The following is a 57,671-nucleotide window of genomic DNA, read 5'->3' on the forward strand; positions in this document are numbered from 1 at the left end:
CTGGAAAATGAGCTGCATGTCGATGTCCAGTTCGGACCTACCGGCGTGCAATGGTGCTCCGACGGCCTTTTGGAAGCGATCGCCCGGGCATCGGCGGAGACCGGTCGCCGCGTCCACATCCATCTTCTGGAAACGCGTGAACAGCGCAGGTGGGCCGACCGCACCTATCCTGGTGGTATCATCGAACGTCTGCGCGAAATCGGGCTGCTGTCTCCTCGCCTGACGGTCGCGCATTGTGTTTGGGCAAGGCCGGCAGAACTATCTGTCCTGGCCAGTCATGGCGTGAAGATCGCCGTTAATCCCTCTTCGAATTTGCACCTGAAATCCGGCATCGCACGCGCGGGACGAATGAAGGCGTCGGGGCTTCGCTATGGCATCGGCCTTGATGGATGCGCGTTCGACGAGGACGATGACGCGTTGCGGGAGCTTCGCCTGTTTCGCATGCTCAATGCTGGCGTGGCTTTCGACGAGCAGATCACGCCCGCGGATGCGCTGACCGCGGCCTGCGCAACCGGGCGAGAGATGGTCGGTCTTCCCGCCGGCGGGCGCATAGACGTCGGCATGCCCGCTGACCTCTTGCTGCTCGATCTCGACCGACTGGACCGTGACCGTGTGATGGAGGTCGATCCCCGCCACTATCTCTTTGCGCGTGCAACGCAAAGGGACGTCGTCGAGGTGATCCGTGGCGGGAAAACGATCGTGCGGGACGGCAAGGTACTTGGGATCGATCTCGAATCCGTTGAAGCGGCGCTTCGCCAGCAATATCGCGCGGCGATTGGTTCGACGCAGCATATCCAGGAGGCATTCGCGGCTCTCGAACCTTTGATCGGCAAGCATTATCGCGGCTGCTGCTAGGCCGCAGCTTCCGCGACGGGAGTAGGAGCGCGGCAACCGCTCGATCTACGTCATCGCCTTGACCAGCCTATCCGCGAAGCTGGAAGCGGCGATCGGCAGGACGCGTCCCCTGAGTTGGCAGAGTACGAGGTCCGAGCGCGGTATGTCGCGCTCGTCTATCGGCTGGCCGACAAGCCCCATTCCGAAATCCTGTCGCGGCGCCCCGGCCTCGATCTGGAACGAGATCATGTTTCCGCGAAGGACCAACCCTCTCAGCATCTCGAACGAATTCGATTCCGCCATGATGTCGAACCGAAAGTCGCGGCGGGCAATCACCTCATCGAGAACTTGCCTCCCACCGAGGCTTTGATCCGGCAATGCAAGCGGCTGTCCGACGCAATCGGAAAGCCGAAGCACCTGCTTGGACGCCAGAGGGTGATCTTCCCGCATGATCGCGACCAATCGCTGCGGCAGCGAGGTTAATATCCGTATGCCCGGCCGCATGTGGGCCCGATACACCAGGGCGAGATCGACATCATATTCGACGAGCGCGTTGATCGCCGCGTTATGGTCCATCACCTTCAGATCGAAAACGAGCCGAGGGTTGTCCTTGCGGAACTCCCCGATCTGAAACGGCAGGAAGTCGAGCGCGAGCGCCTGGCTGCAGGCGATCTTTACCGGTCCGCGCCTCAGGCCCCTCAGGTCTTCGACTTGCGAGCTCAGCCGCTCCGCGTCGGCGATCTGGCTTCTGGCATAGCGGACAAACAATTCGCCCGCCGTGGTTAACTTCACGCCACGCGCGCGCCGCTCGAATATCGGCGTTCCTATCTCTAGCTCCAGGTCCTGGATCTTGCGGTTCATCGCCGATGCCGTGATGTTCATCCGCTCCGCCGCCTGGCGGATCGAGCCCGCTTTGGCGATTTCAGAGACTTGTTGCAGCAATTTCAGATGACGCATCGCTTGCTCCGAGTGAGGCCTTTTTAGCACCGTTCACGCACAAAAATTGCGGTTGAGATACACACTGGACCGTGTACTCTCGCATTGCAACATGAAAGAACAAGCCGCGACAAAGGCGGCCTCCAACGACCAGACAAGGGGAACAACAATGGCTAATCACCAGATGAAGACGCGCGCCCGTATGCTGGCGCTTGCCGCCGCCACGGCACTTTCCGCATTCGCCGGCACCACGGCCCATGCCGAAACCAGCATCAAGATGGTCCTGAACTGGAAGTATGAGGGGCCACAGGGCCTGCTTTTTCTCGCCGAGGACAAGGGTTACTTCAAGGAGGAAGGCCTCGACGTGACGTTTGACCAGGGCAACGGCTCCGGTGCGGGCGTTCCGCTGGTTGCCAACGGCGCCTACGATATGGCGTTTGGCGACATCAACGCCTTGATCGAACTCGCCGCCAAGAAGCCGGAAGACGCGCCCGTTGGTGTCTTCATGATGTACAGCCAGCCGCCCTTCACGGTCGCCGTCAAGGCGGACAGCCCAATCAAGGCGCCTGCCGATTTTCCTGGCCACACGCTGGGTGGCGCGGCCAATGATGGCGCGCTGAAGCTCTTCCCGGCGCTGTGCGCCATCACCAAGATCGACTGCACCAAGGTGAGCATCACCAACATGCAGCCGAACCTTCGCGAGCAGATGCTGATGAAGGGCCAGGTCGAAGGCGTCTTCGGCTATGTCAACACGATCCGTTTCAGCTCCAAGCTCATCGGCGTCGATCCCGACAAGGAGCTGCGCTTCATCCGCTACGGCGACTACGGAATGGATCTCTATTCGAACGCCATCATCGCTTCGAAGAAGCTGGTCAAGGACAATCCCGACGCGGTGAAGGGCTTCCTGCGCGCCATCAACAAGAGCATCAAGGACGCGATCAAGGATCCGGATGCGGCGATCGCTGCCGTTCAGAAGCGCGAACCGCTGATCAAGCCAACCATAGAGCGCGAACGCTTCGACGCGACCATCGCCAACGAGATGAACCACGACGAAATCGCCAAGATCGGCTTCGGTGACGTCGATGACGCCCGTCTCGGCAAGTCGATCGACATCATCGTCAAGGCAAAGGAATTGCCGCGCACACCGGCGCTCACCGAAGTCTTCGATCGCAGCTTCCTCCCCGCCAAGGACGACCGTCTCACGGTCATCAACTGAGCCACCCAATGACGGCGGCGCCAGCGCGCCGCCCCTCCCATCACAGCTGAAATAACGGAAACAACATCATGGACCTGATGCTGAAGGATAAAGTCGTGTTCATCACAGGCCCCGCCAAGGGCATGGGCGCGGCCATCACGCTTGCCTTTGCCAATGAAGGCGCCAAGCTCGCGCTCGTCGGTCGTGATACGGCGGCGATCGAGCCAGTCGCTGAAGAAGCCCGGTCCAAAGGCTGTTCCGTTGTCGTTATCGGATGCGACCTGACGGACGCCGGACAATGTGACGCCGCCGCCCTGAAGACCGTTGAATCCTTCGGTCGCATTGATGTCCTCGTCAATGTCGCGGGCGGCTCCGGCCCGATGGGCAAGACCGGGGTCGAGACCACACCGGAAGAATTCGACGATATCGTCACGCTCAACATGAACGGCTGTTTCCACACGATCCGGGCGGTTCTGCCGTCGATGATCGAGAACAGCTACGGCAAGGTCGTCAATGTCGGCGGCACCTTCGGCATGAAGGGACGCGCGGGCCGCCTTGCCTATTCCGCTTCCAAGTGGGGCCTGCGTGGGATCACCAAGAGCTTCGCGCTCGAGGTCGGCCAGCACAACATCAACGTCAACTGCGTCGCCCCAGGCATGGTCGATGGACCACGTTTCCGCGACAAAGTCTGCAAGACCATGGCTTTGAAGCTCGGCATCACGGAAGAAGAAGCAGCAAACCGCCATGCGGAAGACTACGCGCTGAAGCGCATCACCGTCGACGACGATGTCGCCAGTGCCTGCCTATTCCTCGCCAGCGACGTCTCGCGCCAGATCACCGGCGTCGACCTGCCCGTCGATGGCGGCTGGGCTGCCCTTTAAGGAGATATGAGATGACCACCGACATTATCGCGGACCTCGTCGTCCACGGCGGCACGATCGTCACCCCCGACACCCAGTATCTGGCGAGCATCGCCATCAAGGATGGCAAGATCCTCGCGATCGGCGAGAAGGATGCGATGCCCGAGGCCAAGGACAGTCTGGATGCGACCGGCCTCCATATCCTGCCCGGCGCGATAGACGTCCATGTGCATTTCCGCGATCCCGGCTATCCGCAGAAGGAGGACTTTGCGAGCGGCACGGCGGCGGCGGCCTTCGGCGGCGTCACCACCGTCTTCGACATGCCGAACACGCTGCCGGCGATCTCCGATGCAGCATCGCTTGCCGAAAAGCATGCCATTGCGGGCGCCAAAGCCCATGTCGACTATGGCCTGTACGCTGTGCTCGGCGAAGACAGCTTGCCGAATATCGGCGAACTGATCGAAGGCGGCGTCATCGGCTTCAAATGCTACATGGGCAACACGTTCGGCCGCATTCCCTCGCCGACGACAGGCGCCATGCTCGAGCTCCTCGAGATCGTTGCACCGACCGGCAAGCGCATTTCGCTGCACGCCGAGACGAATTCGATCATGGAACGCCGCGAAGCACGGTTGCGCGCCATGGGCCGCACCGATCCGCTGGCCCACCTCGCCGCCCGCCCGGCCGTGGTGGCGACAGAAGCCGTTGCCCGCGCCGCCATCCTTGCGGAATGGACTGGCGCACGCATCCACATCCTCCACATTTCATCCGCCGCCGAGCTTCGGCCGCTGGCAGAGGCGAAGGCGCGCGGTGTCGACATTACCGGCGAGACCTGCCCGCAATATCTCCTTCTGTCCGCCGATGATTACGAAGCGAAGCGTGGCGTCATCCGTGTCAACCCGCCGGTGCGCGAGACCGAAAACCAGGATCCGATCTGGCAGGCGCTTGCCGATGGCACGATCGACATGATCGCTACCGACCACGCCCCCCATTCGATCGAGGAAAAGACCCGCGACGACATCTGGACCGTCGACTGCGGCTTCCCCGGCGTCGAAACGCAAATGCCGCTGATGCTGACGGAGCTTGATCGTCGCGGGGCAAGCCTTTCCGACTATGTGCGCTGGAGCGCCGAGAAGCCCGCCAAGTGCTGGGGCCTTTACCCGACAAAGGGTGCGCTGATGGTGGGTTCGGACGCCGATCTCGCGATTGTCGATACCAACCGCGAGTGGACGATCGACGATGCGCAGATCCAGTCGACGGCGAAAATCTCGCCCTGGCACGGGATGAAGGCGACAGCACTTCCGATCCACACCATCGTGCGCGGCCGCTTCGCGATGAAGAACCGTACGCTGCAGGATAGCGCCAAGGGTTGGGGCCGCTCGGTTCATGCGATCCAGCAAATGCCGGTGCCGAACGTTCGTAACGCCGACCAGACCATGGCCGCCGTTACCGCGCCCAGGAAGGGCTGATCGCCATGAACCAACCTCTCGCAACCGGGGTCAGTCCCGGCAATCCCGTGATCGATCTGGAAAGAGTGAACGTCACTTTCGGTGGCGAGAAGAACAAGACGGTGGCGCTGGCGGAGACGTCGCTCAGGATCGAAAACGGTGAGTTCGTCGCCCTCGTCGGCCCGTCCGGCTGCGGCAAGTCGACGATCCTGAAACTCGTTGCCGGCACGCTCTCGCCATCGCAGGGCAATATCTTCGTCACCGGTCGCGAGATCGGCGCGAACGACGTCAGGATCGGCATGGCCTTCCAGAACCCGACCCTGCTGCCCTGGCTCAACATCCGCGACAATGTGATGATGCCGCTGAAGATCGTTGCGCCGTTCAAGCATGGCTATGCCAGAAAAAAGAAAGGCGAGTACCGCGATCGCGCCGAAGCGCTGCTTGCCAAGGTCGGCCTCTCCGGCTTTGGCGATAAATTCCCCTGGCAGCTCTCGGGCGGCATGCAGCAGCGCGCCTCGCTCTGCCGCGCGCTGATCCATGATCCGACGCTTCTGCTTCTGGATGAGCCATTCGGCGCGCTCGACCAGTTCACCCGCGAAGAGCTCTGGGAGATCATGCAGACGCTCTGGATCGAACGACGCCCAACCGTCGTTCTGGTCACCCACGACCTGAAAGAAGCCGCCTATCTCGCCACCCGCATCTGCGTGATGCAGGCACGACCGGGCCGCATCATCGAGGACAGCACCGTTCCCTTCGCCCGTCCACGGACCATCGACGTCTCCTTCCAGCCCGAATTCGTGTCCCTGACGCAAAGGCTCCGCGAGCGCATCGTCGCCGCACGCGCCGTCAACGAGGTGCAGTCATGACAGCCGCCGCCAAACGCCAGATCCTGTCCGCCACCTGCATCCTCGGCTTCTTCGTGCTGTGGGAGGTCATATGCCTCGCTTTCAACGTCTCGGATCTTGTCTTGCCGCGCCCGAGCCAGGTGCTGGTAACGCTCTGGACGCAGTTCCCTGCGATCTGGCCACACACCATACAGACGGTCTATACGACGCTGCTTGGTCTCGGCCTCGGCATCATCCTTGGGCTGGCGCTCGGGATGCTGATCGGTTCGTCGCGGCTTGCCTATGATGTCGCCTATCCGCTGCTGGTCGGCTTTTCGTCCATCCCAAAGGTCGCGATCGTGCCGATCCTCGTGCTCTGGTTCGGCTCCGGCACCGTTCCCGCCGTGCTGACGGCCATGGTGATGTGCGTCTTCCCAATTGTCGTCAATGTCGCCGCCGGTCTCGCGTCAACGGAGCCGGAACTGCAGGACGTCATGCGGACATTGAAGGCGACGAAGCTCGAAATCCTCTGGAATATCGGCTTGCCGCGCACCATGCCGTATTTTTTCGCATCGCTGAAGGTCGCGGCCACCCTCGCCTTTGTCGGCACCGTCATTTCCGAAACCGTCGCTTCCAACCGGGGGATCGGCAATGTGATGATGATTGCCAGCTCCAGCTTCGACGTGCCGCTAGTCTTCGCCGGCCTGTTCATTCTGGCAGCGCTCGGCGTCGCGCTCTACGTGATCTTCTCGGTGATCGAAGCGCGCGTCACCGGCTGGGCCAGACGTGGCGACAATTTTTCCGCTGGCGGCTGATACGCCCGCCAGCTCTCCTCTATTCGCATTAACAGGAACAGCAATGACCAAGCTCAAGATCACCGCCGGCCCCTTCACCTTCGACGCCCGTCTGGAGACGGAGGATGCGCCGAAGACCTGCGCTGCCTTCCTCAAGCGCCTGCCCTACGAAAGCAAGATCGTGCATGTCCGCTGGAGCGGCGAAGGCGTGTGGGTGCCGCTCGGCGACGAGGACTTCGGCGTCGGGTATGAGAACCACACAAGTCATCCGGCCCCCGGCCACATCATCCTCTATCCCGGTGGCATCAGCGAAACAGAAATCCTGCTTGCCTATGGCGGCGTGGACTTCTCCTCCAAAATGGGCCAGCTTGCCGGCAATCACTTCATCACCCTGACGTCCGGCCTCGAGAACCTGAAGACACTCGGCAACCTGACGCTCTGGGAAGGTGCGCAATCCATCCGCTTCGAACTGGCCTGATCCAGCATGCCCCATCACGACGTCTTCCCCACACCGGACACCGTGCATTGGGGCTACCTCGATGCGCGCCGTCGGCCAGTGATCGAGATCGATCCTGGCGACACCGTGACGATTCATAGTGTCAGCGGGTCGCCTGCCGAGGCCTCGCGCAACCCGGCCCATTCGATCCGACCGGAATTGCAGGAGATCCACGCGGCGCTGGCGCCATCGCCCGGCCCTCACATATTGACCGGCCCAATCCATGTCCGTGGCGCCAAGCCTGGCGACGCCTTGCGTGTCGAGATCCTTGATGTCAGGCTTCGGGATGATTGGGGTTTCAACATCATCAGACCAGGCAAAGGCGCGCTGCCACATGATTTCACGCAAGACGAAACCCTGCACCTGAGCATCGATCGCACGGCCGGCACCATCACCACCCCTTGGGGCATGGTGATGCCGGCACGACCGTTTTTCGGGATCATGGCGACTGCACCTAAGCCTGAAGATGGTTGCCTGACCTCGATCATCCCCGACTATTTCGGCGGCAACTTGGATAATCGCGAGCTGACTGCCGGCTCGATCCTCTATTTGCCGGTGTCCGTCGAAGGTGCATTGTTCTCGGCCGGTGACGGCCACGCGTCACAGGGAGATGGCGAAGTCTGCCTGACCGCCGTCGAGACGGGACTGAGCGGGACATTCAAGATCGATGTCGTCAGCGGCGCAGAGCTTGCAATGCCCTATGCCGAGACGGCCGATCACCTGATCGCCATGGCGTTTGACGAGGACCTGCAGGAGGCGATGCGGGAGGCGCTCCGCTTCGCGATCGGGATGATCGTCGAAAGAACACATCTGACGTCAGTACAGGCCTACAGCTTTTGCAGCATGGCTGCCGATGTACGCATCACGCAGGTCGTGAACGTCAAGAAAGGCGTCCATATAATGATCCCCAAGGCTTTGATCGCACAAAGCGCCAGAGACGCCTAAGGGGCGATTGGGCGTGGCCATTTCCGTGTTGGCTCGCGGCCTGACCTTGCCCATCCGGAGACTGAAACTTGGCCATGATCTCTTTACGGGGGAGACGCGGTCAATGATTGCTTGGACCGTGGAATATACCCCCTGCTGCCATCGAGCAGAGTTTTCGTATAGGGGTGCTCGACATTGCTTTCCAACAGCTGCGCCTGCGTCGCGATCTCGACGAAAACGCCATCCTGCATGACAGCCACGCGGTTGCAGAGATGCGCGATGACAGCCATGTCGTGGCTGACCAGAATGTAAGTCAGCTTCGAGCGTTCACGCAGGTCCTTCAAGAGATTGAGAATTTCCGCCTGGATCGAAACGTCGAGCGCCGACGTCGGTTCGTCGAGCAAAAGGATCTTCGGCTCGAGGATAAGCGCACGGGCAATCGCCACGCGCTGCCTTTGCCCGCCGGAGAGCTGGTGCGGGAAACGATGCCGGAAGCCGGGTGGCAGGCCGACGTCGCGCAGAACCTGCTCGACACGCTCCTGCCGCCGGTCCAGTCCATGGATCTCGAGAGGCTCCAGCAGCGTGCGGCCGATCGTGTGGCGCGGATGCAGGGAGCCGAAGGGATCCTGAAACACCATCTGCTGCTTGGCGAGCTGCGCGCGCGATCGTTTCGGGCCGACCACGTCACCGTCGATCGAAACAGAACCGCTCCATTCCTTGATGCGTCCCGCCAGCGCGCCGAGCACCGTCGACTTGCCGCACCCGCTTTCGCCGACCAGGCCGAATGTCTCGCCGGGTGCCACCTCAAAGGCGACGCTTTTGACGACCTGCTTGAAATCATTGCCGCTGCCGAAGGACACGGCGAGATCGTTTACCGATATGATGGACATGTCACGCCTCCGCCCAGCTTGCCTGACGCTTCAGCACTTCCAGTCGATCCCTGGGATGATCGAGACTTGGCAGCGCCTCAAGCAGGCCGCGTGTATAGGGATGGGTTGCTTCGTCGAGCCTGGACGCTTCGATCGTTTCCACGATCCGGCCTGCATACATGATGATGACGCGGTCGCAGAAGCTCTTCACGAGGTTGAGGTCGTGAGAGATGAAGATCAGGCCGATGTTGCGTTCCGTGATCAGGTCGTCGAGGATCGACAGCACCTGCTGGCGCACGGTCACATCGAGTGCCGAGGTCGGTTCGTCGGCGATGATCAGCGAAGGCGAGGAGATCAGCATCATCGAGATCATGATGCGCTGCCCCATGCCGCCCGAGACCTCGTGCGGGTAGAGATTGAAGACGCGTTGCGGGTCGCGGATATTCACCCGCTCCAGCATGGCAAGCGTACGCTCGCGCGCCGCCTTCTTGCCAAGGCGCTCGTGCAGGATGACGGTTTCGGCAATCTGCTCTCCGACGGTCATGACGGGATTGAGCGAATATTTCGGGTCCTGCAGGATCATCGAAATCCGGCTACCGCGGATCGCGCGCATGTCGGCCTCGCTGGCAGCGAGGAGATCGACATCCTCGAAGCGCAGCTCATCGGCGACGACTTGAGCCGTACCCGGCTGCAAGCGCATGATCGCGCGTCCGGTCGTGCTCTTGCCGGAACCGGATTCGCCGATGATGCCAACTTTCTCGCGGCCGACATCGAAGCTCACATTCTTGACGGCGTTGACCACGCCGGACAGCGTCGGAAACTGCACCGACATGTTCTTGACCGAGAGGATCGGTTTTGACTGTTCAGGCATTGCGGGGATCCATGATGTCGCGCAGTCCGTCGCCGAGCAAGTTGAAGGCGAGGCTGACCAGGAGAATGGCGATGCCGGGAACCGTCGTCAGCCACCAGGCGTCGAGGAGATATTGTCGACCAGAGGCCGCCATCGCGCCCCATTCAGGCATTGGCGGCTGCGCGCCGAGACCGAGGAAGCCAAGACCGGCGGCCGTCAGGATGACGCTCGACATGTTGAGCGTCAGGCGGATGATGATCGACGGCGCGCAAAGCGGCACGATATGGCGAAACAAAATGCGGCCCATTCCCGCGCCCTGCAGCTCGGCCGCAACGACGAAATCCGCAGCACGGAACGTCAGCGTTTCAGCGCGCGCCAAGCGCGCGATCGGCGGCCAGACGGTGAGCGCGATGGCGATGACGGCATTCTCGATCCCTGGACCAAGGGCCGCGGAAAAGGCGAGCGCCAGCACGAGACTTGGGAAGGACAGGAAGATATCGGTGATGCGCATCAGGACCACATCGACCCAGCCGCCGAGATAGCCGGCGGTCGCGCCGATCGCAAAGCCGATGGGCGCCACGATGACCGTGACCAAGATGCTGATATAGAGCGTCGTACGCGCGCCATAGACGAGGCGCGAATAGACGTCCCGGCCGAATTCGTCGGTGCCGAACCAGTTGGCGGATGACGGCGGCTTCAGCGCCATGGTCAAATCCTGGAGGATCGGATCATGGCTGGCGAGCAGCGGCGCGAAGGTCGCGATCAAGACGAGCATCAGCACGACGACGAAGCCGGCGAATGCCAACGGATTGGCGATCAGGTTCAGCCACAGGACATAGGCCTTGTGGAGCCGCGCCTGACGCGTCGAGGAAAACTCCTCGTTGATCAGCCAATTGTGCAGATCGTTGAAATAACGTGTCGCCATGATGTCACCGGGTACGCGGATCGAGGAACCGATAGGTCAGGTCCGACAGGAGATTGATGGCAATCGAGATGATGCCGATGAGGAGCACGCTGCCGAGCACCGCGTTCATGTCAGCGAAGAACAGCGCCGACGTCAGGTACTGGCCAAGGCCGGGCCACGCGAAAACCGTCTCGATCAGGACCGTGCCGTCGAGCAGGCCGCAATAGGCGAGAGCCACGATCGTCAACAGCTGCACGCGGATGTTGCGAAACGCGTGTCGCCAGACGATCGCTCGCTGACCGAGGCCTTTGGCCTTGGCGGTCAGCACATATTCCTGCCGCAGCTGCTCGAGCATGAAGCTTCGGCTCATGCGACTGAGATAGGCCATCGCGGCATAGCCGAGGATCAGCGCCGGAGCGGCGACATGCAGCAGCGCGTCCCGGAAGACCTCCCATTCGCCGGCAAGGATCGCATCGACGAGGATGGAATTGGTCGGCCCCTCGACGAGCCCCTCATTGTAGACATCGAGACGGCCGCTGCCGGGTATGAGACCGAACTTCGCGTAGAAGACAAGAATGACGATGGTGCCCAGCCAGAAGATCGGCGTCGAGTGGCCGAGCAGTCCGACGACACGCGCCAGATGATCGACCCAGGTGCCCTTGCGGACGGCCGAGATGATGCCGAGCGGAATACCGAAGCCCGCGCCGATGATCGTTGCCAGCGTGGCGAGCTCCAGCGTTGCCGGGAAAACGCGGGCGAGATCGCTAGCGACGGGATTTTTCGTCACATGCGACTGGCCGAAATCCAGATGCGCGACATTGCCGAGATAGGTTCCGAACTGCACATAGAGCGGCTGATCCAACCCCATTTCCTTGTAGACGCGCTCGTAGGTCTCGTGATCGGCCTGGTCGCCGATGACGGCGATGACAGGATCGGCGGGAACCATGCGTCCGACGACGAAGGTGATCACGAGCAGGCCGAGCAGCGTTGTCAGGATGACGGCAAAGGATGCCGTCACCTTGCGCAGCGCGCCGAGCGCAGCCCGTGCGCCTGCCGGCGCGTTTCCAGATGTCTGTGAGATACTCACGTCATTCTCCTCGACAGGAAGGGCTTACTCGCCCTTCGAGACGGTGTCCCAACGGGTGAGCCAGGTCGAATGGCCGACATAGCCCTTGACTTCTTTTCTGACCGCCTTCGCGTCCGTGCGCTGGAAGGAGGTGATCAAGGCCGGCGAAGCGTCCAGATAGGCCTTGTTGATCTTGGTGTAGAGATCGGCGCGCTTCTGCTGGTCGGTCTCGTGCGCGGCGGCGGTCACCATGTCCTGAATGTCCTTCGGAACCTCCCAGGCGGAGCGCCAGGCGATCAGGCCGGAGAGTTTCGCATCGTCGGCATTGTTCGGGTTCGTGGCATAGGACGCCAGAACCGCATGCGGGTCGGGCAAGCGTTCGCCGGTGCGCGCCGAGAAAACCTCGAACTCGCGGTTGCGGAACTTGCCGATATGATCGCCCCCCTGCAGGTCGAGCTTGATGCCGGCCTTGGCAGCATTGGCTTGCAGCGACTGCGCGACTTCGTATTCAGGTGTCACGGGCGTCGCGTAATAGACCTTGGAGAAACCATCGGGATAGCCGGCTTCCGCCAGCAACTGCTTGGCCTTGTCGATATCGAGCTTGTACGGGTTCTCGGTGCTGGCGCCCGGCAGACCGCCCGGAATGATCGTCTGCTGCTTGATGCCGTAATATTTCATCACCGTGTTGGCCAGGCCGTCATAGTCGATGAGATAACGGAAAGCCTCGCGGACCTTCGCCTTGGAGAGGATTTCATCCTTCTGGTTGAGTGCCAGATAGTAGAAGCCGAAGCCCGGGGTCTTCTGGATATCGGCCTTGCCGCCGGCCTCGATCGCCGCCAGATCGGTCGAGGACAGGCGCGTCGCGACATCGACGTCGCCGGCTTCCAGCTGCAGACGCTGGCCGGACGATTCCGGCATGTGGCGCAGGATGACCCGGCGCATCTTCGGGGCGCCCTGCCAGTAATCCTTGAAAGCCTCGGCGATCAGAAGATCGTTGACGCGCCAGGTGCGCAGCGAATAGGGGCCGGATCCAGCATCGTTGGTCTGCAGGAATTCGCGGCCCATGTCGCCGTTCTTCTCGTTCTTGGCGAGAAGCTCGCTGTCCAGGATCGAGGTCGAGAAGCTGGCGAGCGAGAATAGGATCAGGTTCGGGTTCCAGACCTCGGGCGTCTGCAGCACGACGGTTGAATCATCCGTGGCTTTGATCAGCTCATCGACATTCTTGTCGGTGATCCCCCACTGGCGAAGATCGACGGAGGGCGCCAGACCGAGCTTCACCAGGCGGCGCAGCGACCACACGACATCCTTGGCGGTCAGCGCGTTGCCGGAATGGAAGGTGACGCCGGAACGGATCTTGAAGGTGAAGCTCTTGCCATCGTCGGATACTGTCCAGCTTTCGGCTATGCCCGGCTGCGGCTTGGTGATGTCGTCAGCGGCGAGCACGATCAGGCGCTCATAGAGGTTGGCGACGATTTCCGCCGATTCCAGCTGGTTGAGCTCGCTCGGATCCAGACCGCGCATCGAGGACATGTTGGTGGCAATCACCAGCTGATCCCTCGGCGTGGCCGCTTGCACTGCGAGCGGCATGGCGAGCGTCGACGCCACCATAGCTGATGCCACCAGAAAACTGCGTCTTTTCATCGTCCTATCTCCTCCCTGGTGCGCCGGACCTCGCCCCGAGCGCGAATTTTCATATCGACATCGATCTGAAATCTGGTATATCAGATCTCACAAAACGATTTTGTCGTCAACGGGGGAATTTTCGGGACATGCAAAAAGAGGCATCGACGCAGCCTGGCGCAGACCGCATCGAGAAGATCGACCCGCGCTTTCTGACGACATTGCGCGACCATGTGCACAAGACGCTGCGCACCGCGATCCTCTCCGGCCGCTTCGCGCCGGATGAACGCGTCAACGAGCGCCAACTCGCCGAGCAGCTTGGCGTCAGCACGACACCCATCAAGGAAGCCCTGCGTCAGCTTGAGACCGAGGGTCTCGTCGAAACACTGCCGCGTCGCGGCGTGCTGATCCGCTTCAACGCGAACTGGGCCGAAGAGATGATCCTGGCGCGCGCCGCGCTGGAATCGATGATCGCCCACCTCGCCGCCAAGCGCATCGAGAAGACCGAAGCGGCCAAGCTGGAAGACATCGTCAATCGAATGCGCAAGGCGACCGAGGACGGCGTAGCCGACGACCTGATTTCGCTCAACGAGACGTTTCATGAGCAGATCCACATCGCCTCGCGATGCCAGTATCTCTCGCGCATGATCGAACGGCAGCAGTTTTACGACGGCAGCATCCGCCGCGTCATCCATTCCGATCCGCTCGAGCGCGGCAAGGCGCTGACCGAACATGCCGCGATCGCCGCCGCCATCATCTCCAGCGACAGCGACAAGGCCGAACGCGTGATGCGCGACCATGTCGTCCGTTCCGGCGAAACCTACCTCAACATCGTGTTCAAGAAGAAGGAGGACATCTGACGTGACCGAGGCAATGGAAAAGATCCGCAAGGCCCTGACGGGCATATCGGGCGTGCCCGTGACCCCCTATAAAGCGGATGGCAGCGTCGATATCGCCAAGCTCTCAGCCCTGATCACCCGCCTCGCCCATGCGCGGGTCCACAATCTGATGGCCGCCGGCAACACCGGTGAGTTCTTCACCCTGACCATGGACGAAGTGCGCGCGGTCCACGCCGCGACGATCAAGGCTGCCGGCGGCAAATCGCTGGTGAGCGCCGCTGTCGGTCGTTCGCTGACCGAGGCCAAGGCGCTTGCCCGCGATGCCATCGCCGAGGGCGCCGATGCGATCATGGGCCATCATCCGATGGACCCCTTTGCCGGCCCGAGCTACCAGGCGCGCTACTTCCTGGAGCTTGCAGACGCCAGCACCGTTCCCGTCATCGCCTATGTGCGCAGCGACACCTTCTCCGTACCCGATTTCCGCAAGCTGGCGCAGCACCCGAATATCGCCGGTATCAAGTTTGCCTCCAGCAATCTCATGCTGCTCGCCGAAGTGATCCGCGCCACCGGGGATGCGCCGGCGATCTGGGTTTGCGGCCTTGCCGAGGGTTGGGCCCCGGCCTTTTACGCCATGGGCGCCCGTGGCTTCACCTCCGGCCTCGTCAACGTCTTCCCGGAACGCTCGCACGCCATCCACCAGGCACTGGAGACCGGTGATTACGCGGCCGCCCGCGCGCTCATCGACGATATCGCCGGCTTCGAGGCGCTGCGCACCAAATACCTCAACGGCGCCAATGTCACCGTCGTTAAGGAAGCGCTTGGCATGCTCGGAACCGAGGTCGGCCCCGTGCGCGTGCCCGGCGTCGAGAGCCTGACTGAAGCTGAGCGTGCCGACCTGCGCGCCATCGTTGACAATGTCGCCGAGAAGAGCCGGGCGGCCTGAGGAAGATCCCATGCATATCACAGGCATCAAGACCTACATGCAGCGCGTGGACGACCGCCCTCGCCTGCTTCTGAAAATCGAGACCAGCGAAGGCATTTCAGGCTGGGGCGAATGCTACAACCACGGCCCTGACTGGGCGCTGCCGCCGCTTCTCGACTACCTCTTTCACCAGATTGAGGGCGAGGATCCGCGTCGCGTGGAATTCCTCGTCCTCAAGCTCAACCAGCAATGCCGCTTCCCGCCTGGCGCGCTGGGGCTTGCGGCGATCTCGGCGATCGATCACGCGCTTTGGGACATAGCCGGCAAGGCCGCCGGTCTGCCCGTCTACATGCTGCTCGGCGGCAATGTGCGCGATCGCGTCCAGGTCTATTGCGGCGTCTATACCGCGCCGGACCCGGAAGCCGCGCGCGATCGGTCGCTCGAGTTGAATGAGAAATACGGCTACACCGCCTTCAAGCTCAGCCCTTACCGCCGCGATCTTCATACCGGCCGCTGGGGTGAACTCGTCAGGGAGACGGGCGACTGGTTCGGCAAGATCCGCGAGATCACGCCATCGCATTTCGACTATGCTTTCGACGCCCACGCGAAAATCTTCGAACCCTATCAGGCCGTTCAGCTTGCAGCCGCCATCGCGCCAAACGATCCGCTGTTCTACGAGGAGCCGATCCGGCCGGAACACATCCCGGCATGGACGGAGCTGAAATCGAAGGTGACCGTTCCGCTCGCAACCGGTGAATCGCTCTATTCGCGCTTCGAGTTCCTGGCGCTGCTGTCCGCGCGTGGCGCCGATATCATTCAGCCGGATATCTGCGTGGTCGGCGGGGTCAGCGAAATGCGGCGCATCGCGGCGATCGCGGAAGCACATTATGTGACGGTCGCGCCGCATAATCCGATGGGTCCGCTAGCAACGGCTGTCAACATCCACTTCTGCGCGGCCCAGCCGAACTTCAAGGTGCTGGAATTCAAGCCACACGTTCACGCACCGTGGGCGGCCGACCCCTACCTGCCTGTCGACGGACACATGGAGCTGCGCCCGGATCGGCCCGGCTGGGGTCTGGAGATCGACGAGAAGGCGTTGCAGACGGAGGACTATGTCCACTGGGAGCGGAAGATCACCCGCAAGCCCGACGGATCGACGGCCTATCCATGATATGAGTTACGGCTGGCTGCCGCGCGTGAATGCGCGGCAGCCAGTGTTCGATCCAGGGATGTGGATATTGTCGTTCTTGAAGGGGATCGAACCGGATCCGTGCAGCCAAGCGGCTGTTGGTAGCATTGATAAGGCGCTATGGTTTTGTTCCCAGATGTATCATCACCGATAAACTCCGATCTTATGGCGCGGCATGGCTGAATGCCCGTAATTGTTTTTCGGCTCATCCAGTTGCCGGGCCGCGCAGACAATTCGCCACCATCGCCTCGAAGCCCGGTGCTCGGAATATAGCGGCATGCATCGTCTGAAAATTCCAAACCGCTACGCTCTTCTCAGGCTCCCAAACTTACCTTGAGAACGCCCAGGCGTTGCCCGTAACGGCAGCAAACTTCGATCCGCTCGCCTGCGGGTATTGACCGAGATGAGCGACAACTCCAAGAGTGCCTTGTTGACGTTCAACTGACGCGCAGGCTGCTCAAATGGCTTCCGAGACCAAATCCAGTCGTGATGACTTGCTCGCCCGGCTGGGTGACATTTTCTATGCCAACGGCACCTATCTCGTCGGCATGGCGGAGCTTATCAAGCATCTGCAGACGACGAGGGTGACCTTCTACCGGCACTTCGCGAACAAGGAAGACATGATCGTCGCCTATCTGCGGCAGCGCGATGAGGCGGTGCGCGACCAGCTGGTGCAGGTAGTGGGAGACAGAACAGGGCCGGAGGCAGCGCTCGATATCTTTTCGAACCTCGAGCAGAAGACCAGCGCGGAAAATTTCCGTGGCTGCGCCTTCTTTCTGGCGGCGATCGAGAACCCGCAGTCGGCGAAAATCCAGAATGCGGCGCGCGGCCACAAGGATTTTCTGAAGAGCTTTTTCCTCAGCCTGATGCAGAAGCCCGACGACGCCCTCGCCGAGCAGCTCCTGCTTCTTTACGAGGGCGCGCTGGCAAGCTCGGCCCTCCGACGCGAGGCCGGGGCTGCAGCGACCGCTAGGTCGATCGCAGCGCATCTCATGTCGGACGCCTGAGCGGCCACGACCAGCGACAAAGCGCGCCCAACGCTCTCCTGATCCCCGGGACGCGCGCCGCAACCGCAGGCGGAACCGCCCGGAAAATATTCCAGATTACGACCGGCAATTGGAACGTTGTTCCTTCGGCGAAAGCCGATTCATGCCATAAATAGCCCCGACTAGAACGACCGTTCTACTTCGTTGAGTAGAACAGCAAGACGAATTGCGCAATGGGGCTCACATCATGTCATCAAAGACCGGCTGGACCGAAAACCGATCGCCCGTTATCGCCTGCAACCTGGACCCCGAGCAGGCCGAAAAGCTGAGAACTCATAAAAGCCGGCCCAAGGTTCTCAGCTATTGCGACACCGCGCCGGCATGGGATGTGCCGAAGGATGCTGACTTCCTTTTCACCTTCTTTCGCGGCTGGGACTCAGCCCCCCGCCAGAAGCCCGATGGCTGGCCGTTCAACCTGAAATGGATGCAGATCGCGTCGGCCGGTATCGATGCCTTTCCCGACTGGGTTTTTGAGATACCACTGGTCACTACTGGTCGCGGCATCTCGGCCGAAGCAATCGCGGAGTATGTGGTCGCCACTATCTTCGCCCACGAAAAGCAGATGTTCGACGGCCTGCTCGCACGCTCCGCCGACGAATGGACGAAGCGCACGCTCGGTCTCGTCTCCGGCAAATCGGTCGGCATCTACGGTTACGGCGCGATCGGCCGCCGGGCCGCTGAAAAGCTCAACGCTCTCGGCATGACTGTCTCCGCCGTCAAGCGCGAGGCCTCACAGGCAGCCGATAACGTCAACTTCTTCGCATCGCTGAAAGAGATGGTCGGCTCGGTCGATCACCTCGTTCTGGCCGTGCCGCTGACGCAGACCACCCGGCACTCGGTCAACGCGGAAATCTTTGCGGCAGCCAAGCCCGGTCTGCATGTCATCAATATCTGCCGCGGCGAAGTGCTCGACGACGAGGCCCTGCTGGCAGCGCTCGACAACGGCCAGGTCTCGGCCGCCACGCTCGATGTGACCGCCCCCGAGCAGCTGCCACAAGGTCACATCTTCTATACTCATCCGAGAATTCGCCTGACGCCGCACATCTCCTGGTCGTCGGAAGACAATGCGGAGCGCATCGCCGCCAAGCTGCACGGCAATCTCGACCGCTATCTGGCCGGGGAGACGCTCACCGATGTCGTCGTAGCCGGGCGCGGATACTGACATCGCAGGGCGTGAGGAAAGAGTTTGCAACTCGCCCCATGGCCAACGGCGACAACACCATCCAGAGGACACCAAATGACAAAGACCATCGACTACTTCTTCGGCGTGGGCTCGCCCTGGGCCTTCATCGGCCTCGTCCCATTCGCCGAACTGGCTGCAAAGCAGAATGCCGTGATCAAGCCCTATGTCATTCCGCTGATCGAGGACAATGGCGGCATCTATTCGCGCAATCGCCCGGAGGCGCGCCGCGCCTATTGGATGAAGGATCTGAAACGCTGGGCGGCCCTGCGCGGCAAGGTGTTGAACTTCGAAAACCGGGGAACTCTTTCCGACCCGACGCCCGCCGGCTTCATGCTGATCGCCGCGATCGAGAACGGTCAAGACTGGCTGACGCTCGCGAGCGCGCTGCAGGAAGCCTTCTGGACCGGCGGCGAGGATATCGGCAACGCCGCTGTTCGGCGCTCTATCGCTGATGGTGAGGGTTTCGACGGCGCGGCATTGGACGAGCAGGGGGCGAGCGAGGCCGTGCAGGCGGTCTGGAAGACCAATTACGAAACCGCCAAGGCAGCTGGTGTCTTCGGCCTGCCGACCTACCGCTACGAGGACGAGCTCTACTGGGGCCAGGACAGCCTTCCCTTCCTCGAGCGTCACCTCAAGGGCGAAAAGCTGGTCGCCTGACCCGATACCAAGCTGGGCCTCATAGGCGGGGTCCGGCTTGTCTATTTCTAGACTATTTCCGCGGAGTTGATCATGTCATCCACCCTTCCGTCGTCGCTTAGCGAAACACTGTTGCAGCTCTTCGGCGACCGCTTCTCGACGGCGCAGGCTCTTCGCGAACAGCACGGACGGGGCGAATCCCATCACACGCCGGCGGTCCCGGATGCCGTGGTGTTCGCGCAAAGTACGGAAGAAGTGGCGCAGATCGTTCGGCTTTGCGCGGCAGACGGGGTGCCAGTCATCGCATTCGGGGCCGGAACGTCGCTTGAGGGTCACCTGACGGCGGTGCACGGCGGCGTTTCGATCGATCTCTCGCGCATGGCCAATATCTCCCGCGTCAGCGCGGAGGATCTCGATTGCACGGTCGAGGCCGGTGTCACCCGCGAGCAACTGAACACCCATCTGCGCGACATGGGGCTTTTCTTCCCGATCGACCCCGGCGCCAATGCCTCGATCGGCGGCATGGCCGCGACGCGCGCGTCCGGAACCAATGCGGTGCGCTACGGCACGATGCGCGAGAACGTGCTGTCGCTGACCGTCGTGCTTCCCAACGGGCAGATCATCCGCACCGGCGGCCGGGCGCGCAAATCGTCTGCGGGCTATGACCTGACGCGGCTCTTCGTCGGCTCAGAAGGCACGCTCGGAATTATCACGGAAGTGACGCTGCGGCTCTACGGCATTCCCGAAACCATCTCCGCGGCGCTCTGCTCATTCGAAACCGTCGAGCAGGCGGTCGCGGCCGCGATCGCGGTCGTGCAGCTCGGCATCCCCGTCGCCCGCATGGAGCTGATGGATCGTGGGCTGATCCAGGCGGTCAACGCCTATTCCGGCCTGTCGCTGAAGATCGAGGACACGCTGGCCTTCGAGTTTCACGGCTCGCCCGCCAGCGTCCAGGAACAGGTCAAGATGGTCGCGGCCATCGTCGAGGACAATGGCGGCCGGGACTTCGAGTGGGCCAATGTGCCAGAGGATCGCAACCGCCTCTGGAAGGCGCGCCACAACGCGTTTTACGCGGTCGTGTCGCGCCGCCCGAACGCCAAAGGCTGGTCGTCCGACGTCTGCGTGCCGGTGTCGGAACTCAGCGGCTGCATCATCAAGACCCGCGAACTGCTTAAAACCTGCAGCGTGCCCGCCGCCATTCTCGGCCATGTGGGCGACGGCAATTATCACGTCGTCTTCGCGGTCGATCCGGACAACCGCGCCGAACTCGAGGAGGTCGCGGCCATCAACAAGAAAATGGTGCGACACGCGATTTCCGTCGGCGGAACGTCGACGGGCGAACACGGCGTCGGCACGGGCAAGATCGCCTATATGCGCGAGGAACACGGCGATGCCGTCGACCTGATGGCCGTGATCAAGAGTGCCATCGATCCCCGGAACATCATGAACCCCGGCAAGATTCTTCCGCAATAGATCCCACATTCTCCCAACCGGCCGCCATGACGAGGGCGTTTCGACATGAATGCGTTTAAACCTCACAGCTCTCACTGGGGTGCGTTTTCCGGCCGAATGGCCGATGGCCGGCTGGAGATAAAGCCTCACCCTGATGATCCGCATCCTTCACCACTGCTGGGCAATCTGGCGGCGATCGCCGATAGCCCTGTGCGCATCAGGCGGCCGGCCGTGCGGCGGGGCTGGCTTGAGGGCAGGCCCGGCCACGCGCAAAGGCGTGGTGCCGACGACTATGTCGAAGTCAGTTGGTCGGAAGCGGCGGACCTCGTCGCGGCGGAGCTTCGCCGGGTTTACGAGACCTTCGGCCCAACGGCCGTCTTCGGCGGTTCCTACGGCTGGGCGAGCGCCGGCCGTTTCCATCATGCGCAGAGCCAGATCCACCGCTTCCTCAACGTGCTCGGCGGCTACGTGCGTTCCGTCAACACCTACAGCTCCGGCGCGGCGATGGTCATCATCCCGCATGTGCTCGGCCCCTATGACAGCTTTGACCGCAAGAGCGTCACTTGGGATGCGATCGAGCGCAGCAGCGAGCTGGTCGTCGCCTTCGGCGGCATGGCGATCAAGAACGCCGATGTGCACGGCGGCGGCATCAGCAACCATGTCGTGCTGCCGAAGCTGAAAGGAGCGAGCGCCCGCGGCGCGCGTTTCGTGCTCGTCAGCCCCTTGGCCGATGATTTTCCGTCAGAGGTGAATGCCGAGTGGATGCCTGTCGTTCCAGGCACCGACGTGGCCTTGATGCTCGGCCTCGCCCATGTGCTTGTCAGCGACAGCCTGCACGATCGCCAGTTTCTCGACCGCTATACCGTCGGATACGACCGCTTCGAGGAGTATCTCCTCGGCCGCACCGACGGCACGCCGAAGACCGCCGAATGGGCTGCCTCGATCTGCGGTATCGGCGCTGACGCCATCCGCGACCTCGCGCGCGCCATGGCGCGATCCAGGACACTGATCACCGTCAGCCACTCGCTGCAACGCGCCGATTATGGGGAGCAGCCGGTGTGGATGGGGATCGTGCTTGCGGCGATGCTCGGGCAGATCGGGCTGGATGGTTGCGGCTATTCCTATTCGCTCGGCGCCCTCGGAAATATCGGCAAGAAGCTTCTCGCCGTGCCGCTGCCGACGCTCAAACAGTTCAAGAACCCGGTGGCCGATTTCATTCCCTGCGCGCGGATCGCCGATATGCTGCTCGGCCCAGGCGAAGCGTTTCACTATAACGGCCAGGCTCTTCGCTATCCCGATATCCGCCTGGTCTACTGGGCGGGCGGCAATCCTTTTCATCACCACCAGGATATCAACCGGCTGCGCGCGGCGTTCCGGCGGCCGGAGACGATCATCGTGCATGAATCGGCCTGGACATCGACGGCCCGACACGCCGACATCGTACTGCCGGCGACCACGACGCTCGAGCGCGACGACATAGGCGCTGCCGATCGCGACCAGCTGATGATCGCGATGAAGCGCCTGATCGAGCCGGTCGGCGAAGCCAGGGACGACTACGAGATTTTTGCCGAGATATCGCGGCGGCTCGGGAAGTTCGAGCTTTTCACAGAAAACCGCACGAGCCGCGAATGGCTGGCCTTTCTGTTCGAGACGACGCGCCAGGCCCTTGCAGCCGGCGGCCACGAGGCGCCGGATTTCGAGACGTTCTGGCAGCGGGGCGAGTTGCGCCTTCCTATCAAGCCTGACGATGGCGGCCCGGCGAACGGGTTCCGGCACGATCCGGACGCCTCCCCGCTGCAGACGCCGTCGGGAAAAATCGAGATCTTCTCCGAGACGGTCGCGCGCTTCGGCTACGACGATTGCGGCGGCCATCCGCAATGGTATCCGCCGGGTTCAAGAGGAGAGGCCGGGGACGAAGCCCGCTATCCGCTACATCTGATCTGCAATCAGCCCTACCAGCGCCTGCACAGCCAGTTGGACTACGGCGCCTTCAGCCGCTCGACGAAGATCGACGGCCGTGAGCCTATCCGGGTCAATCCCGCCGATGCAGCCACGCGCGGGATTTCGGACGGCGATATCGTCAGGCTTTTCAACGAGCGCGGCAGCTGCCTTGCCGCCGCCATCCTCAGCGACGACGTGCGGCCGGGCGTGATGCAGCTGGCAACGGGCGCATGGTTCGAGCCCTCCGATCCTGAAGTAAAAACCACCATGTGCATCCACGGAAATCCGAATATTCTGACGCGGGACATCGGCACGTCGAAGCTGGCGCAGGGCTCGACCGGGCAGATCACGCGGGTTGAACTTGAGCGCTTTGCCGGCCCATTGCCGCCAGTTCGAATCTTCGAACCGATGCGCTTCGTGGCGCGCGAAGACCATGCCGGCATCGAGGCCGCGCTCGACGATCGGACGTGAGGTCCGCTCTTGGAAAACGCCCTGAAACACCAATCCAAACAGCGTCCGAAATTCCGGCAAATTAATCTACAAATTCCATAGAAAAGGAATAACTAGTCTTTCGCCGATGGGATGCGCTGCTAGGCTGTCCGTCATGAACTTGAAGCCGAAACGAGGGAGCTTTTCATGACCGACACAAAGACAAGAACGCACGGTCCGCGCGCGATGTGCCCCACCATGCCGGCCCGATAACGCCAAGCTTTCCGCACGCGCCTATCGCTCATGCACCCTTACAAGTCGCGGCGCTTAGCCGAGGCCTCGCACCCGCGCGTCTCCGCGACCCGTCGCATAGCCAAGACATCACTCCATCATCTGGATCACCCATGACCGAACGTTCCTCCCTGCTTTCTCTCTCCCGGCGCCGCCTGCTGATCACCACATCCGTGGCCGCGGGTGCAGCACTCGTTGCCTCGGCAACTCGTTTCGCGCAGGCCGCCGACGCGCCGCGCGAGGGTGGCGACATCACCTTTCTGATCGATTCCCTCGGCGACACCTGGATCCCGAACAACAGCGCGATCTCCAGCTTTCAGGGCCATATCTGGGGCCACGTCACCGACAAGCTGCTCTACGTCGACCAGGGCGGCAAGGTCAGCCCGTGGCTGGTGGAGCGCTGGGAGCAGAATGACAAGGCCACCGAATTCACGCTTCATCTGAAAAGCGGCGTGACCTTCTCGGATGGAGCGCCGCTCGATGCGGCCGCCGTCGTCGCCAACCTCGATATCTGGTATGCGGGTCGCAAGAACGAAGGCATCAATCCGATCGGCCTTTTCCCCAAGACCTATGACCACGCCGAGGCCGTCGATGCCGGCACGGTGAAGGTTTTCTTCAAGAAGCCGACACTCGGCTTCATACCGACGCTCGGCTATCACGGATCGATCCTGATCTCTCCCAAGAGCATCGCGCTGCCGGCCGCTGAGCAGGCCGACCTCAGCAAGACCGCCGGCAGCGGCCCGTTTGTAGTGGAAAGCTGGAAGGAGGGTGATCACGTCACGCTGGTCAAGCGCAAGGACTACAACTGGGGACCTGAAGCCGTCGGCCACACCGGCCCGGCCTTCCTCGATTCCATCACCTACAAGCTGGTGTCGGAACCTTCCCTCAGGGTCGCCTCGGTTCAATCCGGCCAGGCCGACATCGCCTACAACGCCTCTCCGCAGGAGCTGAAGTCGCTCAAGGACGAAGGTTTCACCATCGCCACGCCGCGCTATCTCGGCTTCGTCAATGGCTGGGCGGTCAACACCAAGCTGGCGCCCTATGACGACGTCAAGGTTCGCCAGGCCCTGCAGGCCGGCATCAACCGGCAGGAAATCATCGACACCGTCTATACGCCGGACTGGAAGCTGGCGACGTCCTTCATCCAGAGCAACGTGCCCGGCGCGACCGACCACAGCGATCTTCTGAGCTACAATCCCGAAAAGGCCGAAAAGCTGCTCGACGAAGCAGGTTGGGCGAAGGGTGCCGACGGCATTCGCAGCAAGGACGGCAAGCCGCTGGTGCTGACCATCCATTCCAACCCCTATCTCGCCACCTCCAAGTCGGTTGACGAGCTGATCGCCCAACAGCTCGGCAAGATCGGCTGGAAGGTCGCCATCCGCGCCTATGACGTCGTGACCTTCGGCGAAAAGGTGAAGTTCGGCGGCGCCGCCGTCCCGACCTACGAGGTGACGCGCAGCTTCATCGACGCGGGCACGGTCGCCAGCATCCTGACGAACGCGAACAACGGCGAGAACTGGTTCGCACTCGACGACCGCGACGCCAAGCTCAACGACCTTCGCGACAAGATCGCCGGCGCCGGCTCCATCGATGAACGCAAGCCGCTCCTCGACGACCTGCAGCAATATGTTCTCGACCAGGGCTACTTCATCCCGCGCACGCAGATCGTCCAGCGCATCTACGTGCAGTCGCCGAAGCTGAAGGGCGCGGTCTACAACGGCGTCGCCTATGCCAGCTACTACACGGCCTCGCTCGTCGGCTGACGCGCGAGATACCTGAAACATGTGAGGCATCGGTATGAGCAATGTCTACCTAACCTACGCCGCCAAACGGCTCGGCCAGGCTGCCGTCGTCATCCTGCTGGCCTATGTATTCACCTTCGTGGTCGTCAGCATCCTGCCGGGCGACCCGATCACCAGCGTTCTGCGCAACCCGCAAAACGGCTTCAGCGAAGAAGAGATTGCCGAGATCATCGCCGCGCAGGGCCTCGACAAGCCTGTCATCGTGCAGCTGTGGAACGCGCTTTCCGGCTTCCTGACCGGCGATCTCGGCATGTCGATGCGCTCCAACAGGCCGGTCGCCACCCTGATCGGCGAGGTACTGCCCTCGACGCTCATCCTGGCGGCGGCCGGCCTTGCGGTCGCGTTGGTGCTCGCAATGGCGGTCGCCTATGGCACCCGCTTCGTGCCCAAGCGGTTCGGGCAAGGGCTGTTGCGCGGCTTTCCGTCGCTCTTTCTCTCCGTACCGAATTTCGTCATCGGTCTGGTCCTGATCCATGTCTTCGGCTTCCAGCTCGGCCTCTTCCGGGTGATCAACCCCGACAGCGCCTGGGCGACCTTCTTTGCCGCCGTCGCACTCGGCATTCCGGTTTCCGCGCAGATCGCCGAAGTTCTGATCGCCAATCTCGACAAGGAAGCGGAGCAGGAATACGCCGCCGTTGCGCGCAGCCGCGGAATCGGCCAGATGGGCCTCTTCGTCCGGCATCTCCTCAAGCCCGCCTCGTTGCCCGTCGTCACTGTCGTGGCGCTGACCATCGGCGAGTTGCTTGGCGGCTCGCTGATCACCGAGACCGTGTTCGGACGCACCGGCGTCGGTAGCCTTGTGCAGCGATCGGTGAGCACGCAGGACCTGCCGGTACTGCAGGCGATCGTCTCGCTCGGCGCTGTCGTCTTCGTGCTCGTCAACCTGATCGCCGATCTCCTCTACCCGCTGCTCGATCCGCGCGTGAAACTCCTCGGGGCCGCGAAGCGTCGCCCGACAACGGCCGATGACAGCGCACTCGGCACGACAACGGCGGTGCATCCATGAGCCTCGTTTCCAATCTCTCCATCTCGAACGCAGGCGCCGGCCGGCTCGCCGCTCTGCGCCTCCCTGCCACCGTCGTGCTATCATTCGCGATTATCGCGATCGTGATCGGATGGTCGATCGCGCCGCAGTTGTTCACCAGCCATAGCCCTGTTGTCGGTGTTCCCGCCGACAAGCTGCTGGGCCCGAGCTTCGCGCATTGGTTCGGCACCGATCATCTCGGCCGCGATGTCTATGCCCGCGTCGTCTACGGCACCGCCTCGTCCGTCTCCAGCGCGCTCGTCGCCGTCGTCATCGGCGTCGTGGCGGGCGGGCTGATCGGGCTGGTCGCGGGTTTCCTCGGCGGATGGGTCGATATCGTCTTCGCACGGCTCGTCGATGTGCTGCTCTCCATTCCCAAGTTTCTCTTGGCGGTCATCGTGGTGACGGCCATCGGCTTCGAGACCATCAACGCCGCCATCGCGACCGGCGTCTCGGCCGTCGCCTTCTTCGCGCGCGTCACGCGCTCGGAGGTCATCAAGACCCGGCAGTCGACCTTCGTCGAGGCTTCGTTCCTGTCGGGCGGTTCGCGCTGGTACATCCTCTTGCGCCATGTGCTCCCGAACGCCTCGCGCTCGGTGCTGCCGCTCGCCGTGCTGCAATTCGGCGAGTCGATCCTCGTCATCGCCGTAGCCTTGCCTTCCTCGGCTACGGCGACCCGCCGCCAGCGTCGGATTGGGGCCTGCTGATCTCGGTCGGCAAGGATTATCTCAAATGGCCCTGGCTCGTTTATGCACCCGCTTTCGTTACGATCGCGACCGTCCTCTCTGTGAACAGGATCAGCCGATGGCTTCGCAAAACAGACTGAACACCGCCTTCATCGCCCACCACGACGCCGTTGTCGCGACCAGCGCGGCACCACTCCTGGCCGTCGAAAATCTCTCGGTGTCCTATGGACGCCAGGAGGTGGTCCATGGCGTCGATTTCGAACTCGGACAAGGCAAGAGCCTCGCGCTCATCGGCGAATCCGGATCGGGCAAATCGACGATCGCGCGTGCCGTGTTGCGGCTGCTGCCGAGTGGCGGCGCGGCGAATGGGAAGATCGTTTTCGGCGGTAAGGACATACTGGCGCAATCCGAGCGCCAGTTCCGGCCGCTTCGCGGACGCAAGATCGGCTTTGTGCCACAGGATCCGGGCAACGCGCTCAATCCCGTTCGCACCATCGGCGCGCAGGCGATGGAGGCGGCGGCGCTGACTGACGAGCCCAACGCGGCGATCCGCAAGGCGCTCATCCTCGAAACCTTCGCGCAGGTCGGCCTCGACAATCCCGCGCGTGTCTACGAATCCTACCCGCACCAGCTTTCCGGCGGCATGTTGCAGCGTGTGCTGATCGGGCTCGCCGTGCTGCCCCGCCCCACGCTTCTCGTCGCCGACGAGCCGACCTCGGCGCTCGACGTCACCATCCAGAAACGGATTCTCGATCTGCTGTCGCGCCTGCAGCACGAGCTCGACATCAGCCTTCTTCTCATCACCCACGACCTGGCGATCGCCGCCGAGCGCGCGGATTCGCTGGTTGTGCTGAAGAACGGTACCGTGCAGGAAGCGGGCAGGACATCGACGGTCTTCGCCGCGCCGGCATCCGACTATGCCCGCAAGCTGCATGCCGATGTTCCAGCCCTCAATCCGAACCGCTACGCGCGGCTTCGCGACCCCGGCCTCGTTCTTCTCAAGGACAATAGCCGCGCGCCGAAAATCACCGTCGGCGGGGTGACGAAGCGGTTCACGGTCGACGGCAAGACGCTGACGGCGGTGGACGACATCTCCTTCAAGGTCCCCGCGGGGACCACGCATGCGCTGGTCGGCGAATCCGGTTCCGGCAAGACGACCACCATCCGGCTGCTGCTCGGACTGGAGGAGCCCGACAGCGGCGCGATCACCGTCGCCGGCGAAACGGTAACCGGCCAAAGCCGGACCGCGTTGCGCTCGGTGTGGCGCCATCTGCAGCTCGTCTACCAGAACCCGTTTACCTCGCTCGACCCGGCCTGGAAGGTCGAGCACCTCGTTCGCGAGCCACTCGACAGGTTCAAGATCGGCAAGCCTGGGGAGCGCGACCTTCGCGTTCGCGAGGCCCTGGCCGATGTCGGGCTTGGCGAGCATCTGCTGGGCCGCAAGCCGGGCGCGCTATCAGGCGGCCAGCGCCAGCGCGTGGCGATCGCCAGATCGCTGGTGCTGAGGCCCGATGTCATCGTGCTCGACGAACCGACCTCCGCGCTCGATGTCAGCGTTCAGGCCGATATCGTCGAGGTGCTGCTGTCGCTGCAGGCAAAGCTCGGCCTGACCTATGTCTTCGTCTCCCACGATCTGGCGCTGGTCCGCCAGCTCGCGCACACCGTCTCGGTCATGCGGCAGGGCCGCATCGTCGAGCATGGAACGGTCGCCGAAATCTTCGGCGCGCCGAAGGATCCCTACACCGCGTCCCTGCTGGAATCGATCCCCGCGGGGATCGCCGAAGCCGCTCCCGCGCCGCGCGGCAAGCTCCGGCAAATCAAGCGCCAGGAGCAAATCGCATGACCATCGCCGCATCCGCCAACACCGTGCCTGAGGGCTTCCGGCCGAAGCAACGGCTGGGTTTCAATACCCGCGTGTCGTTCAGCGACGATACCGGGCCGGCTCAAGGCCTGAAGGATGGTATCGAGCTGTTCAGGCAGGCGGAGGCGCTCGGCTACCAATCGGGCTGGGCCTACCAGCGGCACTTCGATCACTATCTGTCCTCGCCGCTTCCGTTCTTTGCCGCCGCCGGCCAGCACACCAGCCGCATCACGCTGGGATCAGCGGTGATCCCGATGCGCTATCAGGACCCGATCCTGCTTGCCGAGGCCGCCGGCACCACGGATCTCCTGATCGGCGGCCGGTTGGAGCTGGCGATATCTACGGGCGCGAACGCCGCCTTCGACGCCGTATTCGGCTCCACCGACACCGATGCGCGCACGGAAGCCAAGCGCCGCCAGGCGCGGTTTCTCGCGGCGATTTCGGGTGAGGTGCTTCACACCGTAGCCGAACCCGGCCAGGGCGCGCTTGAAGGCGCCGAGCTGCGGGTGACGCCGCACAGCCCGACATTGCGGGCGCGTATCCGCCAGGGCTCGGCGAGCCTGAGCTCGGCCGTGCAGGCGGCGGAACTCGGCATCGGCCTGATTTCGGGAACCGTGCTGCACGACTTCGACGAGGGCGAGACCTTCGGCCAGTACCAGGCCCGGATCATCGAGGCCTACCGGTCGACCTGGCGCCGGCTCTGGAAAACCGAACCGCCTCCGGTCGCCGTCGCGGCCTCGATCCTTGTCGGCACAAGCGCCGAACTGCGCGAGAAATACGCCGACTACGATCTCGAACGGCGAACCAAGGGCATTGCCGCGTCGCGCCCCAACGGCGCGCTCGCGCCGCCGACGCAATCCGCCGATCTCAGGATCTCGCCGGTGTTTCAAGGCTCGCCCGACGAGGTGATCGACGCGGTCTTCAACGACCCCGGCCTTGCGGCCGCCGACGAGGTGGTGCTGTTCCTACCCCCCGCCTTCGGCCTTGCCGACAACATCAGGCTGTTGACCGACCTCTCCCGAACGGTTGCGCCAGCGCTTGGCTGGACACCCGGTTTCTAACCTCAGGCAGAGCAGACATCACGACCACCGCATTCGTTCAAAGCCACACGGCAGTAAAATATTCTATCTTTTCTATAGAAATAGAAACGCCTCTCTTCATTCTCAATTCGCCACTGCTTAACGTCCAAGCACTGGCCGTCACCATCAAGGAGCTCCCATGACCGCGGAATTCATCAGCGTAAGCTTTCCGAACGCATCGAACGACCTGAACCCGCTGCCGGATGCGCCCGTCGACCCGCTCTTTTTGGAGCGCTACGCACGCGCCCTTGACGACTACGGCTTCAACTACACCCTCATTCCCTACTCCTCGTCGTCCTTCGATCCTTTCACGCTCGGCGCCACGGTGCTGGCGCATACCAAGAACATCAAGATCATTGTCGCGCTGAGGCCGAACACGGTCTACCCGACTGTTGCGGCAAAATCGCTCGCGACGCTCGACCAGCTGAGCGGCGGCCGTGTCGTCGTCCACTTCATCGCCGGCGGCAGCGACGACGAACAGGCGCGTGAAGGCGACTTCCTCAACAAGGAAGAGCGCTACGAGCGTCAGGAAGAGTATATTCGCATCCTGCGGCTTGCCTGGACATCGAAGGAGCCCTTCGATTTCGATGGGAAATACTATCAGTTCAAGCAGTTCCGCAGCGCCGTTCGTCCCACCAACGGTCTCATCCCGATCTCGCTCGGCGGCTCCTCCGATGCGGCCTATCGTATCGGTGGATCGCTCTGCGACATCTTCGGGCTCTGGGGCGAGCCGCTCAAGGAAACCAAGCAGCAGATCGACCGGATCTACGCCGAAGCCGCGAAGGCCGGCCGCACGGATCGTCCCCGCATCTGGGTCACCTTCCGCCCGATCGTCGCCGAAACCGACGAACTCGCCTGGAAGAAGGCCCACAAGGTTCTCGATCAGCTGACCACCAACCGCCAGAAGGGCCTGGCGCGCGCACCGATCAACGCCACGCCGCCAGCCAATGTGGGCTCGCAGCGCCTGCTCGATATCGCTGCTCGCGGCGACGTGCATGACCGGGCGCTTTGGTATCCGACGGTGACCGCCACCAACGCAAGCGGCGCGACCACCGCGCTCGTGGGTTCGCCGCGCACCATCGCGGATTCGATCCTCGACTATATCGACCTCGGCGCCGACCTGATCTCCATCCGAGGCTACGACAATTTCAACGATGCGGTCGACTACGGGCGCTACATCCTGCCGCTGGTGCGCGAGGGCATTCGCGAGCGGGAAAACGCCAAGAAGAAGAACGCCGCATGATGCATGCGGTCCGGCCATTGCGCCGGACCGCAGCTCTCTCTTAGCGTCCGCCTGAAAAGCATCCTCACGAGATATCGAGGATGCGCTCCGACAGCCAGAAGGCCTCAGCATGCCCTATAACCAGATCGCCCTTGATGACGCCGTGCGCATCCTCGCAGAAGCAGCACCCGAAGCCGATCAGACAGGCCAGTTTCCCTGGGCCGGCATTCATGCCGTCCATGAAGCCGGGCTGCTCGAAAGCACGGTTTCCAGCCGCTACGGCGGTAAGGGCGGTACGCTGAGCGATGCGGCACATATCCTCGCGGCACTTGGCCGGGGCGATCCATCGGTGGCGCTGATCAGCGCCATGACGATCTTCAACCATCTCGGCCAGGCGACCAAGAGCCACTGGCCTGATGATCTCTATCGGCGTCTGCTGGCCGAGGCGAAGGAGCGTCCGCTGCTCCTGAATGCCGCGCGCGTCGAGCCGGAACTGGGCTCACCCGCCCGTGGAGGCCTTCCCGCCACCGTTGCGCGGCGCACGCCAAACGGCTGGGCGATCACCGGTCGCAAGCGTTTCGTGACCGGCGCGCATGGCCTGACGCATTTCCTCGTCTGGGCGCATACGGACGAGCTCTCGGCTCGGGTCGGGACATTCGTCGTGCCGAACGGCCTGCCGGGCATTCGCATCATCGAAAACTGGAAGAGCCTCGGCATGCGCGCAACGGGCTCCCATGACGTCGAATATGTCGATGTCGAAATCCCCGCGGAAAACGCGCTGGAATTGGTCGACCCCTCGGTCGCTCAGCAGGACAACCGCGCTCACGCCGCGATGAACCTCGCGCTGACCGCGATCTATCTCGGCGCCGCCGAAGCAGCGCAATCGGCCTTCATCCGTTTCGCGCATGAACGCATTCCCTCCAACCTTGGCCACCCGATCGCGCGGACCGAGAGGTTCGTCACCCTCTCGGGCGAAATCGACCTTCTCGTTTCCGGTGCCCGCGAGATCATTTTTGGCGCGCTCGCATCGACGGATGGTGCTGCCGAAAGACTGATCCGGGCCCGCCTGATCGCTGGCCGCCAGCTGCGTGAGGCGGTGCAGATCGCGGTGCGCGGCCTTGGCAATCCCGGCCTCAATGCCGATCTCGGCATCGAGCGGCATTTCAGGGACGTTCAATCCGTGCTGGTACACGCGCCGCAGGAGGACACCTCGATCTCGATGCTGGGCCGCGCCGTCTATCAGAAATGGAACGCCGAGGAGGCCGCTCGCTTGGGGCGCTCCCCGGCGATACCGGTGCTCAAGACGGCATAGCGAGAGGCCCTCGCGGCGATCTCCATATCATCTTGCACCAGAAACATCTGCACCTGCGAACCGGCCTTAAGGCCCGCCGCACCCCTCGAATAAGCGGGAAGGCCCGTGAAAGGAAATTTGATGAGCAACGATCTTATTGTCGGCTTCTCGGGCAATATCACCCGCCCCTCCAGCACCAAGCGCTTCGTCGAAAGCGTGACGGCGTCGCTCGCCGAGCGCGCGGGTCTCGATCACGTGATATTCGATGTCGAGGATTTCGGCCCGGCGCTGGCGACCGCACGCTCGATCGCCGATCTCGATACCAAGGCCCAGGCGGTGATCCGCACGATCATCGAGGCGGACGCCCTCGTCATTGGCTCGCCGACCTACAAGGGAAGCTATACCGGGCTGTTCAAGCATGTGATCGACCTGCTCGATCCGGCCGACCTGCGCGGCAAGCCCATCATTCTGACCGCAACCGGTGGCGGCGACCGGCACGCGCTGATGGTCGAGCATCAGCTCCGCCCGCTGTTTGCCTTCTTCGAGGCCTTTGTCGTCCCGACCGCCGTCTATGCGTCGAGCCGTGACTTCACCGATGGCGCGCCCTCGCCCGCAATCACTGGCCGCGTCGAGCAGGCGCTGATCCAAGCCGCGGCCCTGGTGCGCACCCGCTCCGCCCCCACGGCGATCGCCGCGGAATAGTCGAGCGTTACCGCATCTGGCGATGCGTTTCTTCGAGATATCAAGGTAGAGCCAGAGGCGGGACAAGGCATTACAGGACAAAGGAAATACGTGGTCGGCATCACCGACCACATGTTCGGCACGCCTGACCTTGAGGCAAAGCTGTTCGGCGACGCGGTCGAGATCGACTACTTCGCGACCACAGACGAAACGCAGTTTTCACCGGAGCGCCTTGCCCGCCTGGATGCGCTGATGGTCTGGGGTGCGCGGCTCGGGGCCAGGAGCATCGCCCATCTTGCGCGCTGCAAGGGCGTGGTGCGCTATGGTGTCGGCTATGAGAAGATCGATCTACCGGTGCTTTCGGCAGCCGGTATCCCGTTTGCGAACAACCCCGATTACGGCACCGAGGAAGTCGCCGACCACGCCGTCGCGATGATGCTCTCGCTACACCGTCGGCTGTGGGAACACGACGCCCGCGCTCGCGGCTACACATCCGGCTGGCAGGTTCACAGCCTGAAGCCGCTCCCGCGTTCAAACCGCGCCACGGTCGGCGTCATCGGCGTCGGGCGGATCGGTACGGCTGTCGTCAACCGCCTCAAGCCGTTCGGCTTCCGCATCCTGGGCTACGATCCCGGCCAGCCGCGTGGGCATGAGAAGGCGATCGGCTACCAACGCGTTGACCGGCTCGACGAACTCCTTGCTGAGGCCGATATCGTAACGCTCCACTGTCCTGCTAACGCCGAAACGCGCGGTCTTCTAAACGCGCAGACGTTGTCGCGGCTGAAGCCCGGTGCGATCGTCGTCAACACGGCGCGCGGCGAGTTGCTCGACGATCTCGACGCGCTTGAGACCGCGCTACGAACCGGCCATCTGGCGGCAGCCGCGATCGATACGCTGGCTGAGGAACCGCCACGAAATCATTCGCTTCTGACGGCGTGGCGCAACAGGGAAGATTGGCTCGCGGGGCGTCTGGTGATCACCCCGCACAACGCCTTCTACTCCGATCACGCCGCAATCGAGATGCGCCACAACGCGGCGATGACGGTGAAGATCCTGCTGGAGGAAGGGCATCTTAGAAATCGAATAGATATCTGACACTTCTTGGTTGGCGAAAAGTTCGGGCTCTATTCATCCGCCCTACTTTGCTCGGCAAGCAAGAGCTCATCGATCCAGTTGTCGAGCGCGGCAGCGGCGGCATGCCCTTGAGTAACGATCTCGGGCACCAGGTCCATATCCGGCAGACTGCCCAGGCCGAGAGGGCCCATCGCAAACAAGCCTTGAAAGCGCTGCGGTTCCAGTGCCGCGCGGCCGCAGCGATCGACGAGAATGCCAAGGTCGACTTCGTCGCGCTTCGCGAGACCAGCGCGCAGCACGGAACGATACAGCGGCGAGTCCAGTTCCGTTGGCCGCGACCGGCAATCGACAGCCCTGCTGGCGTAGAGCACCTCAAGGCCCGCCGGTCCTGAAAAAAGCACACCATTCGTCGCGATGCGTTCGACCTTGCCCTTGCGCGGCGTGATGGCACCGTCTGCGATGGCCTGATGAAGCCGCTCAAAATGCTCGGGCGGCAGGCGATTGCGGTGGCTGTCGTATATCGCGCGCACGTGGCGCTTGAAGCGGCCGCGTTCCTCCGCGCTCAACTCCTGCCACAGGTCATGGGCACGCAGCCTGAAGCCATTCATGATCCCCTGCCAACCGGATCCATCGGCATTGGCGGCCTCCGCCGCCCGGCGCAGATGCCTGAAGGCACCGCGAAGCGTGCGCGGAAACGGCTCCTCCGAAACGATAGGCCCAACGGCCGAGCGGGCATGCGATTGCGGCAGAAAGCCCGAAGCCGAAATAAGCGTTACGTGTCGCGCCTGGCGGTCGGCCAACAGGCGAAGAGCCCGATCGACCGCCCGAACGCCGGCACCGATCACGACGACATTATCGCCAGCAGGGCTTATCTGCCCTTCCGTCGGATTTTCACGCAATCCATAGCCGGTGGCGAGAAAGACCGCATCGAAACGGGCGCTCTGCCGGTCGCCGAACGAAAGCGAGAATCCCAGTTCCTCGCTATGATCCAAGCCCGTCACGATCTCGGGACAGATCTGCACGACGACATCGGTCCTGTTCTGCAGCACTTCGGAGAAGCGCTGATGCACATATAGGGAAAACAGCTCCCCAGGCACGAATGTTTGATCCAGCCCCGCTCGCGCACCGCCGGTGCTATCGCCAAGCTTCTGCTCTGCCTCGAGCCACCTACTGAAGTCGTCGCGAACCACTGGATCGACGGACAGGTCGCGAACACGGCTGTTGAGCAAAGTCGTCGCCGATTGGCTCACGCCCCGGCTGAGATCGACCGTCTGTTGCGGATCATACATGACAAGATGGAACGGCCTTTTGACCGTCCTGAGCAGCGCGATGGCCGTCAGCATGCCCGTGAAGCCGCGGCCGACGATCGCGACCTTGAAAAGCGAACGTGTCTGCAGATCTTGCGGTCGTCTGGAAAAACTGGAGGGGAGCTGTGTCATGCGTCAGTTCCTTTCCTGCATTGGCCCGGCAACATGCGCCGGCTAATTCATTCGGATCGTGATGAAGGCATAATTGTCTACCAAAAGCATAGAAATTATAATTGCGAAGGCAAGCCCTTTTTGAGAGGCAGCGCGCAGACCGGGCGCCAAATATTATTCTACTAAATCTATAGACAATAAAAAATCGGCCTTTCTCAGACGCTGACGGTTTCCCTAAGCTCACAGTCAAGCGGTCGGCGAGGGGTTTCGTCCGATCCGCCTTCACCATCCGGCTGCAAGGGGACAACAATGCGCAAATCGACCATCCTATCCGACCTTTCCGTCAATCGTCGCGGGGCGCTTGCGCTTTCCGGCGCTCTTGCTTTCGGCTCGCTGCTGTCTGTCCAGGGATTTTCGCCGGCGGCCTTCGCCGAGACCGATGACCGAAAGACGGTAACGATCACCGACGAACTTGGCCGTGAGGTCAGCGTCAAGACGCCGATCAAGGCCGTCTACACCGACCTCTGGTACCAGGCGGAGATCGTTCGGGCGATAGGCGCCGGCGATACGATCGTCTCGATCGACCAGAGCACCAATCCCGCCAAGAACCCGGCTAACAAGGACTATTTCGCCAAATTCGCCACCCTTCCGGATGCCGGCAATTACAATGGCCCCAACTGGGAGACGATTGCCGCCTCCGGCGCGGAAGTTTTCTTCACCCGCCGCAATGCGCCATGGCAGGATGCGATCGAGAAGTTGAAGCCTTTCGGCATCGAGGTTGTCGTCGTCAGCACCTGGGACCCGAAGGTTCTGCGCGCGCAGCTGGCCAACCTCGGCAAGATCTTCGGCCAGGAAAAGGGCGCGGCGGATCTCGCAGCTCTCTACGATGATATCGATACTGTGCTCGCACAGCATCTGAAGGGTGTCGAGCCGAAGAAGGTCTACTTCGAAAACAATGCGGATTTCGTGACCTCGCTTCCCGGCTCCGGCTTCCATGACACGATCGTGCTCGGCGGCGGCAAGAACATCTTCGGCGACATCGCCATTGCCAATACCGGTAGCGCATCGGTCCACACCTACACGGTCGATCCGGTCGAGATCATCAATCGCAACCCGGATGTGATCATCCACAACGGCGTCGACGGTCTGGCGGCCGGCTATGCGCCCTGGGACCAAACACAGTTCGCGGCGCAGGCGCAGCGCATCATCGATCGCCCCGGCTGGAGCGCCATCAAGGCGGTTCAGGACAAAAACGTCATCGTCTTCAGTAACTTCTTCTTCTCCGCCCTCGGCAAGCAACTCGGCGCGCTCGCCGTCGCCAAATGGCTTTATCCCGATCGTCTCGCGGACGTTGATGTCGACGCTTATTTCGCCCGCTGGCTGAAGGCTCAGGGTGTCGAAGCTCGCTCCGTCGCCGGCTACGCCTACAGGCTCGACGGCAAGGTCTGAGATGCAGCGACGCGCCTCGGCGCGACGACACCCCATTCAGTTTCGAGGAAAATATGAGTTCAGTCCAAACGGAATCCCATTCTCCGCCTTTGCCGCATTCCCTGCCGACCGATATCCGCAAACCACGTGACCGCTACACCGGCCAGAAGCTCGCAATCGGCCTCGGGATCGCCGCCGTCATCATCACCGCCCTCGTCGGCATCCAGATCGGAACTTCCGGGGCAACGCTGGTCAATGTCCTGCAGACCTTCTGGGCCAAGATAACCGGCACGGTACCGACGGATCGCACCACGCTTCTAATGCACAACGTCATCTGGGAGCTGCGCCTGCCGCGCGTGCTTCTCGCCATTCTCGGCGGCGCGGCACTCGCCGTCGCCGGCACGCTGTTTCAGGGCCTGCTGCGCAATCCGCTGGTCAGCCCCTTTACGCTCGGCATCGCGCCGGCAGCAGCCTTCGGCGCCTCGCTGGCGATCGTCGTCTTCGGTGCGACGGCGGGAAGTGCGGCGGTGTCGCTTGTCATCGGCGCGCTTCTGTTTTCCTTCATCAACACAGCGCTGGTGCTCTCGCTCGCATCGTCGCGCAATCTCCATGCAACGACGCTCATCCTCGTCGGCATCGCGCTTTCGCAGCTCTTCGGCGCGCTGACGGCCTGCATCCAATATTTTGCCGAGGACGAGGTGCTTGCGGCGATCGTCCGCTGGACATGGGGTTCGGTCAACAATTCGGCCTGGTACCAAGTGCTCGCGCTCTTCGCGCTGCTTGCCCTCGCCTTCCCCTATATCCGCTTCCGTTCGAGCGCCCTCAATGCGATCGCCTTCGCCGGCGACGATTCGGCCAAGAGCCTCGGCGTCGCCGTCTCGACGGTACGGCTGCAGACGATCGCGATCGCGGCTACGCTGACGGCGGTGACCATCGCGTTTACCGGCATCATCGGCTTCGTCGGCCTCGTCGCGCCGCATATCGCGCGGCTGGTCGTCGGTCCCAACCACCGCTTTCTCATTGCGTTTTCAGCCATCATTGGCGCCCTGCTCCTCGTCGTCGCCGATGCCGTCGGCAGGCTCGTCATCTCTCCTGGCGTCATTCCCGTCGGGATCATCGACGCCTTGGTCGGCGCACCGATCTTCCTCTACCTCATCCTCTCTCGACAAAAGGCAATCGAATGACCCTCCAGATTTCCTCACTCGAAGTCGGCTATGGCAAACGACAAGTCGTCAAGGGCGCGAACCTGACGATCGGCAAAGGCGAGCTCGTCGGCATTCTCGGCTCGAACGGCTCAGGCAAGTCGACGCTGATCAAGACGATCGCCGGGATAAACACGCCGACATCAGGCTCGATCACCTGGAACGGCGATGCTGACCTCACCAAGCTTGCACGCCGCGATCTCGCCCGCATCGTCGCCTATGTGCCGCAATCGATCGGACTGTCCTTCGGGCTCGACATCCGCGAAGCCGTGCTCCTCGGGCGCACACCCTACTTCGGCACCCGCCCGCGAGATGAGGACTGGGCGCATGTCGATGCTGCCATGCAGCGCATGGGCCTTGAGGATCTCGGCGACCGGTCAGTGACGGAGCTTTCTGGCGGCCAGGGACAACGCGTGCTGATTGCGCGCGCCCTTGCCCAGGATCCGGAAATCCTGCTTCTGGACGAACCGACCAGCGCTCTCGACATTCGCTATCAGTGGCAAACGCTGGTAGTTGCCCGCGACGTCACCCGCAAGAACAACGTGGCGGCCGTGATCGCCATTCACGATCTCAACCAGGCCGCTCGCTTCACCGACCGCGTGGTCTTCCTGCAGGACGGGGTGGTAATTGCCGAAGGGCGACCAGCAGACGTGTATTCACCCGAACTGATCAAACGCGTCTACGGCGTAGAGGTGGAACTGTCGCTGCACAAGGGCTTCGTCCAGGTCCACCCATTGTCGGAACGCGACCAGTCCGCTCTCGGGCTGCATTCAACGCCACCGGAGCCCACTCACGAAGTGCGCACCGTTGAACAGCGCGGCTACGCGACGGCCTGACATCTTTTCCGAGGGATAAACGACATGACAAACAAATGGGCGGGCCGCAGCAGTGAACGCGGCCCAGGACTGGTGCTCGGCCTGCTTCTGGGCGGAACTGGACAGACGAAGAAGAAAGGCCGCGACGGCCCGACTGACAACCTCCTCGATATAGACGCCTATGTCGAGCAGGCGCAGCAGGCCGAACGCGGCAAGATCCACACGGTCTTCCTGGCCGACGCGCTCGTGACCAGCGATACCGCGCCGAAGCCGGGGCTGGAGCCGGTGACGCTGCTCAGCGCGCTTGCCGCAAAGACGTCGCGTATCGGCCTGATCGGCTCGATTTCGACATCCTTCACCGAGCCCTACAATCTCGCTCGGCAGGTCCTGTCACTCGACCACATCTCCAAGGGTCGCGCCGGCTGGAACCTCGTCACCTCCTCGGCGGGGGAGAAGAATTTCGGCAAGCCGCTTCCCGCCCATGACGATCGCTATGCAATCGCCGAGGAGTTTGCGGGCGTGGTTCAGGCACTATGGGAAAGCTGGGAGCCGGACGCCGTGAGCTATGACGATAGCGGCCGCCAGGTCATCGATGCGGGCAAGGTGCACCGCATCGACTGGAACAGCCGCCACTTCTCCGTTCAGGGACCGCTCAACGTCTCGCGCAGCCCGCAGGACAAACCTATTCTCGCCCAGGCCGGTTCGTCCACCGAAGGAAGGCAGCTCGGGGCGCGCGTCGCCGACGTCATCTTCACCACGGGGCTTACCGAGGCTGAGCCGTCGATCGACCTCTATCGAGACTTCAAGCAGCGGGCGACGGCCTATGGACGATCACCGGATGCGATCAAGATCCTGCCGGGCGTGGCACCGGTCATCGGCTCCACAGACGAGGAGGCCAAGCGCTTCTGGCAAAAGGTGATCGACGACATCGATTTCGAGGAAGGGCGCAAATCGCTCGCCGGCCAGTTCGGCGGTATTGATTTCGAAGGCATCGACCTCGACGCGGAGATCCCGCTCAACGACCTGCCGCAGACGGCCAATGTCCAAGGACGTCGGTCGCGCTTCGGCGTCTTCCGCGAACTTATCGAGAGCGGCAAGGTTCGCACCGTGCGCGACCTCATCATCTACCACTCCAGCGGTGCCGGCCACTGGTTCCCGATCGGCTCGGTGGAGAACATCGCCGACCAGTTACAAGACCGCTATGAAAGGGGCGCGAGCGACGGCTTCAACTTCCTGGCCTTCACCCTGAAATACGAACTCGGTCTCTCCGCTGTCACGGATCACCTGATCCCGGAGCTGCAAAAGCGCGGCATATTCCATCACGACTACCGGCATGAAACCCTCAGGCAGAACCTGGGCGTCTGATCAAGGACAAGGCGAGGACAAAGACATGACACGCTATGTAATCATCGGAGCCGGGGCGGTCGGCGCAAGCCTTGCGGCGCAGTTTGAGCTGACCGGTATTCCCTACGCTCTGGTTGGCCGCGGTGCACAGATCAGCCACATCAGGCAACACGGATTGAGCTATCGGCGGCCGACGGGCACGCAGCAGCTGAAGCTCAACGCTTTCGATCTTTCGGATCCGCCTGAACTGGCGGCCGGTGATATCCTGCTCCTGACCGTCAAGTCGCAGGATGCGGCGGGCGCGCTTGCCTTCTGGTCATGGCGCAGCGTTTCAGGCACCGCTGATCCCGCGGCCGCCATCCTTCCAATCGTCACCTTCCAGAACGGGTTGGCAACCGAGGCGCTGGCGCTTCGAACCTTCGCCCATGTCTATGGCGCCAGCATCATGACACCGGCCCGGTTTACCGAAACCGGGAGTGTCGTTTGCGGTGGCGCCCCTGAAGTCGGCGTCGTGACAATTGGGCGCTTTCCCAGGGGGCTCGACGAGACGAGCAAGCGCATCGTGGAGGACCTCAGCCGCGCGGGTTACCTCGCTGAAACGACGGGTGAGATAACCGGCTGGAAATCTGCCAAGCTGCTTCACAATGCCCGCAACGTGCTGGAACTGTTTCATGGCCCTGCCGACCTCAGGAGCGAGATCGGCGACGCCCTGGTGGAAGAGGCGCGGCTTGCACTTCAGGCAGCCGGCTACAGGCTTGCCGCGCCATCCGAGCGCAACATTGATATTTCGAACTGGCGGGTGGCTGACAACAGCGGCATCCATCCCGGTCAGCAATCGACCTGGCAAAGCTTCACCCGCGGCGCATCGAGCGAGGTGGATTTCCTCAACGGTGAGATCGTCCTGCTCGGCCGCCTGCACGGCATAGCGACACCCTATAACGACGCCGTCCAGTATATCGCCGGACAGCTTGCACAAAGGGGCGAATTCTCCGGTCCGCTCCCTCTTGAAGACGTACTGGCAAAGCGCCAGCGGAGATGATGCCTTCGCGAAAGCGACAACGTTGAGATTTCTGGAAAGAATATTGGTTGCGGGCCTAATGGTACGGAGACTTGTAGGTTCTGCTCACCGATAGTGTGCCGGCCGACCTTTCGAGTGCGGCTCTGTGGCCCATGCTGCCCGTTGTCACCAACGATGGCATGAGACGTACGGGAAGGCGGAACCGACCGTTTGGCTCAACCGGGTCGCTTGCCAAGCTCCTGCAGGATATCGCCAGCGCGCTTTTGTAAGACAAATTTGGTCACCAGGGCGAATGGCACGGGCCATGGGCCAACGCTCGGCCATGCGCTCAAGCGCGGGCGAGCGTTGGGATTGGTTGATTTATACGGACGCGATCCGTCGTCCCGTCTCCTGATCGAAAAGATGCACGCTGCCCTTGGAGAGCGAAAGGTATTGCCGGCTCGCAATGTCGAATTGCGGCCGTTCGCGCAAAACAACCGAGATGAGCTGGTCGCCGAGGCGCGCCTCCACGAAGGTTTCCGCCCCCGTCGGCTCGATATTCTCGACAACGGCCTCGAGCTCGCCCTCGGCAACGAGCGCGATTTCTTCGGGACGCTTGCCAATCAGTACCGTCTGCCCCTCCCGGACGCCGGCGGGCGCTTTCAGCCCCGTACCCTTGCCCCTCTGCAGAACGAGATCGCCCGACCGGGCGACCGCCGGAAACAGGTTCATCGCCGGAGAGCCGATGAACTGTGCCACGAAGGCATTCGCGGGGCGATCGTAAAGCTCCAGTGGCGAACCCACCTGCTCGATCTTGCCAGCCTGCATGACGACAATGCGATCGGCCATGGTCATCGCTTCGATCTGATCGTGGGTGACATAGATCATCGTCGTCCCGAGGCGGCGATGCAGCGACTTGATCTCGCCACGCATCTGCACGCGAAGCTTGGCGTCGAGATTGGAAAGCGGCTCGTCGAATAGAAAGACCTGCGGTTTGCGCACGATCGAGCGACCCATGGCCACACGCTGACGCTGTCCGCCGGACAAGGCTTTCGGCTTGCGCTGAAGAAGTGGAACCAGCCCAAGGATTTCGGCCGCCTCACGCACCTTCTTCTGCTTCTCCTCTTTGCTGGCGCCCGCAAGTGTGAGCGAAAACGCCATGTTCTCCTCGACGGTCATATGCGGATAAAGCGCATAGTTCTGGAAGACCATGGAGATATCGCGGCTCTTCGGCGGCAGGTTGTTCACCACCTTGCTACCGATTGATATCTCACCACCGGAGATCTCTTCCAGACCCGCGATCATTCGCAGCAACGTTGACTTCCCGCAGCCCGATGGGCCGACGAGGACGACGAACTCGCCCTCGTTGAAGGTTGCCTCAATGCCGTGAATGACCTCAGCGCTTCCGTAGCGCTTCACGACCTTGTCGATTGTTACGCTGGCCATCCTGTCACTCCTTACGCTGAGCCGATTGCGATGCGCGTCGCCGACAATGCGCCTTCATGGATGATGAGGCCGGCCGATCCACCTTCAAAGGCCGTATCATCGGCCTCGACAAGGACATCGCCAACGCTCGCCTCAAAATGACCGCCCTTGGCCGAGACCTTCAAGGTGAAAGCCTTCTCGAATTCGACATCGAGCGCGACGGAAGCAAGCACCTTACGATCCTCATCTTTGCACCTGACGATCTGCAGTTCACCAGCGCGGGTGACTAGCGCCGCATAGTACCGGCGCTGCCCTTGCGAGCGGAACACCAGGCCGCCGTAATCGCCGAGGTGCAGCATCAAATCTGCCTCGATCGAATAATCCGTCCAGTCCCGCGTGCCCTGCATGATCATGCCGTCGCCGCGGTTCTGGCTGATGCGAAAATCCTGCGGGAAGTGCTTGGAGAAGAAATGCACATTGCTGACCCAGGCGCGGCGCCAGAAATCACCGGCACCCTCGGGCCGACGAAATGTCACCGACGGGCAGCCGTCCCAGGTCAGGCTGTCGATGACGACACGACCGTTTGCCCGGCCGCCGGCCGTCGTCAGCACCAGGCCGACCTCGGCGATCGGCTGGTATCCGGTCTCCGGCACTATCCATGAGAGCGAGGCGGATGCGCCGGCTGCCAGCAATTCGCCATTCGGCATGTCGATGGTGACGAGGTTGTCCGTCCCGTCATAGTGACGAATGCGCAGTTTGGCTTCGACGACCCCCTTGTTGCCGGAATCAGCACTGACGCGCGCCTTGAGAACCTGGCCGGCATGAATGCGCGGGCTGGCCATCAGATCATAGGTGCGCATCTTCGTTACTTCGGCCGGGGTAAACACAGGCGTGTTGGTTGCCGCCTCGCGGCCCGGCGCAAGCGCCGAAAAATCGATCGCCAGACCATTGCCGGTGCCGCTCACCTTGAGATCGGCAAGCGCGGTATCGGCCGCTTGCGGACGGAAGCCCTGAACGGAACCCGGCAGCGAGAAGTGGAACTTGGCACCGTCCTTGGGCGCCGGTTCGGCGGCCTGACCCGCAAGCTTGCGGCCGAGATTGGCAAGCCAGAGGGCGACATCGACGGCATCGGCGATCGAGCGACCACCGTCGGCCGTCGACATGTAGAGCCGGTCAGCAACCGGGCCGCGCCAATCCGGGCCGGCGTCCAGCCCCTCGAGACCAAGCATGATGCCGTGCAGGCAACCGAGGTTGCCGGCGTTGCAATCCGTGTCCCAACCGGAGGTGTTGACGATCATCTGGCCACGCTGGAAATCATGCGGTGCATGCAGAAGCGCCATGATCATCAACGCATGGTTCGGAACGACATGGCAATTGCCCGGATATTTGTCGTAGCCGTAGTTGTCTTCGATCCTCTGGCGGGTTTCCTCCCAATCCTCGTTACCGGATGTCCAGTGGCGGATATCGGCGACCAGTTTGGCGATCAGGCTATCCTTCGGAATATAGGACAGACCGGTGTCCAGCAGATGATTGACATCCTTGCTGACGAAGGCTTCCGCTTCCATTGCGGCCCAGAGCACCGCGGCATGGACAGCTTCACCGTCGTGGCTGACGGAACCTGCCGCACGCGCGAGCTTTGCGGCCTGCGCCGGATTGCCGGGAGACACGAGCGCCCAACCGTCGATGAAAATCTGAGCGCCGATCTGTTCGGCGACCGTTGCGCCATTGGTTTCGATCGAACCGGAGGCGGGTGCGGGAATACCGCGTTTCAGGTTGAGCCAGGCCGTGTGTTCGGTCGAGTTGCCGGCTCCGCCCCACCAGAGGATCGAGCGTTCCTCGATGATATAGTTCAGCCAGGCCTTGCCGATATCCTCGGCGGAAAGGTCCGGCGAGATGCCGTAGTCGTCGAGCGCACGCGGGAAGGCGAAGGTGCCGCCGACATCGTCGTCGGTGACGACGAGCGGATCGCCCAGCCGTTCGTGGACGTAGTAGGTGATCGGTCCGAGCTTCTGGAGAATATCCTTGTAGCGCCAGTTTTCGAATGGGCGGCCGAGATAGACGCCGATCAGCTTGCCGAGAACGCCGGCATAGACACGGTTGTTGTAGTCTGAAGGTATGGACATCAGAAGCTCCTTGTCAGCCCTTCACCGAACCGCCGGCCATTCCTTCGATGAAATGGCGCTGCAGCAGGATGAAGAGAATTACGATGGGTAGAATGATGATGAGGGCCGCCGCCATGATCTCGCCCCAGTCGGACGAGTACTGGCCCGACAGCAGGAAGAAGGAAACGACGGCCGTCAGCCTGTCCTGATCCTGCAGGAAGGTGGTTGCGATCAGGAACTCGTTCCACGAGTAAAGCCCGATGATAAGCGCGACCGTGAGGATGCCAGGCGAGACGATGGGCAAGAAGACGCGCCGGAACACCTGCCAATGCGTCGCTCCGTCGATCAATGCGGCTTCCTCAAGCTCCTTGGGCACGGCAAGAAAATAGGTGCGCAAAAGCATGATGGCGAAAGGCGAGTAGACCGCCGTGTAGATGAAGGACACGGCAATCGGATTGTTGATCAGCCCGAAGCGGGCAAAGCCGAAGTAGAGCGGGAAGAGAAAGAGTTGGATCGGCGCAGTGGTGCTTGCCAAAAGATAGAAGGTGAGGATCTTCCACGTCTTGATCTTGCGGCGAGCGAGCACATAGGCCGTCAGCGAACCCGTGGTGCAGACGAGGATGATCGTCATGCCGGTCAGCACCGCCGAGTTGAGAAGCGTGCGCCCGAAATTGGCATCCGACCATGCGCGGGTAAAATTGTCCCACCGCAATTCCGACGGCCAGGAGAGCGGATTTTGCACGATCTCGGCGGACGCCTTCAGCGAATTCAGGACCATCAGCACGATGGGAAACAGCGTGATGATCAGCAGCAACGACAACGTCGCATAGACGAGCGTCAGCGTGATGCGGCTCTCGGTCATGTTCATTGTTCGAACTCCGATGCTTGCGCGCGGATATAAAGGACAGTGGCCGCCAGCCCGAAGAGGCTGATGACGACGGAAACAGCGGCCGCCTTGCCAACGGCGAGATCATAGAAGGCTGAGCGATAGGCCAGCGTCGACAGCACTTCGGAGGAATAGGCGGGACCACCCTGGGTGAGGATGTAAACGAAGTCGAAGACGAGGAACGACCAGATGACGGTCATGATCATCATCAGCGTGATGGTCGGCATGATGCCTGGAAGCAGTACGTAGCGGATCATCTGGAAGAAGGTCGCGCCCTCGATACGCGCTGCCTCGATCTGTTCAGCCGGCACTTGGCGAAGGGCGGCGAAGAAGATGACGCACAAGAAGCCCCACCAGTGCCACAGATCGACGACGGCAATGCCGTAGAGCGCGCTCGACGTCTCTGTCAGCGGGTTGGCAATTTCGATACCCAACCGCTGGAGAAGGCCCGTAACACCCGTCACCGGCGAATAGATCATGCCCTGCCAGACACGGCCGGTAATGGCCGTGGCTATGATGACAGGGAGGAAGTAGATCACCTGGAAGGTGTTGGAGCCACGACGGACAACCAAAAGCATCGTGGCGGCCAGGAGCCCCATGCCGATCGGCACGGTCAGGAAGATGATCGTCCAGATGATGTTGTTCGTGAGCGCCGTCCAGAACACGCTGTCGTCCCACAGCGCCGCGAAATTGTCCAACCCGACGAAGACAGGCGTGCTGATGCCGTCCCATTCGAAGAAGGCAAGCGCCACCGTCAGCAGCGCCGGAATGGCGATGATCACGATGTTTATGATGAGGGTCGGCAGAACATAGAGTCTGTGCATGTGTATTACCTTTTCGGGCATGGTCCGGCCTGCCCGCCACCGGCAACCGGTGGAAGGCGAGCGTGAGGCGCGCGCAAGCGCGCCTCACAAGGTCCTGATCAGCGAGCCGGGACGGCAGGCGCCTTTCCGGCCTTGGATTCCTTTTGGAAGGACTCGTCGAGCTTGGTCAGATAGTCCGTTGGCGAGATCTTCTTCAGCCAGACTTCCTCGATGCCGTTGATGATGTAGCTGTCGGTCGCGGGCGGCAGGAAGGTCCAGGTGGTGTAGCCGTATTTCCCGTCGGCGACCGAGGCAGAGAGGTTCTTCATCGTCTCGGTAAAGAGCGGGGTCACCTCGCTCGCCATCTTGACGCTCGAGATATCCTTGAGCGGGATATTCCACTCGCCCTGCCAGGCGGAGTTCATCGTGCCGTAGACTTCAGGCGAGAAGACGTAGTTGATGACCGTGGCGGCACCTTCGGGGTTCTTCGCCTTGGTCGCGATCGAGAAGGTCGAGCCGATGCCGAGCGGGAAGATCGGATCGCCGGACGCACTCGGGAAACCGACGAAGCCGGCCTCGGATCCGGCCTTCTTGCCGTAGGTCGCGACGTTCTGGAACTGCCATGTGCCGGTGGGCATCATGCCGGCCTTTCCGGAGGCCATCGCGTCGGCCGCCTGCTCGCTGCTGGTCAGCGAGAAGTAGTTCTTGCCGAAATAGCCCTTCTGCCACCAGGAGTTCAGGCGGTCGATCGACTTGACGAAAGGCTCGGCCGTCCAGGGCATTTCGCCACGCAGCGCCTTGTTGAGATTGTCGGGACCGGCGACGGAGTTGAGCGCCAGTGTCACGAACCATTCGTTGGCGCCGCGCCAATCGGCGTTGCCGGCGGCGAAGGGCGTGATGCCTTCCTTCAGCATGGCGTCGGCGAGCGTTTCCATCTCGTCGAGCGTTTTGGGCGCCTGCCAGCCATGCTTTTCAAACAAGGTCTTGTTGTAGAAAAGACCGACGGTTTCGTAAGTCTTCGGCAGCGCGTAGAGCTTGCCGTTATACTCGCCCATTTTCAGGAAGACCGGCAGGATTCGATCCTGCCACTTGTACTTGGCGGCATAGTCGTCGAGCGGCATGAGCTGGCCCGACTGGGCCATTGGCGCGACATAGCTCGGGCCCGCCGTGTAAACGACATCCGGGCCGTTGCCCGAGAGCATTGCCACGCGCAGCTGCTTGTCGAGCTCGGTGCCGCGGTAGTCGACCTTCAGGCTCTGCTCTGGATTGGCCTTGTCGAAAGGCTCGACGATATTTTCCTTGATCAGCTTCTGCTGATCTGGAGTAGCCTGCTCGTACCACCAGGTCACGCGATCCTGGGCGGCGGCGATCTGAGCGGCGCCGATGACGATGGCGGCAGCGGCAAGCAATTTCGTCTTGATCTTGGTCATGTTCATTCCTCCCTTACTCCATGAATTAGTTCTGCACGTCCGGTGGTGGCGCGACCGATGCCCGGATGACGAGCTCGAACGGCATTTCCTCGGGCTGAGCCGGCTCGGTTTCGCGGGAAATCAGGCGCGACAGAAGTTTTTCGGCGGCGCGCGCGCCAAGGCGATCCTGGAACTGCGCCACCGTTGTCAGCCCTGGAGTGACAAGCGCCGAGGCCATGATGTCATCAAAGCCCGCGACAGAAACATCGCGCGGCACCGACAACCCATTTCGAAGCAGGCTCTTGATGACACCAATTGCCATCAGGTCGTTGGCGGCAATGATGGCCGTGACCCGCCGGTCACTCGCCACGATGCGGTCCGCCATCTCGCTGCCTGCCTCCACGGTGAAATGCGTGGCCTCCAGAACGATCGGCTCAGCGCCGCTCGCCGCCATGGCATCGAGATATCCCTGGAGACGAACGCTTTGCGGACCACCACGGGCGGCGACCATTGCAATGGCGCGATGGCCGAGGCCGAGAAGATGGGCGGTGACGGCACGCGCGGCCGCCTGGTTGTCGATAAACAGATCATCTATCGGAAGCGAACCACCGGATTTGCGCCGCACCTCGATGCGCACGACCGGGACGCCATTCTTTCCAAGTGGCGCAAGATCACGGGCGGACAAGTTGAAGAAGACGCCGACCACGCCGTCATAGCGGCCCTGCAACGCGGCTGCGACCACCTGCCGTTCGTTCGCGAGCTCGCCTACGGTATCGATCGTGATCACCTCATAGCCCGCATTGCGCACAACCTTCTGAACGGCAACGACAAGCGAGGGATAAAAAGGGTTCGTCAAATCCGGAACGACGCAGGCAATCACGTGCGATCGGCTGGTGCGCAGCGCCTGGGCAAAGCGGTTGGGCTGATAGCCGAGTTCGGCAATGACGGCCTCGATGCGATCAGCCGTTTTAGGCGCAACCTTGTCCCTGCCGCCGTTCAGAACAAGAGACACCGTGGCCTGCGCAACGCCGGCTCGCTCTGCCACTTCCTTCTGCGTTATTCTGCGACCAGCCACACCGGATTCCATCGTTGATACGTAACAATTCATTATTGATACGTATCAACGATGGAGTCAAGCGGCAATTGGCCGGATCTCGGAAGTGGACAATGACCGAATTCCAATCAGGGAAGTGACTATGAAACTGAGGTTATAGCCGAGCTGCAGCAGCTCGATAATGTAGTGGCCGACTGATTGATCGCTCGGTGGGCGGACACCGAAACAAGGTTCCGGAACCGGCTTAAGCGGACATGCCCTTAAGGTGTGCGGCGCAGAACCGGGCAGCACTGCCGCACGCTGTCACCCGACAAAGCTCAATCCGTGAAAACTTCCGTCATTGCTTTCAAAATGAGGACCGCCGACGCCGCTCCGGGATCGACATGGCCGAGCGAACGTTCGCCCAGTCTGGCGGCACGGCCGCGTACCGCGACCATCGAACGTGTGGCCTCAGCACCTCCCTCGCCTGCCGCGACCACTTCGCGCCACAGTTCCGCAGGCCCGCTCGCGCGCTCCAGTGCAGCACCGCCTGCTTCTGCTGCCGGGATCCAGGTGTCGAGCATGGTCTTGTCGCCACGTTGGCCCTTGCCTCGCTCTTGTATTCCGAGTGCGATCGCCTGCAACACGGCAACCTGGCCAGCTGCATCCAGAGACTGGCGCGTTTCCAACGCCTTTGCGGCGCGCAAGAAGGCGGTCGCATACAATGGGCCAGTCGAGGCCCCCACGGCATTGAGGAACACAGAGGCGGCGATTGTCATCACGGCCGATGGCGGCATGTCGTCAAGATCGGATCGCGCCAGTTCACTGGAAACGGCACCAAAGCCGAGCAGCATGGTAATGCCATGGTCCGCGTCGCCAATCGCACCGTCAAGCTCGGTCAGGTAATCCTTCTCCGTGGCAATCAGGCTGGATATCCGGTTGAACATCCGGTTCAGTTTGCGTGCATCGTTCTCTGACATCGTTTCCCCTCCCATCGTCAGAATGCCCCCGGCGACGAGCCGAGCACATCCTGCTTCTTACGTTATCTTCAAGACTGCGGTGTCGCATGGATGATGCAGGAGCCCCGTCAGTTCCTCATCAAGCTCCATGATGGAGATCGACGCGCCGACCATGTCGAGTGACGTACAGTAATGCCCGATCCAGTTCGCCTCGATGGCGATGCCCTTGGCGCTCAAGCGCTGCTCCACGCGACGGAACAAGACATAGAGCTCCATCATCGGCGTTGCCCCGAACGAATTGACAAGGACAGCAACACGGCTGCCTTCGACCGCTTTCATCTCGGCGAAAATCCGATCCATCACCTTGTCGACGATCTCGTCGGCGCTGATCATTTTCTCGCGAATGACGCCCGGTTCGCCATGGATGCCCATGCCGAACTCGATATCCTCCGCTCCGATCTCGAAGTTGGGGCGCTGGGTCTGCGGCATCGAACACGCCTCAAGCGCCACGCCGACCGTGAAGGTCCGCATGTTCGCCTTACGCGTCACGGCTTCGCAAAGATCGAGCGACAGGCCGCGATCGCAGGCAGCACCGGCGATCTTGAAGGTGAAGAAATTTCCGGCCACGCCGCGGCGGCCATCGCGATCCTCGATCGGCGAAGAGGTGATGTCGTCCGTGGTCAGAACCGTTCGGATTGGAATACCCGCCGTCTCGGCCATCTCCGCGGCCATCTCGAAGTTCATCACGTCGCCAGCATAGTTGCCGTAAACGAAAAGAACGCCCTCGCCACCCGATGCAGCCTTCGCGCAGTGGAGGATGGGGATTGGAGGAGGTGACGAAAAGATGTTCCCGACCGCAACGGCATCGGCGAGCCCCTTGCCGACATAACCCAGAAAACCCGGCTCGTGTCCGGATCCACCGCCGATGACCAGACCGACCTTTCCGGGCCTTGGCCCGTCCCGGGCGATCAGGGCACGGTTCGACTTGTCGATCGGCGACAGATACTTGCGATGCGCACGCACCACGCCATCCAGCATCTCCTCGACGATCTTGTCCGGATCGTTCAGAAATTTCTTCACGCGCATTCGCGCAGCGGATGGCAACGGCGTTTGACTTTCGGGCCGCAGACGCTGCGATGACCGCTGATCGATATCGGTCACCCCATCGGCGTTGAGAATGCCACGGCCGGTCGCGGCATCAGTAATCAGCACGTTGACATAGCCGCCGCGCAAGGCCGCGAGGATGGCCGGCACCTTGTCGAAACCACCTGCAGCCGCGATACGCAAATCGATGTTCTTGAGCATCTCAAGGGAAATGCCGATCGTTCGATCGTCGAGCGGCCCTGCCACCGCGCGGCCATGGACGTCGATGAAACGACCAGCCACCACGCCGACGGCGCCCTTGGCAAGATAATCCTGCAGCGGAACGGACTCGAAAAAACCGCTGGTATGGATGGTGGAATTGGGGCGCAGCGAAGAAATACCAAAAAGTGCCTTGTTGGCGCCGGCAAGCGCGTCGAACTGGCTCTCTATCAAGGGCTCCTGCAGAAACGCATCGCGCACGGCGGGGGCGGAGACAATGGCGGGCGCGGAAATATTGATCATCTTGCCGTTGACGGCATTGGCGAGCGCCGTCGCACAGAGCTCCGGTGTATAGGCAAAGCTCGCGCGCGTCCCGCCCGTCGCCTGCACGACCGTCACGTCCTGCAATCCGGGAACCTCGGCGTGCTCGCTTATCGCCAGCACCGTACGCCCCCACGACACGGCGATCGTATCACCCGACTTGACCAGCCGATGCAACGCCTGACCACCTGCGACACCGATCCTGTCGATCAACGGTCTCGCGGTATCCTCGCTCGGAACGACAAGACAGTCCGTCAGGCCAAAATGCCGTTTGAGTGCCTGTGCCACGGTCAGTGAAGCAAGGCGGGCCGGCTCGATCGCGATGTTCACGATGCCGCGGTCGCGCGCCTCGGCGAGATAGCTGTTCACGGTTGCGCGGGATATGCCCATGACGTCGGCGATCTCGCCCTGCGTCAGTCCGTCCTCGTAATAGAGCCAGCACGCCCAGACATAGGGGTCGTCGCCATAGCGCAGCGGCATCGCATCCGGTGCCTGTGCGGGATCGCTCTTGCCTGCGCCGGCTTTCCTCGCCTGCTGTGTCTTCAACGCTGCCACTGTGGAATGAACTCCCGCCTACATGTGTCGGGAAGATGCCGCCAATGCGGCCTGTTTGCAACCGCGCGGCGCGCGACCCGCCGGACGGGTCGCGCTGTCTTGGGAGACAAACTGCAAGATCAAGCGTTTTCCAGGCGAGAAGAGACGCCCACGGAAATCTCCTTCAGAATGAGAGCGCATGAGGTAGCGCCTGCGTCCAGAATGCCGAGCGACCGCTCGCCGAGACGGCTGGCGCGGCCAATTTTCGCGACCAGATCGATCGTCGAATCGCGTCCTTTCTCGGCAGCATCCGCCAAAGCAGCCAGCGCCTGCGCAAAGGACTTGCCGGATGCGGTTGCCTCGTCGAACGCATCGACCGCCGGGACAATGGCGTCGATCAGCGTCTTGTCGCCGACCTTGGCCGACCCGATCGACTGGATACCATCCAGACCGGCATGCAGCATCCGGCTGAAAAGCCTGGCATCGACGTCTTCCTTGCCTTCGAGCGTCTCACCGAATTCCGTGAACATCACCCCGTAAAGCGGCCCCATCGAGCCGCCGATCTCTGTCATCAGCAGCGTGCCGAGCGTCTCGAACGCACCATTGAGCGAGGAGTCTTGCCCCTTCAGACGTTCCGCCGCCATGCCGAAGCCCTTGGCCATGTTGACCCCGTGGTCGCCATCGCCGATCTTGCCGTCGATCTCGCTGAGATAGGCCCGGTTTTCGATGATGCGCTCCGCCAGAGAAAGGACGATCGCGCCCGCCGAGGCGTTCTTGAAAGTTTGCATGTCAGCGTTCCTCAGAGCAAGATTGTGCAGGACGTTTCGAGGTCGAGAAGCGGCTTGGTCTCGGCATCGAGTGCAAAGACCGTCAGCGTCGCGCCGACCATTTGAAGCGATGTGAAATAGTTGCCGACATAGGTCTTGTAGACGACGAGGCCCCGGCCGGTGATCTCGCTCTCGATGGTGTCGTTCAGGATATAAAGTTCGTTGAGCGGTGTGGCGCCCAGCCCCGAGACAAGGACCGCAACCTCCGTGCCGGCGGGAAGGTTGTGATCATCCAGAACGATCTTGCACATATCCCTGGCGACGTCTGCAGCCGGCTTCAGCGGCTCGACGCGTACACCAGGCTCGCCGTGGTGGCCGATGCCGACTTCCATCGTGCCCGGCTCGATCTGGAAATTCGGATGACCAACGGCCGGCAACGTGCATGGGCCAAGACCGACGCCGATCGAGCGGCAGTTGTCGATCGCCTTTTGCGCAGCCGCACGAACTTCTTCCAGGCTGCCGCCCTGCGTCGCCTTGGCGCTGCCGATCTTCCACATGAAGATCTCTCCGGCAACGCCGCGGCGCTTTTCGCGCTCCGACAGCGGCGCCGAGCAGACGTCGTCGTTGGCAACGACGGTCGCGACCTCGATACCGTCCTTGGCGGCGATTTTCGTCGCCATCTTCACGTTCATGTTGTCGCCGGCATAATTGCCGTAGAGGCAGACAACGCCCGCGCCGCCGTTGGCCTCGCGAATTGCATCATGGAAGCTCTTGGCGGTCGGAGAGGAAAACAACTCGCCGACGGCAACGGCATCAAGCATGTTCTTGCCGGTGTAGCCCATGAAGCCGGGCTCGTGGCCGGAGCCGCCGCCGGTGATCACGCCGACCTTGCCGCTCACCGGAGCGTTCTTGGCGACAACGACGCGCGGATTTTCGGCAAGCCGCACGATATCGGAATGGGCCTTGATGAAACCCTTGACTGTATCCTCGACGACGAGATCGGGATTGTTGACGAACCGTTGCATGAAGTCTCCTTGAAAATGTCCTGGCGCTTCGGCTCAGAGAATTGTGTAGCCGCCATCGATCAGAAGATCGGCACCGTTGATCATATTCGCGCCGTCCGAAACCAGGAAAACGGCGGCGGCGGCGATCTCCTCGGGATAGGCGAAACGGCCGGTGGGAATGCGCTTCTTGGCGGCCTCTCCCTTTTCACCAGCCCAGGCCTTCTTACCGAGCTCGGTCAGGACCACGGTCGGCGAGAGGGTGTTGACGGTGATCCCGTATTTACCCCATTCGGCAGCGAAGGTCTTCGACATGCCGATAACACCGAATTTCGAGGCACAATAGGCGACATGCTCCTCGATCGCGACCGTGCCCGCCTGCGACGCGAGGTTGATGATCTTGCCGCCGTTTCCCGCAGCGATCATGGCGCGGCCGACAGCCTGGGTGACGAGAAAGCTGCCCTTCAGATTGATGTTGATCGTCTTGTCCCAGTAGTCGAGCGACAGATCCTCGGCTGGCGCCAGGAAGACGACGCCGGCGCTGTTGACCGCAATGTCGATGCGGCCGAACGCGGCAACGACATCCGATATGGCGCGATTGACCGAGTCCGGCTGGGAGACGTCACAGACGAAGGATTTGGCACCACCACCGAGCGCGGTCGCCTTGGCAGCGGCGATATCGGAATTGATATCGAGCACGGCTACCGTGGCACCTTTTGCCGTCAGCGCGTCGGAGATCGCCGAGCCGATCCCGGAGGCGGCGCCAGTCACGACGGCGATCTTGCCTGTCAGGGGGAAATTGAGGTCAATCTGGGGAGCAGTGTCTGTCATCTCTTCAAGCCCTTGCGATGTGGATGCCAGGGCGGCGTGATGCCGCCCTGGCTTTGCGTTCGTTACTTGCGGGATTCGAGCAGCTTGTCGGCGTTTTCCTTGGTGACCGGCGTCCAGGGGACGAGGTAGTCCTTGGAGGCGCCATCTTCCCACTTCATTTCAGGATACTGGGTCCAGATCGCCGATTCCGGCTTGGCGTCCTTGTTCGCGGCCTTGATGGCGACGTCGAGCGCGCCCTGCGCCTGTGCGTTGGCATCCTGCAGGATCGACGCCATTTCGCCGCGCTTGACGGCGTTGATGGCATCGGTGACGCCGTCGACGCCGGCGATTGCGAAGTCTTCAACCTTCAGGTTCGCAGCCTTGATTGCCTCGATGGCGCCGAGCGCCATTTCGTCGTTCTGGCCGATGACACCGTTGATCTGGCCCGGATGCGACGTCAGCCAGTTTTCCATCAACGTCTGGGCTTCGGCACGCGACCAGTTGGCGGTCTGCTTTTCGAGAACCTTGACGTCGGGGCACGCCTTGAGCGCCTTTTCGTTGCCTTCAAGGCGCTGGATCTGGCCGGACTGTCCGATCGGGCCTTCGAGGATGACCAAGTTGCCCTTGCAACCCATCTTGTCGAGAACAGCCTTGGCTTCGAGTTCGCCTGCTTCCACGTCGTTCGAGCCGACATAGGAGGTCAGCAGGTCGGAATTGACGCGGGCGTTGGATCCGACAACAGGGATACCGGCATCATGGGCGGCCTGAACGGCGGCAGCACCAGCTTCGATATCCATCGGCACGAAGATGATCGCGTCGAACTTCTGGGTGATCATGGTGTTGAACTGTTCCTGCTGGACCAGCGCGTCATAGCGGCCGTCGAATACCGTCAGCTCCACCTGACCGCTCTTCACTGCCGGATGCTGCTTCAGCGCGGCCGACCAGATCTGCATGAACTCGGCATTCAGGCCGTAGGTCGTGGCGCCGATCTTCAACTTCTTTTCCTGCGCCATGGCCGGCGCGGTCAGGATCGCCGCACTGGCGATAAGTGCGAGCATCAACTTCTTCATCTGTTTCTCCTCCATAGAGATGTCCGGTCGCCGGTATGACGCGCGGTTTGCCAACGGATCGCGGATACGATCCGAATTATCAGGTCAGAGACCTTGATTTCGCTTCTGGTCCAGCATGACGGCGCCGACGATGAGCGCGCCCTTGAGCACCTGCTGGTAGTAGGATTGGATACCCATCAGATCGAGGCCATTGTTCATGACGCCGATGATGAGGGCGCCGATCAGCGTTCCCGTCACCCGACCGACACCGCCCGAGAGGCTGGTGCCGCCAATGACGACGGCTGCAATGGCATCGAGTTCGTAGGCGATACCGGCCTGCGGCAGCGCCGATCCCGTGCGGGCGGACAGTATCATGCCGGCGAGACCCGCAAGCGAGCCCGAGATGCCGTAGACGGCGAAACGGATACGGGTAACGTTGATGCCCGAGGTGATCGCGGCATGCGGGTTGCCGCCAACGGCATAAATGTAGCGGCCAAAGCGCGTGCGCGTCAGGACCCACCAGGAGACGATAAAGACGACGGCAAGGATGACCACCGGCATGGGCACGCCGAGGATGTTTCCGGTGCCAATCCAGCGAAACTCCGGGATCAGCGCCGGCACAGGCTTTCCGCCACCATAGATCAGGGTCATGCCACGTGCCGCTGACAGCATGCCGAGCGTGGCGACGAAGGCTGGAACGGCGAAGCGGGAAACGATGAAGCCGACGATGGCACCACAGGCAAGGCCCACCGCGATACCGACCAGCAACGCAACAGCCGCCGGATAGGGCGCGCCCGCGATGCCAGCCGTCGCCGAAGTCGTGACGAAGCTGGCACTGACGATGCCCGCGAGCGCCACGACCGACCCGACAGACAGATCGATGCCGCGCGTCAGGATGACGAAGGTCATGCCGATCGCGAGAACACCGTTGATCGACGTCTGCAACAGCACGTTCGAGATATTGCCGGCCGTGAGGAAATACTCGTTGGAAAACGACAGGATCACGGACAGAAGCAGGAAGGCGAGAAAGATGCCGTATTCCTGAATGAGCAGCCTGCGGCGATCCGAGTTGAACCAGCCCGTCGTTGGTTTGTTATCTGTAAGGGACACTGTTTCTTACCTCTTCCCATGCCGATCCGTATTGAGAAATTCGCGGTGCGCCGATCACGTCGACAGATGCACCAGCGCCTGCGCGTCGGTCTCGGACCGCGGGTAGACGCCCGCCGAGCGACCGTTGCGCATGACGAGGATGCGGTCGGACATGCCGAGCACCTCGTCTATCTCCGATGAAATCATCACCACCGTGCCTCCCGCGGCCGCGAATTCGCAGATGATGCGATAAATCTCGCGCTTGGCGCCGACGTCGACGCCGCGCGTCGGCTCGTCCAAAAGCAACACCTTCGGATTGCGCAGGAACCACTTGCCGAGAACGACCTTCTGCTGATTGCCGCCAGACAGTCCCGACACTGCCATGGTGTCGCGCGCGGTCTTGATCCAGAAGCGTTCGATCATCTTTTGGCTAGCAGCCTGCTCCTGGCCGCGACGCATGACGAAGCCCGGGCTGAACTCCGGCAGGCTGGCGAGCGCGATGTTGCCCCTGACGCTGTCGACGAGATTGAGGCCCGTCAGCTTGCGATCCTCGGTGACAAACGCAAGCCCGTGCTCCATTGCGTCGACCGGCTTGCTGACGGTGATCGCCTTGCCATCAAGCTTGATCTCGCCCTTGTCCATCCGGTCAAGACCGAACAGGCAATTGAAGATCTCAGAACGGCCGGAGCCCATCAGCCCGTAGATACCGAAG

50 protein-coding genes and 2 pseudogenes (2 of these 52 cut by a window edge) are annotated in these 57,671 nt (G+C 62.1%); 31 read left to right on the top strand and 21 right to left on the bottom strand.

The window, feature by feature from the left end; genetic code table 11:
- A protein-coding gene (locus tag ACVTFQ_RS23805) for an amidohydrolase family protein (protein WP_162741239.1) crosses the window boundary here: on the top strand, positions 1–855 show its 3' portion. The gene continues 582 nt to the left of window position 1, outside the view; only the last 855 of its 1,437 coding nucleotides appear in the window; the start codon falls outside the window, past its left edge; the stop codon is at positions 853–855.
- A gap of 45 nt (positions 856–900) precedes the next feature.
- Here the strand turns inward: ACVTFQ_RS23805 and ACVTFQ_RS23810 are convergent, their stop codons facing one another.
- Entirely contained in the window at positions 901–1,791 is an 891-nt protein-coding gene (locus ACVTFQ_RS23810) for a LysR family transcriptional regulator (protein WP_112436477.1), read from the bottom strand.
- Positions 1,792–1,939: 148 nt separating this feature from the next.
- Here ACVTFQ_RS23810 and ACVTFQ_RS23815 point away from each other — a divergent pair, with 148 nt between their 5' ends.
- The 7 genes from ACVTFQ_RS23815 to ACVTFQ_RS23845 all read left to right on the top strand — a co-directional run bounded on the left by ACVTFQ_RS23815 (position 1,940) and on the right by ACVTFQ_RS23845 (position 8,329).
- The gene (locus tag ACVTFQ_RS23815) at positions 1,940–2,986 is read left to right on the top strand and encodes an ABC transporter substrate-binding protein (RefSeq protein ID WP_313761048.1); all 1,047 of its coding nucleotides are present in this window, start codon (positions 1,940–1,942) and stop codon (positions 2,984–2,986) included.
- Positions 2,987–3,054: 68 nt separating this feature from the next.
- A complete protein-coding gene (locus ACVTFQ_RS23820; protein WP_112436479.1) occupies positions 3,055–3,846 on the top strand; it encodes an SDR family oxidoreductase in 792 nt (263 codons plus the stop codon).
- Between the two features lie 11 nt (positions 3,847–3,857).
- Complete coding sequence (allB, locus tag ACVTFQ_RS23825) at positions 3,858–5,291, top strand: allantoinase AllB (RefSeq protein WP_113177006.1); 1,434 nt, start codon at positions 3,858–3,860, stop codon at positions 5,289–5,291.
- Positions 5,292–5,296: 5 nt separating this feature from the next.
- Positions 5,297–6,136: an ABC transporter ATP-binding protein gene (locus ACVTFQ_RS23830; RefSeq protein ID WP_113177007.1), complete on the top strand. Its 840-nt coding sequence runs from the start codon at positions 5,297–5,299 to the stop codon at positions 6,134–6,136.
- On the top strand, positions 6,133–6,909 hold the full coding sequence (locus tag ACVTFQ_RS23835; protein ID WP_047511472.1) for an ABC transporter permease: 777 nt from the start codon (positions 6,133–6,135) through the stop codon (positions 6,907–6,909). The genes ACVTFQ_RS23830 and ACVTFQ_RS23835 overlap by 4 nt, the downstream gene beginning before the upstream one ends.
- Before the next feature lie 43 nt (positions 6,910–6,952).
- Entirely contained in the window at positions 6,953–7,366 is a 414-nt protein-coding gene (locus tag ACVTFQ_RS23840; protein WP_018900979.1) for a DUF3830 family protein, read from the top strand.
- 6 nt (positions 7,367–7,372) lie between these two features.
- Positions 7,373–8,329: an acetamidase/formamidase family protein gene (locus tag ACVTFQ_RS23845; RefSeq protein ID WP_113177008.1), complete on the top strand. Its 957-nt coding sequence runs from the start codon at positions 7,373–7,375 to the stop codon at positions 8,327–8,329.
- 83 nt (positions 8,330–8,412) lie between these two features.
- Here ACVTFQ_RS23845 and ACVTFQ_RS23850 read toward each other — a convergent pair whose 3' ends face one another.
- The 5 genes from ACVTFQ_RS23850 to ACVTFQ_RS23870 are packed head-to-tail and all read right to left on the bottom strand — an operon-like array spanning position 8,413 to position 13,638.
- Positions 8,413–9,198 carry an ABC transporter ATP-binding protein gene (locus tag ACVTFQ_RS23850; protein WP_112436483.1) on the bottom strand — a complete coding sequence of 262 codons (786 nt, stop codon included), beginning with the start codon at positions 9,196–9,198 and terminating at the stop codon, positions 8,413–8,415.
- 1 nt (position 9,199) lies between these two features.
- A complete protein-coding gene (locus tag ACVTFQ_RS23855; protein WP_112436484.1) occupies positions 9,200–10,048 on the bottom strand; it encodes an ABC transporter ATP-binding protein in 849 nt (282 codons plus the stop codon).
- Complete coding sequence (locus ACVTFQ_RS23860; protein ID WP_112436485.1) at positions 10,041–10,952, bottom strand: ABC transporter permease; 912 nt, start codon at positions 10,950–10,952, stop codon at positions 10,041–10,043. Before ACVTFQ_RS23860 ends, ACVTFQ_RS23855 begins: the two co-directional genes overlap by 8 nt.
- Positions 10,953–10,956: 4 nt before the next feature.
- The gene (locus ACVTFQ_RS23865) at positions 10,957–12,018 is read right to left on the bottom strand and encodes an ABC transporter permease (RefSeq protein WP_112950670.1); all 1,062 of its coding nucleotides are present in this window, start codon (positions 12,016–12,018) and stop codon (positions 10,957–10,959) included.
- Between the two features lie 24 nt (positions 12,019–12,042).
- Positions 12,043–13,638: an ABC transporter substrate-binding protein gene (locus tag ACVTFQ_RS23870; RefSeq protein ID WP_113177009.1), complete on the bottom strand. Its 1,596-nt coding sequence runs from the start codon at positions 13,636–13,638 to the stop codon at positions 12,043–12,045.
- A 128-nt stretch (positions 13,639–13,766) separates the two neighbouring features.
- Between ACVTFQ_RS23870 and ACVTFQ_RS23875 the strand changes: the two genes are divergently transcribed.
- The 18 genes and pseudogenes from ACVTFQ_RS23875 to ACVTFQ_RS23960 all read left to right on the top strand — a co-directional run bounded on the left by ACVTFQ_RS23875 (position 13,767) and on the right by ACVTFQ_RS23960 (position 34,286).
- Positions 13,767–14,477 carry a GntR family transcriptional regulator gene (locus ACVTFQ_RS23875; RefSeq protein ID WP_113177010.1) on the top strand — a complete coding sequence of 237 codons (711 nt, stop codon included), beginning with the start codon at positions 13,767–13,769 and terminating at the stop codon, positions 14,475–14,477.
- 13 nt (positions 14,478–14,490) lie between these two features.
- Positions 14,491–15,399: a dihydrodipicolinate synthase family protein gene (locus tag ACVTFQ_RS23880; RefSeq protein ID WP_113177060.1), complete on the top strand. Its 909-nt coding sequence runs from the start codon at positions 14,491–14,493 to the stop codon at positions 15,397–15,399.
- Between the two features lie 10 nt (positions 15,400–15,409).
- On the top strand, positions 15,410–16,549 hold the full coding sequence (locus tag ACVTFQ_RS23885; protein WP_113177011.1) for a mandelate racemase/muconate lactonizing enzyme family protein: 1,140 nt from the start codon (positions 15,410–15,412) through the stop codon (positions 16,547–16,549).
- A gap of 98 nt (positions 16,550–16,647) precedes the next feature.
- Positions 16,648–16,857, top strand: a pseudogene (locus ACVTFQ_RS23890) (IS6 family transposase); the annotation flags it as partial.
- Positions 16,858–17,028: 171 nt separating this feature from the next.
- A complete protein-coding gene (locus ACVTFQ_RS23895; RefSeq protein ID WP_113177012.1) occupies positions 17,029–17,574 on the top strand; it encodes a TetR/AcrR family transcriptional regulator in 546 nt (181 codons plus the stop codon).
- A gap of 226 nt (positions 17,575–17,800) precedes the next feature.
- Positions 17,801–18,775, top strand: coding sequence for an NAD(P)-dependent oxidoreductase (locus ACVTFQ_RS23900; RefSeq protein WP_113177013.1), 975 nt, complete (start codon positions 17,801–17,803; stop codon positions 18,773–18,775).
- A gap of 75 nt (positions 18,776–18,850) precedes the next feature.
- Positions 18,851–19,453, top strand: a complete 603-nt coding sequence (locus ACVTFQ_RS23905) for a 2-hydroxychromene-2-carboxylate isomerase (RefSeq protein WP_113177014.1) — start codon at positions 18,851–18,853, stop codon at positions 19,451–19,453.
- A gap of 72 nt (positions 19,454–19,525) precedes the next feature.
- Entirely contained in the window at positions 19,526–20,905 is a 1,380-nt protein-coding gene (locus ACVTFQ_RS23910) for an FAD-linked oxidase C-terminal domain-containing protein (RefSeq protein WP_113177015.1), read from the top strand.
- Between the two features lie 45 nt (positions 20,906–20,950).
- Positions 20,951–23,296 carry a molybdopterin-dependent oxidoreductase gene (locus ACVTFQ_RS23915; protein WP_113177016.1) on the top strand — a complete coding sequence of 782 codons (2,346 nt, stop codon included), beginning with the start codon at positions 20,951–20,953 and terminating at the stop codon, positions 23,294–23,296.
- Positions 23,297–23,658: 362 nt separating this feature from the next.
- Entirely contained in the window at positions 23,659–25,308 is a 1,650-nt protein-coding gene (locus ACVTFQ_RS23920; protein WP_113177017.1) for an ABC transporter substrate-binding protein, read from the top strand.
- Between the two features lie 34 nt (positions 25,309–25,342).
- Positions 25,343–26,353: an ABC transporter permease gene (locus tag ACVTFQ_RS23925; protein ID WP_113177018.1), complete on the top strand. Its 1,011-nt coding sequence runs from the start codon at positions 25,343–25,345 to the stop codon at positions 26,351–26,353.
- Positions 26,350–27,197 (top strand): annotated as a pseudogene (locus ACVTFQ_RS23930) (ABC transporter permease). Before ACVTFQ_RS23925 ends, ACVTFQ_RS23930 begins: the two are co-directional and overlap by 4 nt.
- Positions 27,176–28,900 (top strand): ABC transporter ATP-binding protein, encoded by a 1,725-nt coding sequence (locus tag ACVTFQ_RS23935; protein ID WP_113177020.1) that lies wholly within the window; start codon positions 27,176–27,178, stop codon positions 28,898–28,900. The pseudogene ACVTFQ_RS23930 and the gene ACVTFQ_RS23935 overlap by 22 nt, the downstream one beginning before the upstream one ends.
- A complete protein-coding gene (locus ACVTFQ_RS23940) occupies positions 28,897–29,979 on the top strand; it encodes an LLM class flavin-dependent oxidoreductase (protein WP_113177021.1) in 1,083 nt (360 codons plus the stop codon). The genes ACVTFQ_RS23935 and ACVTFQ_RS23940 overlap by 4 nt, the downstream gene beginning before the upstream one ends.
- A gap of 157 nt (positions 29,980–30,136) precedes the next feature.
- A complete protein-coding gene (locus ACVTFQ_RS23945) occupies positions 30,137–31,240 on the top strand; it encodes an LLM class flavin-dependent oxidoreductase (RefSeq protein ID WP_113177022.1) in 1,104 nt (367 codons plus the stop codon).
- Between the two features lie 109 nt (positions 31,241–31,349).
- Complete coding sequence (locus ACVTFQ_RS23950; protein ID WP_113177023.1) at positions 31,350–32,531, top strand: acyl-CoA dehydrogenase family protein; 1,182 nt, start codon at positions 31,350–31,352, stop codon at positions 32,529–32,531.
- Between the two features lie 120 nt (positions 32,532–32,651).
- On the top strand, positions 32,652–33,212 hold the full coding sequence (gene msuE, locus ACVTFQ_RS23955; protein WP_113177024.1) for an FMN reductase: 561 nt from the start codon (positions 32,652–32,654) through the stop codon (positions 33,210–33,212).
- Positions 33,213–33,302: 90 nt separating this feature from the next.
- Positions 33,303–34,286, top strand: coding sequence for a C-terminal binding protein (locus ACVTFQ_RS23960; RefSeq protein ID WP_470424032.1), 984 nt, complete (start codon positions 33,303–33,305; stop codon positions 34,284–34,286).
- A 29-nt stretch (positions 34,287–34,315) separates the two neighbouring features.
- Here the strand turns inward: ACVTFQ_RS23960 and ACVTFQ_RS23965 are convergent, their stop codons facing one another.
- Positions 34,316–35,704, bottom strand: coding sequence for an FAD/NAD(P)-binding protein (locus ACVTFQ_RS23965; RefSeq protein ID WP_113177025.1), 1,389 nt, complete (start codon positions 35,702–35,704; stop codon positions 34,316–34,318).
- A 288-nt stretch (positions 35,705–35,992) separates the two neighbouring features.
- Between ACVTFQ_RS23965 and ACVTFQ_RS23970 the strand changes: the two genes are divergently transcribed.
- Genes ACVTFQ_RS23970 through ACVTFQ_RS23990 form a run of 5 tightly spaced genes read left to right on the top strand, consistent with a single transcriptional unit; the run spans position 35,993 to position 41,511 of the window.
- Complete coding sequence (locus tag ACVTFQ_RS23970; RefSeq protein WP_113177026.1) at positions 35,993–37,132, top strand: ABC transporter substrate-binding protein; 1,140 nt, start codon at positions 35,993–35,995, stop codon at positions 37,130–37,132.
- A gap of 53 nt (positions 37,133–37,185) precedes the next feature.
- Positions 37,186–38,295, top strand: coding sequence for a FecCD family ABC transporter permease (locus ACVTFQ_RS23975; RefSeq protein ID WP_113177027.1), 1,110 nt, complete (start codon positions 37,186–37,188; stop codon positions 38,293–38,295).
- Complete coding sequence (locus ACVTFQ_RS23980; RefSeq protein WP_113177028.1) at positions 38,292–39,149, top strand: ABC transporter ATP-binding protein; 858 nt, start codon at positions 38,292–38,294, stop codon at positions 39,147–39,149. Before ACVTFQ_RS23975 ends, ACVTFQ_RS23980 begins: the two co-directional genes overlap by 4 nt.
- A 24-nt stretch (positions 39,150–39,173) precedes the next feature.
- The gene (locus ACVTFQ_RS23985; RefSeq protein ID WP_113177029.1) at positions 39,174–40,493 is read left to right on the top strand and encodes an NtaA/DmoA family FMN-dependent monooxygenase; all 1,320 of its coding nucleotides are present in this window, start codon (positions 39,174–39,176) and stop codon (positions 40,491–40,493) included.
- A 25-nt stretch (positions 40,494–40,518) separates the two neighbouring features.
- Positions 40,519–41,511, top strand: a complete 993-nt coding sequence (locus tag ACVTFQ_RS23990) for a ketopantoate reductase family protein (RefSeq protein WP_113177030.1) — start codon at positions 40,519–40,521, stop codon at positions 41,509–41,511.
- 339 nt (positions 41,512–41,850) lie between these two features.
- Here the strand turns inward: ACVTFQ_RS23990 and ACVTFQ_RS23995 are convergent, their stop codons facing one another.
- From ACVTFQ_RS23995 to ACVTFQ_RS24060, 14 genes are all read right to left on the bottom strand, one after another.
- Entirely contained in the window at positions 41,851–42,915 is a 1,065-nt protein-coding gene (locus ACVTFQ_RS23995) for a sn-glycerol-3-phosphate ABC transporter ATP-binding protein UgpC (RefSeq protein ID WP_113177031.1), read from the bottom strand.
- 11 nt (positions 42,916–42,926) lie between these two features.
- Positions 42,927–45,017, bottom strand: a complete 2,091-nt coding sequence (locus ACVTFQ_RS24000; RefSeq protein WP_113177032.1) for an ADP-ribosylglycohydrolase family protein — start codon at positions 45,015–45,017, stop codon at positions 42,927–42,929.
- A 13-nt stretch (positions 45,018–45,030) separates the two neighbouring features.
- Positions 45,031–45,864, bottom strand: a complete 834-nt coding sequence (locus ACVTFQ_RS24005; protein WP_111562366.1) for a carbohydrate ABC transporter permease — start codon at positions 45,862–45,864, stop codon at positions 45,031–45,033.
- Positions 45,861–46,706 carry a carbohydrate ABC transporter permease gene (locus ACVTFQ_RS24010; RefSeq protein ID WP_113177033.1) on the bottom strand — a complete coding sequence of 282 codons (846 nt, stop codon included), beginning with the start codon at positions 46,704–46,706 and terminating at the stop codon, positions 45,861–45,863. Before ACVTFQ_RS24010 ends, ACVTFQ_RS24005 begins: the two co-directional genes overlap by 4 nt.
- 98 nt (positions 46,707–46,804) lie before the next feature.
- Entirely contained in the window at positions 46,805–48,115 is a 1,311-nt protein-coding gene (locus tag ACVTFQ_RS24015) for an extracellular solute-binding protein (protein ID WP_113177062.1), read from the bottom strand.
- 25 nt (positions 48,116–48,140) lie between these two features.
- Positions 48,141–49,169 (bottom strand): LacI family DNA-binding transcriptional regulator, encoded by a 1,029-nt coding sequence (locus tag ACVTFQ_RS24020; protein WP_470424033.1) that lies wholly within the window; start codon positions 49,167–49,169, stop codon positions 48,141–48,143.
- A 296-nt stretch (positions 49,170–49,465) separates the two neighbouring features.
- Positions 49,466–50,107: a dihydroxyacetone kinase subunit DhaL gene (dhaL, locus tag ACVTFQ_RS24025; protein ID WP_113177034.1), complete on the bottom strand. Its 642-nt coding sequence runs from the start codon at positions 50,105–50,107 to the stop codon at positions 49,466–49,468.
- A 57-nt stretch (positions 50,108–50,164) separates the two neighbouring features.
- Positions 50,165–52,189 (bottom strand): bifunctional sugar-binding transcriptional regulator/dihydroxyacetone kinase subunit DhaK, encoded by a 2,025-nt coding sequence (locus ACVTFQ_RS24030; RefSeq protein ID WP_113177064.1) that lies wholly within the window; start codon positions 52,187–52,189, stop codon positions 50,165–50,167.
- 194 nt (positions 52,190–52,383) lie between these two features.
- Positions 52,384–53,031, bottom strand: coding sequence for a dihydroxyacetone kinase subunit DhaL (dhaL, locus tag ACVTFQ_RS24035; RefSeq protein WP_113177035.1), 648 nt, complete (start codon positions 53,029–53,031; stop codon positions 52,384–52,386).
- A gap of 11 nt (positions 53,032–53,042) precedes the next feature.
- Complete coding sequence (locus tag ACVTFQ_RS24040) at positions 53,043–54,035, bottom strand: dihydroxyacetone kinase subunit DhaK (RefSeq protein WP_113177036.1); 993 nt, start codon at positions 54,033–54,035, stop codon at positions 53,043–53,045.
- Between the two features lie 33 nt (positions 54,036–54,068).
- Positions 54,069–54,842 carry an SDR family oxidoreductase gene (locus tag ACVTFQ_RS24045; protein ID WP_113177037.1) on the bottom strand — a complete coding sequence of 258 codons (774 nt, stop codon included), beginning with the start codon at positions 54,840–54,842 and terminating at the stop codon, positions 54,069–54,071.
- A gap of 62 nt (positions 54,843–54,904) precedes the next feature.
- Positions 54,905–55,891 (bottom strand): substrate-binding domain-containing protein, encoded by a 987-nt coding sequence (locus tag ACVTFQ_RS24050; protein ID WP_018897678.1) that lies wholly within the window; start codon positions 55,889–55,891, stop codon positions 54,905–54,907.
- Between the two features lie 84 nt (positions 55,892–55,975).
- Positions 55,976–56,980 carry an ABC transporter permease gene (locus ACVTFQ_RS24055; RefSeq protein WP_018897677.1) on the bottom strand — a complete coding sequence of 335 codons (1,005 nt, stop codon included), beginning with the start codon at positions 56,978–56,980 and terminating at the stop codon, positions 55,976–55,978.
- A gap of 54 nt (positions 56,981–57,034) precedes the next feature.
- Positions 57,035–57,671, bottom strand: the 3' portion of a protein-coding gene (locus ACVTFQ_RS24060) for a sugar ABC transporter ATP-binding protein (protein WP_113177065.1). 842 nt of this gene lie beyond the right edge of the window; the window shows 637 of its 1,479 coding nt (coding positions 843–1,479); its start codon lies off the right edge, out of view — the gene reads right to left on this strand; its stop codon occupies positions 57,035–57,037.

It is taken from the genome of Rhizobium sp. O111, from assembly GCF_055616315.1.

Coding starts and splice junctions, on each gene's coding strand:
- ACVTFQ_RS23850 (WP_112436483.1), bottom strand. CDS start 9,198: ATGTCCATCATATCGGTAAACGATCTCGCCGTGTCCTTCGGCAGCGGC.
- ACVTFQ_RS23970 (WP_113177026.1), top strand. CDS start 35,993: ATGCGCAAATCGACCATCCTATCCGACCTTTCCGTCAATCGTCGCGGG.
- ACVTFQ_RS23895 (WP_113177012.1), top strand. CDS start 17,029: ATGGCTTCCGAGACCAAATCCAGTCGTGATGACTTGCTCGCCCGGCTG.
- ACVTFQ_RS23940 (WP_113177021.1), top strand. CDS start 28,897: ATGACCATCGCCGCATCCGCCAACACCGTGCCTGAGGGCTTCCGGCCG.
- ACVTFQ_RS23985 (WP_113177029.1), top strand. CDS start 39,174: ATGACAAACAAATGGGCGGGCCGCAGCAGTGAACGCGGCCCAGGACTG.
- ACVTFQ_RS23980 (WP_113177028.1), top strand. CDS start 38,292: ATGACCCTCCAGATTTCCTCACTCGAAGTCGGCTATGGCAAACGACAA.
- ACVTFQ_RS23875 (WP_113177010.1), top strand. CDS start 13,767: ATGCAAAAAGAGGCATCGACGCAGCCTGGCGCAGACCGCATCGAGAAG.
- allB (WP_113177006.1), top strand. CDS start 3,858: ATGACCACCGACATTATCGCGGACCTCGTCGTCCACGGCGGCACGATC.
- dhaL (WP_113177034.1), bottom strand. CDS start 50,107: ATGTCAGAGAACGATGCACGCAAACTGAACCGGATGTTCAACCGGATA.
- ACVTFQ_RS23820 (WP_112436479.1), top strand. CDS start 3,055: ATGGACCTGATGCTGAAGGATAAAGTCGTGTTCATCACAGGCCCCGCC.
- ACVTFQ_RS23990 (WP_113177030.1), top strand. CDS start 40,519: ATGACACGCTATGTAATCATCGGAGCCGGGGCGGTCGGCGCAAGCCTT.
- ACVTFQ_RS23905 (WP_113177014.1), top strand. CDS start 18,851: ATGACAAAGACCATCGACTACTTCTTCGGCGTGGGCTCGCCCTGGGCC.
- ACVTFQ_RS23900 (WP_113177013.1), top strand. CDS start 17,801: ATGTCATCAAAGACCGGCTGGACCGAAAACCGATCGCCCGTTATCGCC.
- ACVTFQ_RS23920 (WP_113177017.1), top strand. CDS start 23,659: ATGACCGAACGTTCCTCCCTGCTTTCTCTCTCCCGGCGCCGCCTGCTG.
- ACVTFQ_RS23945 (WP_113177022.1), top strand. CDS start 30,137: ATGACCGCGGAATTCATCAGCGTAAGCTTTCCGAACGCATCGAACGAC.
- ACVTFQ_RS24010 (WP_113177033.1), bottom strand. CDS start 46,706: ATGCACAGACTCTATGTTCTGCCGACCCTCATCATAAACATCGTGATC.
- ACVTFQ_RS24000 (WP_113177032.1), bottom strand. CDS start 45,017: ATGTCCATACCTTCAGACTACAACAACCGTGTCTATGCCGGCGTTCTC.
- ACVTFQ_RS23965 (WP_113177025.1), bottom strand. CDS start 35,704: ATGACACAGCTCCCCTCCAGTTTTTCCAGACGACCGCAAGATCTGCAG.
- ACVTFQ_RS23885 (WP_113177011.1), top strand. CDS start 15,410: ATGCATATCACAGGCATCAAGACCTACATGCAGCGCGTGGACGACCGC.
- ACVTFQ_RS24005 (WP_111562366.1), bottom strand. CDS start 45,864: ATGAACATGACCGAGAGCCGCATCACGCTGACGCTCGTCTATGCGACG.
- ACVTFQ_RS23830 (WP_113177007.1), top strand. CDS start 5,297: ATGAACCAACCTCTCGCAACCGGGGTCAGTCCCGGCAATCCCGTGATC.
- ACVTFQ_RS23815 (WP_313761048.1), top strand. CDS start 1,940: ATGGCTAATCACCAGATGAAGACGCGCGCCCGTATGCTGGCGCTTGCC.
- ACVTFQ_RS24045 (WP_113177037.1), bottom strand. CDS start 54,842: ATGACAGACACTGCTCCCCAGATTGACCTCAATTTCCCCCTGACAGGC.
- ACVTFQ_RS23995 (WP_113177031.1), bottom strand. CDS start 42,915: ATGGCCAGCGTAACAATCGACAAGGTCGTGAAGCGCTACGGAAGCGCT.
- ACVTFQ_RS24040 (WP_113177036.1), bottom strand. CDS start 54,035: ATGCAACGGTTCGTCAACAATCCCGATCTCGTCGTCGAGGATACAGTC.
- ACVTFQ_RS23975 (WP_113177027.1), top strand. CDS start 37,186: ATGAGTTCAGTCCAAACGGAATCCCATTCTCCGCCTTTGCCGCATTCC.
- ACVTFQ_RS23910 (WP_113177015.1), top strand. CDS start 19,526: ATGTCATCCACCCTTCCGTCGTCGCTTAGCGAAACACTGTTGCAGCTC.
- msuE (WP_113177024.1), top strand. CDS start 32,652: ATGAGCAACGATCTTATTGTCGGCTTCTCGGGCAATATCACCCGCCCC.
- ACVTFQ_RS23880 (WP_113177060.1), top strand. CDS start 14,491: ATGGAAAAGATCCGCAAGGCCCTGACGGGCATATCGGGCGTGCCCGTG.
- ACVTFQ_RS23950 (WP_113177023.1), top strand. CDS start 31,350: ATGCCCTATAACCAGATCGCCCTTGATGACGCCGTGCGCATCCTCGCA.
- ACVTFQ_RS24030 (WP_113177064.1), bottom strand. CDS start 52,189: ATGCCGCTGCGCTATGGCGACGACCCCTATGTCTGGGCGTGCTGGCTC.
- ACVTFQ_RS23870 (WP_113177009.1), bottom strand. CDS start 13,638: ATGAAAAGACGCAGTTTTCTGGTGGCATCAGCTATGGTGGCGTCGACG.
- ACVTFQ_RS23935 (WP_113177020.1), top strand. CDS start 27,176: ATGGCTTCGCAAAACAGACTGAACACCGCCTTCATCGCCCACCACGAC.
- dhaL (WP_113177035.1), bottom strand. CDS start 53,031: ATGCAAACTTTCAAGAACGCCTCGGCGGGCGCGATCGTCCTTTCTCTG.
- ACVTFQ_RS24015 (WP_113177062.1), bottom strand. CDS start 48,115: ATGACCAAGATCAAGACGAAATTGCTTGCCGCTGCCGCCATCGTCATC.
- ACVTFQ_RS23925 (WP_113177018.1), top strand. CDS start 25,343: ATGAGCAATGTCTACCTAACCTACGCCGCCAAACGGCTCGGCCAGGCT.
- ACVTFQ_RS23840 (WP_018900979.1), top strand. CDS start 6,953: ATGACCAAGCTCAAGATCACCGCCGGCCCCTTCACCTTCGACGCCCGT.
- ACVTFQ_RS23845 (WP_113177008.1), top strand. CDS start 7,373: ATGCCCCATCACGACGTCTTCCCCACACCGGACACCGTGCATTGGGGC.
- ACVTFQ_RS23855 (WP_112436484.1), bottom strand. CDS start 10,048: ATGCCTGAACAGTCAAAACCGATCCTCTCGGTCAAGAACATGTCGGTG.
- ACVTFQ_RS23860 (WP_112436485.1), bottom strand. CDS start 10,952: ATGGCGACACGTTATTTCAACGATCTGCACAATTGGCTGATCAACGAG.
- ACVTFQ_RS23835 (WP_047511472.1), top strand. CDS start 6,133: ATGACAGCCGCCGCCAAACGCCAGATCCTGTCCGCCACCTGCATCCTC.
- ACVTFQ_RS23810 (WP_112436477.1), bottom strand. CDS start 1,791: ATGCGTCATCTGAAATTGCTGCAACAAGTCTCTGAAATCGCCAAAGCG.
- ACVTFQ_RS24050 (WP_018897678.1), bottom strand. CDS start 55,891: ATGAAGAAGTTGATGCTCGCACTTATCGCCAGTGCGGCGATCCTGACC.
- ACVTFQ_RS23915 (WP_113177016.1), top strand. CDS start 20,951: ATGAATGCGTTTAAACCTCACAGCTCTCACTGGGGTGCGTTTTCCGGC.